This window comes from Streptomyces sp. NPDC044064, assembly GCF_056434245.1.
In genome coordinates this window covers 1-56,062 of record NZ_JBWKFN010000018.1, presented here as the reverse complement: position 1 = coordinate 56,062, position 56,062 = coordinate 1, and the positions used below count along the sequence as shown (strand labels likewise).

Here is a 56,062-nt window from a genome sequence, read left to right as displayed (position 1 = left end):
GGCGAGCTTCTCGCAGTACGCCCAGTGGGTCGTGACGCGGCGGCCGTCGAGCAAACCCGCCTCGGCCAGCAGGATCGCACCGGTGCAGACCGAGACGAGGCGCCGCGCGCGCGGGCCGTGCGTGCGCAGCCACTCGGTCAGCAGCGGATCGGAGCTGCGGGTGCCCTGACCGCCGGGGACCAGCAGGGTGTGCGGGTCGGGCACCTCCCCGAGCGCCTCGTCCGGTACGAGGGTCAGACCGCTGGAGGTGCGCACGGGGCCGCCGTCCAGGGAGGCGGTGCGGATGCGGTACGACCCCGGCGTGTGCGTCTCAGCGCCGTTGAACACCTCGAGAGGGCCGGTGACGTCGAGGCTCTGAACGCCGTCGAAGAGGACGAAGAGGAGGGTGCGCTGAGACATGTCTCGATTCTTCGAGGGTGGGAGCGTGGCCGCAATGACGGATACCCCACCTTTCCTGCCATAGGGCACGGGGCAGGCACGGCTTCCGGGCCCCGCGCCCCGCCGCGTGGCGCCCTGATCCCCGGTTGTCGGTGTCACCTGCCACAATTGCCGCGCAAGCTGACGTGGAGAAGGCGGTACGGGATCGTGACGACACCCCTCGTAGGGTCCATCGAAGGCAGGATCGCCGAGGAGCTCGGCGTACGGGAGCGGCAGGTGAAGGCCGCAGTGGAGCTGCTCGACGGCGGTTCGACGGTGCCCTTCATCGCCCGCTACCGCAAGGAAGCGACCGAGATGCTCGACGACGCGCAGCTGCGCACGCTCGAGGAGCGGCTGCGCTATCTGCGGGAGTTGGAGGAGCGGCGGACCGCGATCCTGGAGTCGGTGCGCGAGCAGGGCAAGCTCACCGAGGAGCTGGAGGCGCAGATCCGCGGCGCCGAGACCAAGGCGCGGCTCGAGGACATCTACCTGCCCTACAAGCCCAAGCGGCGCACCAAGGCGCAGATCGCGCGGGAGGCGGGCCTGGAGCCGCTCGCCGAGGGACTGCTGGGCGACCCGGCGGTGGAGCCGGTGGCCGCGGCGGCCGCGTTCGTGGACGCCGACAAGGGCGTCGCCGATCCGCAGGCCGCGCTGGACGGCGCGCGGGCGATCCTGACCGAGCGGTTCTCGGAGGACGCCGACCTGATCGGCGAGGTGCGCGAGCGCATGTGGGTGCGCGGGCGGCTGGCCGCCAAGGTGCGGGACGGCAAGGAGGAGGCGGGCGCCAAGTTCGCCGACTACTTCGACTTCGCCGAGCCGTTCACCGAGCTGCCCTCGCACCGCATCCTGGCGTTGCTGCGCGGCGAGAAGGAGGAGGTCCTCGATCTCGTCCTGGAGCCGGAGGAGGCCACGGAGGGTCCGTCCTCGTACGAGGGGATCATCGCCCACCGCTTCGGGATCGCCGACCGGGGCCGCCCCGCCGACAAGTGGCTGAAGGACACGGTCCGCTGGGCCTGGCGCACCCGCATCCTGGTGCACCTCGGCATCGACCTGCGCCTCAGGCTGCGCACGGCGGCCGAGGACGAGGCGGTGAACGTGTTCGCGGCGAACCTGCGCGACCTGCTGCTGGCCGCCCCGGCCGGCACGCGCTCGACGCTGGGCCTGGACCCCGGCTTCCGTACCGGCGTGAAGGTCGCCGTGGTCGACGCCACCGGCAAGGTCGTCGCCACGGACGTGATCTACCCGCACGTCCCGGCCAACAAGTGGGACGAGGCGATCGCCAAGCTGGCGCGGCTGGCGAAGGAGCACGCCGTCGATCTGGTCGCCATCGGCAACGGCACGGCGTCCCGGGAGACCGACAAGCTCGCCGGTGAACTGATCTCCAAGCACCCGGAGTTGAAGCTCACCAAGGTCATGGTGTCCGAGGCCGGCGCGTCCGTGTACTCGGCGTCGCAGTACGCCTCGCAGGAACTGCCCGACATGGACGTCTCGCTGCGCGGCGCGGTCTCCATCGCCCGCCGGCTGCAGGACCCGCTGGCCGAGCTGGTGAAGATCGACCCGAAGTCCATCGGTGTCGGCCAGTACCAGCACGACCTGTCCGAGGTGAAGCTGTCCCGCTCGCTGGACGCGGTCGTCGAGGACTGTGTGAACGGCGTCGGTGTGGACGTCAACACCGCGTCCGTGCCGCTGCTCTCGCGGGTGTCAGGCATCTCCTCGGGCCTGGCCGAGAACATCGTCGCGCACCGCGACGCGAACGGGCCGTTCTCGTCGCGCTCCGAGCTGAAGAAGGTGGCGCGGCTCGGCCCGAAGGCGTACGAGCAGTGCGCGGGCTTCCTGCGCATCCGCGGCGGCAGCGACCCGCTGGACGCCTCCAGCGTGCACCCGGAGGCGTACCCGGTGGTGCGGCGCATGGTGAAGACGTCGGGCCAGGAGGTCGCCTCCCTCATCGGCAACACCGGTGTGCTGCGTTCGCTGCGGCCTGCGGACTTCGTGGACGACACCTTCGGTCTGCCGACCGTCGGCGACATCCTCAAGGAGCTGGAGAAGCCCGGGCGCGACCCGCGGCCCGCCTTCAAGACGGCCACCTTCAAGGAGGGCGTGGAGAAGATCTCGGACCTGTCCACCGGGATGGTGCTGGAGGGCGTGGTCACCAATGTGGCGGCCTTCGGCGCGTTCGTGGACATCGGCGTCCACCAGGACGGTCTGGTGCACGTCTCGGCGATGTCGAAGACGTTCGTGAAGGACCCGCGGGACGTGGTCAAGCCGGGTGACATCGTCAAGGTGAAGGTCCTCGACGTGGACATCCCGCGCAAGCGGATCGCGCTGACGCTCCGGCTCGACGACGAGGCCGCGCCGCAGGGGCAGGGCGGCAAGCAGCAGCGAGGTGGCGGTTCCCGGCCGCCTCAGCAGCGGCAGGGCGGCGGTCAGGGCCAGCGGCAGGGCGGTCAGGGCCAGGGCCAGCGGCAGGGCCGCGGCGGTGACCGGGGCGGGCGTCAGGCGCCGGCACCGGCCAACAGCGCCATGGCGGACGCGCTGCGGCGGGCGGGGCTGCTGAACCCGAAGGACGGACGCCGCTGAGGCGGGTATCCGCCTCAGGACCTGGCTCTCCCGCCCGCCCATCCGTCTCGGTGGGCTGAGAGACACTTTCACGGGGCTGCGCCCCGGACCCCGGCGGGGACGTGTTCGTGCGTCCCTGCCGGGGTCCGCGTCCGGTCCACTCCTCGCCACTGCGCGAACAAACGCGGGGACAGAGATCACCCGATCACCAGACTGGTCCCATGACCGGATCAGATCCCAAGGCCGACCTCCAGGCCTGTCTCCAGGACGCCCGTGACGTGATGCTGTGGAAGCTGGACGGCCTGTCGGAGTACGACGTCCGGCGTCCGCTGACCCCGACCGGGACGAATCTGCTGGGCCTGGTCAAGCACCTCACCGGCGCCGAGGCGCTGTACTTCGGGGCGTGTTTCGGGCGGCCCTTCGACGGTGCACCGCTGTGGATCACCGGGGACGCCGAGCCGGACGCCGATCTGTGGGCCCGGCCGGACGAGACCCGGGAGAAGATCGTCGGGCGGTACCGGGAGGCGTGGGCGCACTCCGACGAGACCATCGCCTCGCTGCCGCTGGACGCGGTCGGCCGGCTGCCGGGGAATGCGGCCACCGAGCTGACGCTGCACCGGATCCTCACGCACATGATCGCCGAGTCCCAGCGGCACGCCGGACACGCCGACATCCTGCGGGAGTTGATCGACGGGACCGTCGGACAGCGGCGGGACGGCCTCAACACGGCACCCTACGATCCAGAGCACGTCGAACGGGCGGCGAAGGAGGCCGGGCGGCACGGCGGGTGAACGGCGGACGGCGCGATCATGTACGTTCGTCGCCGCGCCTCCGCAGCCTCGGCACACGCGGATACCGTTCGTGCCGTGATACTGCGGGGGACAAGAGTTCCGGTGGTCGGACTACTGATGGCCGCGACCACCGCCTGTGGCGCTGCCGTCGGTTCGAAGGCGTCCTCGCCCGGCTCCGTCGCGGCGCCCACCTCTGCGAAGAGCGGTCCCGCCGTACGCCCTGCCACGTCGCCCGTCCCGGCCGGGAAGCCGACGCCCAGCCGTACGGGGGTGGCGCCCGCGAACAGGCCGTCCCGCACGACAGTGCCCGCTCCACCCGCCGTCCCCGGCTGCGCGGCGCGCGACCTCACGGTGTCGGAGGGACAGACCGGCCTGCCGGCGGACGGCGCATCGGGCTGGTTCGCCACCCCGATCCAGCTGCGCAACCACTCCGGCGCAACCTGCCGCCTGCGCGGCTGGCCCGGTCTCACCTTCATCGGCGACGGCACCCTACGCGGCTGCGCCGAAGGCGACGCGTCGACGGCGTGCGGCAAGCCGCTGAGCACGTCAGGAACCCGCCCCTTCACGATCACCCGGTCTTCCACGCAGAGCCTTCCGGACGTCTTGCTCACGCCCGGGCGCACGACCACGTTCACACTGGTCTGGGAGGGGTCCTACCGCTGCGGCTCGTTCGTGGCTTCGCCCTACGGCGTCGACATCCGGGTGCCGGGTGACTCCCGCGTGCTGACCCTGATTCCGGCCACGGCGATCTCCCCCTGCGAGGAACGCATCGAGGTCACCCCGTTCGGAGTGTCCGGCTGACCGGTTCTGGCGGTCACGTCGGCGTGGGCTCGGTCAGCCTCCGTTCCAGGTCCCGCAGGTCCTTGCCGATGGAGGAGCGGACCTTTCGGGCCATCACCGGGGCGGCCAGGCGGTAGAGGGAGCCCGCGTCGCCGCGGACCCGGATGCGGGCCAGGGTGCCCCGCGGGTGCTCGTCGAAGGTGTAGGTGACGTGCATGGGCATGGGCCCCGCGACGGACACCATGTCCAGCAGCCCGGGCGGCTCGTGCGCGGCGACCCGCAGGACGTAGTCGATGCGCCGGCCGAGGAAGTGGGCGGTGCGGGTGACCTCGGCACCGACGCCGAAGCCGCCCGCGGCCGCCTCCCTGGTCAGCTCCGCGGTGCGGATTCCCTGCATCCACTCCGGGTCGTGGCGCCAGTCCATGGCGTACGCGGCCACCCGCTCGGGCGGCAGCGCGATGACGCGTTCCGCCGTCTCGTCGATCGTCATGCCACTCTCTCGATCTCCCCGCGGGACTCCGTCCTCCCGGTCGTCAGCCGTTCCATCCAGGATTGCGTCCGCTGGCGCCGAGCGCCCGCTGGAAGGCCGGGGCGTCGTCCGGTACCGGCACCTCCGGGCCGTATCCGCCATTGCCCCGGACCTGCTCGGCGATCTGCTCGACCACACCGAGCGCGACCCGCCCGGTCTCCTCGCTGACGCCGAACGGCTGACCGGTGGCGCGTGCCAGGTCCCAGCCGTGCAGGGCGAGTTCCTGGAGCGTGATGGAGGCGACGACGGCCGCCGGCAGCTCCCCCGGGCCGAACTCTGTCGTCCCTTCGTAGGCGGCGGGGTCGGACCAGGCCACCGCCGCGAGCCCCGCGGAGTCGGCCAGCGCCCGTGGTGAGACGGCCGCGCCGGGCCCGGCGCCGGGCTGCGCCTCCTTGCGGGCGGCCCGCGCCGCGGACTGCAGGGTCGAGCCGAGGTGCTCGACGAGTTCGGCGACGGTGAACTTCTCGCACGGCGTGCGGTCCTGAAGCTGTTCGTCCCGGATGCCGGAGGCGATCGCTGCGACGGCGTCGGCGCACTCCCGGATGGCGGGCTGGAAGGTGCTGTGCTGGGTGCTCATGGCTTCTCTCCTCATCGGTTCCTTCATCGTTTTAGTCCACACTAAAATGACTCAGGGGTTCTGGCAAATTCAAGTGGCGACTAAAATGACCTCCATGGATGCGGTACGAGCGGTCGCCGAGCCCCGGCGGCGCGAGATCCTGCGACTGGTGTGGGACGCGGAACTGTCCGCGGGCGAGATCGCGGAGCGGTTCGACGTCACGTTCGGGGCGGTCTCCCAGCACCTCAAGGTGCTCAGGGAGTCCGGCCTGGTCACGCTGCGCCAGGACGGCAAGAAGCGCTTCTACCGGGCCGACCGCGAGGCCCTCGGTCCGCTGGCCGCGTATCTGCAGTCCATGTGGGCCAGCAAGCTGGACACGCTCGCCGAACTGGCGGAGGCGGCGGAACGGGCGGAGCGCTCCGAAGGGACGGACTCGTGAGGAACAACGCGGTCACCGTGGAACGGCGCATCGCGGCGCGCCCCGAGACGGTGTTCTCCTTCTTCACCGACCGGGACAGGTGGCTGTCCTGGATGGGCAAGGACGGCGAGTTCAGCTTCGAGCCCGGCGGCGCCTACCGAACGCTGGTCAACGGCGAGAACGTCGCCGAGGGCCGCTTCGTCGAGATCGACCCGCCCAGACGCGTCGTCTTCACGTGGGGCTGGGCCACCGGCGATATGCCCGTGCCGCCCGGCTCCTCGACGGTCGAGATCACCCTGGAGCCGGTGCCCGAGGGCACTCTGCTGCGGCTGGTCCACCGGGACCTGCCCTCCCCCGAGGCGTGTGCCGCACACGAGGAGGGCTGGACGCACTACACCGGCCGGCTCGCCGTCGTGGCGGCGGGCGGAGACCCCGGTGCCGACCCCTTGATGTGAGCCGGCCGGATGTGAGCCGGCGTCACACGTACCCGCGCCGCTGGACGAAGCCGAGGGCCGGCGCGCCCAGCGGGACGTCGAGCCGGAACGTGAGCAGCCGGTGGACCAGGATCGCCTACGCGGCGGGCGGGCCCGATCCCCGGTGCGGCACGAGGTCGGGTCAGTGTTCCGTGACCTTGCCCGCAGCCACTTCCAGTCGGCGGGTCACCCGGACCGCGTCCAGCATCCGCCGGTCGTGGGTGACCAGGAGCAGCGTGCCCTCGTAGGAGTCCAGGGCCGACTCCAGCTGCTCGATGGCGGGCAGGTCGAGGTGGTTGGTCGGCTCGTCGAGGACGAGCAGGTTGACGCCCCGACCCTGGAGCAGCGCCAGGGCGGCGCGGGTGCGCTCGCCCGGGGAGAGGGTGGCCGCCGGGCGCAGCACGTGGTCCGACTTCAGGCCGAACTTGGCGAGCAGGGTGCGGACCTCGACCGGCTCGGTGTCCGGGACGGCCGCGCAGAAGGCCTCCAGCAGCGCCTCCGGGCCGTGGAACAGCTTGCGGGCCTGGTCGACCTCGCCGACCAGGACGCCGGAGCCGAGGGATGCGTGTCCGGAGTCGAGCGGGACCCGGCCCAGCAGCGCGCCGAGCAGCGTCGACTTGCCGGCGCCGTTGGCTCCGGTGACCGCGACCCGGTCGGCCCAGTCGATCTGCAACGAGACCGGACCGAAGGTGAAGTCGCCGCGCCGGACCTCGGCGTCCCGCAGGGTCGCCACCACCGCGCCGGAACGCGGAGCGGCCGCGATCTCCATGCGCAGGTCCCACTCCTTGCGCGGCTCCTCGACGACGTCCAGGCGTTCGATCATGCGCTGGGTCTGCCGGGCCTTGGCGGCCTGCTTCTCGCTGGCCTCGCTGCGGAACTTGCGGCCGATCTTGTCGTTGTCGTTGGACGCCTTGCGCCGGGCGTTCTTGACACCCTTGTCCATCCAGGAGCGCTGCATCTGCGCACGGTCCTGGAGCGCGGCGCGCTTGTCGGCGTACTCCTCGTAGCCCTCGCGGGCGTGCCGGCGGGCCACGTCCCGTTCCTCCAGGTAGGCCTCGTAGCCGCCGCCGTACAGGTTGATCTGTCCCTGGGCGAGGTCGAGTTCGAGGACCTTGGTGACCGTGCGGGTGAGGAACTCGCGGTCGTGGCTGACGACCACCGTGCCCGCGCGCAGGCCGGTCACGAAGCGTTCGAGGCGCTCCAGACCGTCCAGGTCGAGGTCGTTGGTCGGCTCGTCGAGCAGGAAGACGTCGTAGCGGGAGAGCAGGAGGGAGGCGAGACCCGCGCGGGCCGCCTGGCCGCCGGAGAGCGAGGTCATCGGCTGGTCCAGGTCCACGGCCAGGCCGAGGGAGTCGGCGACCTCCTCGGCGCGCTCCTCCAGGTCGGCGCCGCCGAGGTCCAGCCAGCGCTCCAGGCTGGCCGCATACGCGTCGTCGGCGCCGGGCGCGCCGTCGACCAGCGCCTGCGTGGCCTCGTCCATCACGCGCTGCGCCTCGGCGACGCCGGTGCGGCGGGCCAGGAACTCCCGGACGGTCTCCCCCGGCCTGCGCTCCGGCTCCTGCGGCAGATGGCCGACGGTCGCGGTCGGCGGGGACAGGCGCAGCTCGCCCTGCTCGGGCGCGGTCAGCCCGGCGAGCAGCCGCAGCAGGGTGGACTTGCCCGCGCCGTTGGCACCGACCAGCCCGATCACGTCGCCGGGCGCGACGACGAGGTCGAGCCCGGAGAAGAAGGAGCGGTCGCCGTGCCCGGCGGCGAGGTTCTTGGCGACGAGGGTGGCAGTCATCAGGAAGCCGATCCTAGTGTCCCGGGACGCCGGCCATCGGCGGGGATTCCCGGCGGCTGCCCGGCCGTCACTTCCCCACCGGCTCCACCAGCACGCTCCCGGTCGTTCTGGCCACCACGAACGCCTCCCCCTTCACAGCCTTCGGGTCCAGCGGAATGCAGTGGCGGCCGGACTCCAGGACGCCGTCGAAGACCTCCTGGGTGTGGGTGCGGTAGAGGCGGTCCAGGCGGTAGACCGTGACCCGGACCCGGCACGGCGAGGTGACGTCGACGGCCACCGCGCCGTCGGCGGCGACCAGGCCGGTCAGCCGGCGCTGCGGGAGCGGACTGCGGTCCAGGGCGTGTTCGATCTGCGCGACGAGCAGGGGGACGATCGGGGCCAAGCCGCTGACGTGGGCGACCTCGGCCCCGGCACGCTCGAACGCCTCTCGTACGGCGGCCCGTTCCGCCTCGCCGACCGCACGGCCGAAGGCGACCGCGCCATAGCCGCGCAGTTCCTCGGCGTGGACGGCCCGGACGTCCTGGGTGATGTCCGCGCCTATGCCGATGGTGCGCAGCGCGGCGGCGAGCTTGGCGAGGACGGCCACGCGGGCGCCGATCAGGAGCACCCGGCGGCGGGGCGCGGGCGAGCCGTCGGCGTCCTGGATCAGCGCGGCGAGGGCGGCCCGGTACTCGGGTCCGGCGAAGCGGAACGGCCCTATGCCGTGGTAGCCGTTGAGGTCCAGGTCGGCGTGCTCCCCCGTCTGCCAGGCGAACTCCCGCCAGATGAAGTCGTCGCCGTCCCGCTCGATCACGGCGGTGACGGCACCACAGGCCAGGTCCGCGCAGTCGGGACAGCCGTAGATCACGAACCGGCCGTCCGGGAGCGGTGGCTCGGTCTCCAGCAGCAGACTGCGCACCTGCGCGGTGAAGATGGCGGGCGGGATGTCGGAGGCGAGGGGGGAGACGGCGTCCAGGTCGGAGAGCTGGAACAGCAGCGGGCGCCCGTCCACGATGAAGTCCACGAAGTCGCGGTGGACCTGGTAGCCGCCGTCGGCGAGGACACCGCCGGCGCGCATCGCCGGTGCCAGGCCGAAGGTCGCGTATGCGGCAGACATGCTGTGAGTATCCCCACACCGGGACGGATGTGAGCGCGGCATGACATATTCCGTTAGCGTCCTGGCGTGAAGCGCGAGTCGAGTGACGAAGTGATCGTGGTCGGCAGCGGGGTCGCCGGACTGACGACGGCCGTGCTGCTGGCCGAGTCCGGCCGCCGGGTACGGGTGTGGGCCCGGGAGCCCGCCGAGCGCACGACCTCGGCGGTCGCCGGCGCGCTGTGGTGGCCGTACCGGATCGAGCCCGAGCCGCTGGTCGGCGCGTGGGCGCTGGACTCCCTCGACGTGTACGAGGAGCTGGCGGGGCGGCCGGAGGAGACGGGCGTACGCCTGGTCGAGGGTGTACACCGGGGGACCCGGCTGGACGAGCTGGGTGCCTGGGCGGGCCGGGTGCCGGGACTGCGGGCGGTGTCCGAGGGGCTGACGGCACGGCTTCCGCTGATCGACATGCCGGTCCATCTTGCTTGGCTGCGGAATCGGTTCGCCGAGGCGGGTGGCCGGGTGGAGGAGCGGGCGGTGACCGATCTGGCCTCGGTGCCCGCCGGCGTGGTGGTCAACTGCACGGGGCTGGGGGCGAGATCGCTGGTGCCCGATCCGGCGGTGCGCCCGGTGCGCGGGCAGCTGGTCGTGGTGGAGAACCCGGGGATCACGACCTGGTTCACCTCGGTCGACCACTCCTGCGACACCTCGACCTACTTCTTCCCGCAGCCCGGCGGGCTGCTCCTGGGCGGTACGGCGGAGGAGGACGCCTGGTCGCCGGAGCCGGACCCGGCGACCGCCGCGGCGATCGTCGCGCGGTGCGCGGCCGTCCGGCCGGAGATCGCCGGGGCACGGGTACTGGCGCACCGGGTGGGGCTCCGGCCCGCCCGGGACTCCGTACGACTGGAACGGCAGACGCTGCCGGACGGGCGGCTGCTGGTGCACAACTACGGGCACGGCGGGGCCGGGATCACGGTGGCCTGGGGCTGCGCCCGGGAGGCGGCCGGGCTGGCCGGAGCGGCATCCGGAGGCTGAGCGGGAGCAGGAGATCGAGCAGGGAGCGGCATCCGGAGGCTGAACGGGAGCAGGAGACCGAGCAGGGAGCGGCATCCGGAGGCTGAGCGGGAGCAGGAGACCGAGCAGGAGCCGGAGGGCCCGTCAGGCCCGCCGCGTGCCAGGCCCCCGCGTGCCGGGCCCCGCGTGCCGGTGCCGAGCGGGCGACCGTGTGGACGGTCGGCCGCCCGGCACCGGCTGATTCCCCCGGAGGGGAACGAGTACTGCGTGGGTGATCAGCCCGCCGGGACGTGTCGGGTGGCGCGCGGGGCGCGGACGCCGTCCAGGGGGCGCGCCGTGGGTGCGGCGGTCACACTGCCGGTGGTGGCCCGTTCGAACGCCGCCGTGCCGCCGACCACCGGGACCCGGGCCGCCGTACGGGACAGATCCAGGGTGAGGGTCGGCTTGGTGGACGGAGGGTCGATGAGGTCCTTGTCGGTGCCTGCGACGATCAGTGCCAGGCGGTGCCCCTTCGGGACGACGTGGTCGGTGGCCGCCAGGGACAGGGTGATCGTGTACGCCTTGCCCGGGGTGAGCGGGACGCCCCGGTCGAGGGAGGCGTAGTGACCGAGGTCGGCCCAGCCGCGGCTGAACACCGTGGATTCGACCTTCGCCGTCTTCGCCCTGGTCGCCTTGAAGCAGGCGCTGTCCCCGGCCGTGCTCCGGCCCCAGCAGGTGCGGTCGGTGAGCGTGGTGATGCCCTCGGCGCTGTCGGCGTAGTCACGGATGGTGTCCGGGCCGAGGTCCACCAGGACGGCGGAGAGGTGGGCCGAGGAGGTGGTCGGGGTGGCGGTCACGGTCACCTTGGAGGAGCCGGACAGGCGCAGGTCGCGGGTGAGCGGCGCCGTGACGAAGCCGGCCTTCTCGGGGGTGGACGTGGTGAGGTGGGCGGCCCAGTCGGTCTCGCTGAGCTTCGGGTCGTCGGTGAATGTCTCGGTGCCGGTGGCCGGGCCGAGACCGAGGGTGCCGACGCCGGGCTGGGCGCCGCGGGCCGGGTGGAGCGTGGTGGCCCGGGTGCCGTGCGGCGGCCAGACCCTGGAGGTGACCCACTGGTCGGGGTGGCGCTCGATGTCCGCCATCGGCTCGCGGTCGATACCGTTGTCGTAGCCGAGGAGCTCGTGGTCGAACCAGCGGTGCAGGGTGTCGACCCAGGCGCCGCGCCGGTAGTCGAAGGGGTCCACGTGCCCGGTCTGGGAGAGCCAGATCTTGCGCTCGACACCATGCTCGGCCAGGGCGTTCCACCACTGGCCGAAGTGCTTGGTGCGCACGTTGAGGTCCTGCATGCCGTGCACGAGGAACACGCTGGCCCTGACCTTGGCCGCGTCCTTGACGTAGTTCCGCTCGGTCCACAGCGGGGTCCAGTCGCCGCTGCGCGGGCTGCCGTCGGCGAGCTTCTTCTGCACCGCCGCGCAGTGGGCCGTCGCGCCGTCGCTCTCGACGTAGCCGGCCAGCTCGTCGGGGCCGCCGTCGTACAGCGGGGCGCCCTGGGCGAAGTAGTAGTCGTACCAGGAGGAGATCCCGCTGATCGGGACGATCGTCTTCAGGCCCTTGACGCCGGTGGCCGCGACGCCGTTGGCGATCGTGCCGTCCCAGCTCTTGCCGATCATGCCGGTCCGGCCGTTGGTCCAGCCGGCCCCGACGGTTCGGGTGCCGGTCCGGGTCGTGTAGGCCTTGGCGCGTCCGTTCAGCCAGTCGATGACGGCCTTCGCGGACCGGATGTCGGAGCGGCCGCCGACGTCGACGCAGCCGTCGGAGCGGTTGGTGCCGGCGAGGTCCACGCCGACGAAGGCGTAGCCGCGGGGCACGAAGTAGTTGTCGTAGAACAGCGGCATCTGGACGACGTGACCGTGCGCGTCGTACGTCTTCTTCTGGCTCTCGTTGCCGCGTCCGCAGCAGGAGTAGTAGGGGCTGGCGTCCATGATGACCGGCACCTTGCGGCCCTGGCGGGCGGGTTCGGCGGGTCGGACGATGTCGGCGGCGACGCGGTCCTTCTTCCCGTCACCGTCCTCGTCGAGGCCGGTGTCCACCCAGACGGACTCACGGATGGCATGTGCGTACGAATAGACGGGACGGCTCTCGCGGGGCGCCGCGTGCGCGGCGGCGGGGGCGAGGAATGCGGCCAGCAGGGCTGTGACGGCCGCAGTCGCGAGCGGTCTCCAGATCGTGAAGCGCGTGCGCATGATCGAACGAATCGGCATGCGCGGACGGTACTCCGGACAACTCCCGTACAGAAGAGGGCTTTACGGCGCCTCGCGTGGCTGTGACGGCTGAATGGCGATCGTGTGACAGCGGGGGCTGTGGACAGGTCGGGGGCCACAGCTACTGAATAGGCTCCGAACAGACTTCCTGTCCAGACGACTTGGAGCTGACGTGCACCGCAGAATCATCGCGCCGGGAGCACTCGCGGCGGCCTCCCTCCTGCTGGCGATCCCGGCATCGGCCGCGAACCTCTCCCCGGGCGCGCCGGGCATCGGCGACCCCTACTACCCCGACTACGGCAACGGCGGCTACGACGTCTCGCACTACGACCTGAGGCTGCAGTACCAGCCGAAGACGGACGAGCTGCAGGGCACGGCGACCATCCTGGCGAAGACCACGCAGGACCTGTCCAGCTTCGACCTGGACTTCCTGCTGAACGTGAGCGAGGTGCGGGTCAACGGCGCCAAGGCGTCATTCGCGACGTCCGGCCAGCACGAACTGGTCGTCACCCCGAAGACGCCGCTGGCCAAGGGTGCGGCGGTGACCGTCGTCGTCCGCTACAGCGGGGTGCCGTCGGCGAAGAGCGCCTACGGTTTCACCACCTGGCACCGCACGCCGGACGGCGCGGTGGCCGCGGACGAGCCCGAGGCCGCCTGGTGGTGGTTCCCGAGCAACGACCATCCGAGTGACAAGGCGACCTACGACGTGTCGGTGGCCGTGCCGGACGGCACCCAGGCCATCTCCAACGGCACGCTCCAGTCCACCAGTTCGAAGCTGGGGTGGACCCGCTACAACTGGCGGCAGAACAAGCCGCAGGCGACCTATCTGGCCACGCTCGCCCTCGGCAGGTTCGACATCACCACCAGCACCTCCGACGGCGGGGTGCCCGTCATCAACGCCTACAGCAAGGACCTCGGTGACAACGACGGTGCCGCGCGGGCCAGCGTGGAGCGCACCGGGGAGCTGGTCGACTGGCTGAGCGGCTACTTCGGGCCGTATCCGTTCAGCACGGCCGGCGGGTACGTGCCGAACACCACCACCGGCTACGCGCTCGAGACGCAGACCCGCGTCTACTACAGCCCCAAGCAGTTCGCGAACGGCTCCAACACCTCGGTGGTCGTGCACGAGCTGGCCCACCAGTGGTACGGCGACGACGTGTCGCTGAAGGACTGGAAGGACATCTGGATCAACGAGGGCTTCGCGCGCTACGCGCAGTGGCTGTGGTCCGAGCACGAGGGCGAGGGCACCACCCAGGAGCTCGCCGACTACGTGTACGCCTCCCACCCGGCCGACGACGCGTTCTGGACGGTCAAGCCCGGCGACCCGGGCCCGGACGACCAGTTCGACATCGCCGTGTACGACCGGGGTGCGCTCGCCATCCAGGCGCTGCGCAACGAGATCGGTGACGACGCCTTCTTCGCCGTCCTGAAGGGCTGGCCGAAGGAGCACGCCTACGGCAACGCCTCCGTGGCCGACTTCCAGAGGTACGCCGAGCAGGTGTCCGGCAAGCCGCTGGCCGCCCTGTTCCACACCTGGCTCTTCCAGCCGTCGAAGCCGGCCGCGCCCGCGGCACACACGGCGTCCCTCGTGAAGGCGGCCACGACGGTCACCCAGCCGAAGTCGTGGAAGCGGATCGAGGCGACGAACGACGTCCACGGCCACTGACGCCCGGGCGCCTCACGGTCTCGGCCGGGCCGCCCGCTCGAGCAGTTCGTCCCGGTCCACCGCCTCCGCGCGGGTGGCCGGGACCGTGCAGGCGTACGCCCCGGCGACCGCCCCGTACCAGGCACACCGCCGGGGCGGCTCGCCGGTGAGGCGGCCGTAGAGGAACGCGGCGGCGAAAGCGTCGCCCGCGCCGTTGGAGTCGACCACCGGCGCGGGCGGGTCCGCCGCCGGTATCCGGGTCAGCTCGCCGTCGGCCAGCAGATACGCGCCCTCGGCGCCCGCGGTGGCGACGACGGTCCCGGCCCGGCCGCGCTCGGCGATCCGCCGTATGGTCCGCTCGGGGTCGGTCAGCGCGGCGGCGGAGAGGAAGACGACGTCCGCCGCGAGCGCGAACGGCTCGTGGTACGGATTCTCGCCGTCCCAGTCGTGCAGGTCGGTGGAGAGTGGGACGCCTGCCTCGGCCAGCACCGGCAAGGCGTGGGCGCAGGGCTGGGTGATGGTCACGTGGACGTGCCGGCTCGCCGCGGCCAGCTTGCGCAGGGTCTCCTCGGGGAAACGGTCGTCGGGGTGGGCGCGGCTGGTGTCGTACAGGGACAGGCGGCGCCCGTCCGGGCCGACGAGGTTCACCGCGCGCTTGGTCCCGGCGGGTTGCGGTAGGGCGGTGAGCCCGATGCCCCGCTCCTCGTGCAGGGCACGGACGAGGTCGCCCTCGGGGTCGTCACCGAGCAGGTCGAGGTGGTGTGTGCGCAGCCCCAGCGCGGCCAGGCCCACGGCGACGAAGTCCCCGGTCTGTCCGGCGCGGGTCCGGATGCCGGAGTCGATCATGTAGCTGTCGGCGTACGGGAGCGGCAGCTCCGGAACGTACACGATCGTGTCGACGCCGGCTCCGCCCAGCACCAGAACGTCGTGAGCACCCGTCTGTCCGGTCATCCCCCGCCCTCCCCGTGGTCATAGACCGTCACCGCGATACCGCGGCTCACCAACCGCTCGGTGACGAGCGGTTCTATGCGGGACCACTTGCCGCCCGCCAGGCCGCAGCCTATGCGGGGCATGTGCACCGACGCGCCGAGTTCGATCACTTCGTCGGCGAGGCGGCCGAGGGCGGTCTCGATCGCCTCGTAGCGGACGGGGACGCCCTTGCTGCCTGTACCGATGCCTCGCTGGCCGACCATGTTGGCCACCCAGACGTACGGGTCGACCTTGACCAGCTGGACCGCGCCCAGCCCGAAGTCGTTCCTGGCGCGGTCGCGGTGCCACGCCCGGTAGGCCGCCTCGGGCTCCGGCCAGCGCCGCGAGAGCGCGAGGACGAAGCCCTTCCCCCAGCCCCCGATGTCGTTGCAGACATGGGCGATCACCTTGACGCCCTTGACCGACGGAACGGTGGCGTCACCCCGGACATACGTGATCTCCGACATGACGCCACCGTAGGCGATGCCACTGACAGTGGCGGTGAGCTGCTACTTCGTCAGCTGCGACAGCTCCTGGTCGGTGTTCTTGGACACCCGGCGGCGCACCGCGAACCAGCCGGCGACCAGCATCACGGCGATCACCGGGATGAGCAGCAGGGTCCGGCGGCCGACCTCGGGGTCGTTCCACATCATGCCGAGGCAGACCAGCAGGAAGGTGATCGTGGCGATCTCCGTGACCGGGCTGCCCTTCAGGCGGAAGTGCGGCCTGGTGGCCAGGCCCGCGCGGGCACGGCGGACGAAGACCATGTGGCAGAGCATGATGATCACCCAGGTGCTGATGATGCCGAGGGAGGCGACGTTCAGCACGATCTCGAAGGCCTGGCTGGGCATCAGGTAGTTCAGGCCGACGCCGAGCACGCAGACCGCGCAGGTCAGCAGGATGCCGCCGTAGGGGACCTGGCTGCGGTTCATCCGGGCGGTGAACTTGGGCGCGGAGCCCGCCATGGCCATCGAGCGCAGGATGCGGCCGGTGGAGTACAGGCCGGAGTTCAGCGAGGACATGGCGGCGGTCAGGACGACCAGGTTCATCACGTCGCCGGCCGCCGGGACGCCGATCTTCGACAGGACCGTGACGAACGGGCTCTGGTCGGCGGAGTACACGGAGCCCGGCAGCAGCAGGGCGAGCAGCACGACCGAGCCGACGTAGAACAGGCCCACACGCCACATGATCGAGTTCACCGCGCGCGGGACGACCTTCTCCGGCTCGGCGGTCTCGCCGGCGGCGACGCCGACCAGCTCCAGCGCGGCGTACGCGAAGATCACGCCCTGCATGACCAGGACGACGGGCATCACACCGTGCGGGAAGACCCCGCCGTGGTCGGTGATCATGCTCAGGCCGGGTGTGTGGCCGCCGACCTTGTGCTGGGTGGCGAGCAGGAAGATGCCGATCAGCATGAAGCCGACGATGGTGGCGACCTTGACGATCGCGAACCAGAACTCCATCTCGCCGAAGATCTTCACCGAGATCAGGTTCACGGCGAGGACCACCGCGAGGGCGATCAGAGCGAGCACCCACTGGGGAATGCTCGTGAACATGCTCCAGTAGCGCGTGTAGAGCGCGATCGCGGTGATGTCGGCGATGCCGGTGGTCGACCAGTTGAGGAAGTACATCCAGCCGGCGACGTAGGCGCCCTTCTCACCGAGGAACTCGCGCGCGTACGACACGAAGGAGCCGGAGGACGGGCGGTACAGGACCAGCTCGCCCAGGGCCCGGACGACGAAGAAGGCGAAGACGCCGCAGACCAGGTAGGCCAGGGCGAGCGCCGGGCCCGCGTTGTGCAGGCGGCCGCCGGCGCCCAGCAGGAGTCCGGTGCCGATGGCGCCGCCGATGGCGATCATGTTGACGTGGCGGGCCTTGAGGTCCTTGCTGTAGCCGGCGTCGCCCGCGTCCGCGGGCGTCTGGGCCGCCTGGGGACGGGCGGCCGCCTGGGCCGATTCCACGGCTTCGTTGCTCACGGGTGGTTCTACTTCCTGGTCCGCCCGGACCTCGTGGGCCCGGGTGTCCGTACAGTTCGGCCCGCACCACCCTGGTGTGTCGCGGTACAGACCAAGGAAGCAGCTTCCCAGGGAGATCGCGGATATGCGGTGGCTCATGTCACAGAGCGTTACTTCTCACATGATCCACACGGAGTACACCCCGTGTTCATCAGGGGTGTCACAGCGTTGGTGAGACAGCGATACTGCTGCGCATGACAAGCGAGACCGAGGAGCCGACGCTCACCATCGACGAGCTGGCCACCCGGGCGGGCCTCACGGTCCGCACCGTGCGCTTCTACAGCAGCAAGGGGCTGCTCCCGCCGCCGGTGATCGGCCCGCGCCGGGTGGGTCACTACGGGCCCGGACACGTGGCACGACTGGCCCTCATCGAGGAGTTGCAGCGGCAGGGCATGACGCTCGCGGCGATCGAGCGGTATCTGGGGCAGCTGCCGCCCGACCTCACCCCGCACGATCTGGCCATCCACCGTGCGGTGGTCGCGTCGTGGGCTCCGGACCTGGTCGAGACGGTGTCGCGGCGGGAGCTGGAGCGGCGCGCGGGACGGCCGCTCACCCCCGAGGACATCGAGCGGCTGGCGGCGATGAGCGCCGTCGCGCCCGGGGACGGCAACGGGGACGAAGGGGAGACGTTCCGGGTCGACTCCGGGCTGCTCCGGCTCGGCGTCCAGCTCCTGGACGTACCGCTGTCGCAGGACGCGATCCTCGCGGCGCGCAAGGTGCTCATCGAGCACTCGCGCGCCGCGGCCCACGAGCTGGCTCAGCTCTTCCGTGGCGAGGTGGCGGAGCGTGACGCCCGGGACGTGAAGTCCCTGTCGGCGCACATGCACCCGCTGGTGGTGCAGGCGCTGCTGACGACGTTCCAGCGGTCGCTGCGGGAAGAGCTGAGCGAGTGGCTCAGCGGATCACGAGCCGGCTGAGTCGCTGAACCGCTCTCCCCTCTCCGCCTTCTCCACCAGCAGCGCGGGCGGGGTGAAACGCTCGCCGTAGCGCTCGGCGAGTTCACGCGCGCGGGCCACGAATCCGGGCAGGCCGCCTTCGTAGCCGTTGATGTACTGGAGCACGCCGCCGGTCCAGCCCGGGAAGCCGATGCCGAAGATGGAGCCGATGTTGGCGTCGGCGACCGAGGTCAGGACGCCTTCTTCGACGAGGCGGACGGTGTCGAGGGCTTCGGAGAAGAGCATCCGCTCCTGCATGTCGCGGAAGGGGATCTCGTGGCCGGGCTTGGTGAAGTGTTCGCGCAGACCGGGCCAGAGTGCGGCCCGCTTGCCGTCGTCCGCGTAGTCGTAGAAGCCGGCGCCGCCGCTGCGGCCGGGGCGGCCGAACTCGTCGACCATGCGGTCGATGACCGCCTCCGCGGGGTGCGCGGACCAGGTGCCGCCGGCCTCCTCGACGGCCTTCTTCGTCTCGTTGCGGATCTTGCGCGGCAGGGTGAGGGTCAGCTCGTCCATGAGGGAGAGCACCTTGGCCGGGTAGCCGGCCTGGGCGGCGGCCTGTTCCACGGAGGCGGGTTCGATTCCTTCGCCGACCATGGCGACGCCCTCGTTGATGAAGTGGCCGATGACCCGTGAGGTGAAGAAGCCGCGGGAGTCGTTGACGACGATGGGTGTCTTGTTGATCTGGCGGACCAGGTCGAAGGCGCGGGCGAGGGCTTCGTCGCCGGTGCGCTCGCCCTTGATGATCTCGACCAGGGGCATCTTGTCGACGGGTGAGAAGAAGTGCAGTCCGATGAAGTCGCCCTGGCGCTCCACGCCCTCGGCGAGGGCGGTGATGGGCAGGGTGGAGGTGTTGGAGCACAGCAGCGCGTCGGGGGCGACGACCGACTCGATCTCCTGGAACACCTTGTGCTTGAGCGAGGTGTCCTCGAAGACGGCCTCGATGACCGCGTCGCAGCCCGCGAGGTCCGCCGCCTCGGCGGTCGGGGTGATGCGGGCGAGGAGTGCGTCGGCCTTCTCCTGGCTGGTGCGGCCCCTGGCGACGGCCTTGGCGCACAGCTTCTCGGAGTAGCCCTTGCCCTTGACGGCCGATTCGAGGGAGACGTCCTTGAGGACGACCTCGATGCCCGCGCGGGCGCAGGAGTACGCGATGCCGGCGCCCATCATGCCCGCGCCGAGGACGGCGACCTTGCGGACCTGACGGGGCTCGATGCCCTTGGGGCGGTTGGCGCCCGAGTTGACCGCCTGCAGGTCGAAGAAGAACGCCTGGATCATGTTCTTCGAGGTCTGCCCGGCGGCCAGCTCCACGAAGTAGCGGGCCTCGATGACCTGGGCGGTCTCGAAGTCGACCTGGGAGCCCTCGACAGCCGCGGCGAGGATGTTGCGCGGGGCGGGGTAGGGAGCGCCGTTGGTCTGCTTGCGCAGGGTGGCCGGGAAGGCGGGCAGGTTGGCGGCGAACTTGGGGTTGGCCGGCGTGCCGCCGGGAATCTTGTAGCCCGGCTTGTCCCAGGGCTGCTGCGACTCGGGGTTGGCGTCGATGAAGGCGCGGGCCTTGGCGAGCAGTTCCTCCGGCGTGGCGGCGACCTCGTGGACGAGACCGTTCTCCTGGGCGCGCGCGGCGTTGTACTGCTGGCCCTGGAGGAGCACCTTCAGGAGGGCGTCCGCGATGCCCAGCAGCCGTACGGTGCGGACGACTCCGCCGCCGCCGGGGAGCAGGCCGAGGGTGACCTCGGGGCAGCCGATCTTGGTGCCGGAGGTGTCGAGGGCGACCCGGTGGTGGCAGGCGAGGGCCAGTTCGAAACCGCCGCCCAGGGCGGCGCCGTTGATCGCGGCGACGACCGGCTTGCCGAGGGTCTCGATGCGGCGCAGGTTGCGCTTGATGGCGAGGCCGCCGTCGAACAGGTCCTGCGCGGTCTCCGGCGTGACCCGGATCAGGTCGCGCAGGTCGCCGCCCGCGAAGAAGGTCTTCTTCGCCGAGGCGAAGATGATGCCTCGGATGGAGTCCTGCTCGGCCTCCAGGCGGTCGGTGACGGCGGCGAGGGAGTCGCGGAACGCCTGGTTCATGGTGTTCGCGGACTGGTTGGGGTCGTCGAGGACGAGGGTGACGACACCGGTGTCGTCCTGCTCCCAGCGGATGGTGGTGCTCTCGGTCATGACAGTCGTCTCCGTTGAAGTCTCGTGATTCCGCATTCCGCAGGGAGTTCAGATGCGCTCGACGATGGTGGCGATGCCCATGCCGCCGCCCACGCAGAGGGTGGCGAGGCCGTACCGCTTGTCCTGGCGCTCCAGTTCGTCGACGAGCGAGCCGAGGATCATCGCGCCGGTGGCGCCGAGCGGGTGGCCCAGGGCAATGGCGCCGCCGTTGACGTTGACCTTGTCCAGGGACAGACCCATGTCCCTGACGAAGCGCAGCACGACCGCGGCGAACGCCTCGTTGATCTCGACCAGGTCGATGTCGTCGATGGTCAGTCCGGCCTTGGCGAGCGCCTTGCGGGTGGCGGGCGCGGGTCCGGTGAGCATGATGGTGGGCTCGGAGCCGGAGACGGCCGCGGAGACGATCCGGGCGCGCGGGGTGAGGCCGTAGCGCTCGCCGACCTCCTTGGAGCCGATCGCGACGAGCGAGGCGCCGTCCACGATGCCGGAGGAGTTGCCCGCGTGGTGGACGTGGTCGATCTTCTCCACCCAGTGGTACTTCTGCAGCGCGACGGCGTCGAAGCCGCCCAGCTCACCGATGTCCGCGAACGACGCCTTCAGCTTCGCCAGGGAGTCGGCCGTGGTGCCCGGGCGCAGGTGCTCGTCGTGGTCGAGGACGACCAGGCCGCTGCGGTCCTTGACGGGGACGACGGAGCGGTCGAACCGGCCCTCCTTCCACGCGGTCGCGGCGCGCTCCTGGGACAGGGCCGCGTACTCGTCGACGTCCCGGCGGGAGAAGCCCTCGATGGTCGCGATGAGGTCCGCGCCGATGCCCTGCGGGACGAAGTTGACAGCCAGGTTGGTCATCGGGTCGTTGAACCAGGCGCCGCCGTCCGAGGCCATCGGCACGCGGGACATGGACTCCACGCCACCGGCCAGCACCAGGTCCTCCCAGCCCGAGCGGACCTTCATGGCGGCCAGGTTGACGGCCTCCAGGCCCGAGGCACAGAAGCGGTTCTCCTGCACGCCCGCGACCGTGTCCGGCAGTCCGGCGGCGATGGCGGCGATCCGGGCGATGTCGGAACCCTGGTCCCCGACCGGGCCGACGACACCGAGCACGATGTCATCGATCGCGGCCGGGTCGAGGCCCGGGAAGCGGTCCCGGATCTCGTGGATCAGGCCGACGACCAGGTCGATGGGCTTCGTGCCGTGCAGGGCGCCGTTCGCCTTGCCGCGGCCGCGCGGGGTGCGGATCGCGTCGTACACGTACGCTTCGGTGCTCACTGATGTGCCTTTCGGGAGGGCGGGCCGAGCGGGAGTCGGTCGCCGAGGGCGGGTGGTCGTCAGGTGGGCGGAGTCAGTCGCCCTCGGTGACGAGGTCGTCGGTCACGAGGTCAGGTATGCCCCAGTCGCGCGCCACCGTCCCGGCGTCCGCGCCCGGCAGGGCCGGGCCGGTGCGGACCGTGGTGGGGGTCGCGGAGAACCGGGGGGCGGGGGCGGGCTGCGTGATGCCGCCGTGGTCGGTGAAGGTGCCGCGGGCGGCCAGGTGCGGGTGGTGCGGGGCCTCACCGAGGGAGAGGACGGGGGCCACACAGGCGTCGGAGCCCTCGAAGAGGGCCGTCCACTCGTCCCGCGTGCGCGACTTGAAGCGGGCGGCGACGCGTTCGCGCAGCTCGCCCCAGCGGGTCCAGTCCTTGCGGGCGGAGATCATGTCGTCGAGGCCGAGCAGGTGCAGGAACTCCTCGTAGAACTGCGTCTCCAGGGCGCCGACCGCCATGTGGCCGCCGTCGGCGGTCTCGTAGGTCCCGTAGTACGGGCAGCCGCCGTCCAGCAGGTTGGCGCCGCGCCGGTCCTGCCAGCCGCCGGCGGCGAGCATGCCGTGGATCATCGCGGACAGGTGCGCGGTGCCGTCGACGATGGCCGCGTCCACGACCTGGCCGGTACCGGTCGCGCGTGCGTGGTGCAGGGCGGCGAGGACCCCGACGACCAGGTAGAGGGAGCCGCCCGCGTAGTCGCCGAGCAGGTTGGCGGGTACGGCCGGGGGCTCGTCCGGCCGGCCGATCATGCCGAGGGTGCCGGTGAGGGCGATGTACCCCACGTCGTGGCCCGCGCGGTCGGCCAGCGGGCCTTCCTGTCCCCAGCCGGTCATGCGGCCGTAGACCAGACGGGGGTTGCGGGCGTGGCAGTCCCCTGGGCCGACGCCGAGCCGCTCGGCCACTCCTGGGCGGTAGCCCTCGATGAGGATGTCGGCCCGGGCGGCGAGGTCCAGGACGCGCGCGGGGCCGTCCGGCGCCTTCAGGTCGACGACCACCGAGCGCTTGTTGCGATTGGTCACGTCGTACGCGGGGTCGATCCCGAGGCCCGGACCGCCCGGGCGGTCGACGCGGACCACGTCGGCGCCCAGGTCGGCGAGGAGCATGGCGGCGAACGGACCCGGTCCGATACCTGCCAGCTCCACCACGCGCACGCCTGAGAGCGGGCCGTGCCCCGACGTCGTCGGCGTCCCTGCCGTCGTCATCCCGTTCTGCCCCCAGCCATGTGACACAACTGATGTAACACCAGTGATGCTAAGAACACGTTCCACCTGACACAAGACCTGAACGAGCAAGCGCTTAGCCAAGTGCCCGGCCGGACCCGCCGAGGCCGTGTCGGGAGTCCGTACGCTTCACGCTAGCCTCAGCCACCGACAGCGGCGCGGCTGTACGACCAAGGGGTGTCATGAGCAGGCTAAAAAGGACGGATCGTCCCTACGACATCGTGCTCTTCGGGGCCACCGGCTTCGTCGGCACGCTCACCGCGGAGTACCTCGCCGCGCACGCGCCCGAGGACCTCCGCTGGGCGATCGCCGGCCGCGACCGGGGCCGGCTGGAGCGGCTGCGCGACCGGCTGCCCGGTGGCTCCGGGATCGGGCTGCTGCGCGCCGACGTGAGCGAACCGGCCACCCTGCGCGCACTCGCCGAGCACGCGCGCGTGGTGGCCACGACCGTCGGGCCGTACGTCACCTACGGCGAGGAACTCGTCGCCGCCTGCGCGGACACCGGGGCCGACTACCTCGACCTCACCGGCGAGCCCGAGTTCGTGGACCTGATGTACGTCCGGCACGACGCACGCGCGCGTGAGACCGGGGCCCGCCTCGTGCACGCCTGCGGTTTCGACTCCGTGCCGCACGACCTGGGCGCGTACTTCACGGTCCGGCAGCTGCCGGAGGGGGTGCCGCTGACCGTGGACGGGTTCGTGACCGCCGACGCGGCCTTCTCCGGGGGCACACTGGCCTCGGCGCTGAACCAGTTCGCACGCGGGCGGCAGATGATGGCCGCGGCCCGCGAGCGCGGCCGGCACGAGCCGCGCCTGATGGGGCGCCGGGTGACGGCACCGACGGGCGCCCCACGGTTCGCCAGGGAGATCGGCGCCTGGGCGGTGCCGCTGCCGACCATCGACCCGCAGATCGTGCGCCGCTCGGCGAAGGCCCTGGAGCGCTACGGCCCCGACTTCCGCTACCGGCACTACGCGGCGGTCCGGCACCTGCCCGTCGCCGCGGGCGGCGTCGCCGCCGTCGGCGCGGTCGCGGCCGCCGCCCAGCTGCGGCCCGCCCGGCGCTGGCTGTCGGACCGGCTGCGGCCCGGGGACGGGCCGAGTCCGCAGAAGCGGGCGAAGAGCTGGTTCCGGGTCCGCTTCGTCGGCGAGGGCGGCGGGCAGCGCGTCTTCACCGAGGTGGCGGGCGGCGACCCGGGCTACGACGAGACGGCAAAGATGTTCGCCGAGGCGGCTCTCTGCCTGGCCTTCGACGAGCTGCCGCCGACCGCAGGTCAGGTCACCACGGCCGCCGCGATGGGTGACGCCCTGACCGGGCGGCTGCGCGCGGCGGGCATAACCTTCCGGGTGGCCGCCAGGCACTAGCCCATCGGCGCTACATCTGCCATCCCAGCAGCGTCCAGAACATCCCGCCGATCCAGGCGAGCCCCGCCACCACGGCGAGGACCAGAGCGGCCGTCACGGCGCGCTCGACGGGCTGGGCGGGACGGGTCACGGTCTTGGCGGAACGGTGCGTCGTCATGGGCGCCAGCCTGCCGTCGGGCCGGTGAGGGCACATCCGTGCGCGTACTCGGGCGACGTACTCACCCGGACCTGGGCACCCCTTCTCCCGCATTTGAGACTTTCCGCCTCAGGAATGCCCAGCTACCTGTGGCCATGCGCTCGAAGCTTCACAGGGAACTTCAGTGAGACGCTGGAACCTCAGGCCGAAGGAGAGGGAACGGAAGTGAAGTTCGTACTCGAAGTGACCGTGGACGAGGACGCGTCGGCGGCGGACCGGGCCGGTGAGCTGGGGCGGATCCTGCGCTACTGGGGCGGGAACCTCCACCACTACGCCCTCGAACCCGGCGACGGTTCCGCCGTCCACGACTCGCGGTATCAGGAGGTGGGCGCCTGGCGCGTCGACGCCTCCTGAAGCGCCCGCCGGCACAGCGCGTCGGCCCTGCGCGTGGTCTCCGGAAGGCGGAACTCCGGGGTCAGGGCCAGGGTGTGCGCCAGGGCGTTGCCGAGGCTCACGCGGTGGCCGACGGAGACGAAGACGGGCTTGACGCCGTCCCGGGTGCGCAGGGCGCGGCCGACCTCCTCGGTGCCCGCGAGGAGCGGCGCGGAACTGCCCCGCGCGGGTCCCGGTTCGCCGTAGGTGAAGGTGAACGGGTTCTTGGCGACGCCGATGGTCGGCAGACCGGTGAGCACGCCGAGGTGGCTGGCGAGGCCGAGCGCCGCGGGTGGGCGAGGCCGTAACCGTCGCACACCACCAGGCCCGGCGCGCAGGGCAACGCGTCCAGGGCTGCGCGCACGGTCGGGATCTCGCGGAAGGCGAGCAGTCCGGGAACGTACGGGAAGGAGATCCTGCCGACGGCCGTCGCCTCCGCGACGACGTGCAGGGTGGCCGCGTCCAGGACGACGGCCGCCGCGGCGACGAGGTCGCGGTCGTCGTCGTAGGCGACGTCGACGCCCGTGACGTGCCCCGTCCCGGGCGGCGGCCCCGGCTCGTCGAGCACCACCCGCCCGCGCAACTCGTCCTGTACGGCGCGGGCCTCTTCCTCGGTCGCGGGCCAGCCCGCGGGTACGCCTACGGTCGTCATGATGGCCAAGACTGTACGGCCCGCCGACTCCCGTGCGGGGCCCGGGGGTAGGCTCGTGATCATGTTCGTACTGGAGCTGTCCTACACCGCCCCGCTCGACGCCGTCGACGCCGTCATCCCGGCGCATGTGGCCTGGCTCGACGAGCAGTACGAGAAGGGTTTCTTCCTCGCCTCCGGACGCAAGAACCCCCGCGACGGCGGCGTGATCCTGGCCGTCGCGGAGAACCGCGCCCGCATCGAGGAGGTCGCCGCGGGCGACCCCTTCATCGCCGCCGGTGTGTGCGAGTACCGCATCACGGAGTTCCTCGCCACGAAGACGGCCCCCGAACTGGCCCGGCACCGGCAGACACTGGACTGAGCCCGACGCCGGACCGAGCCCGGGGGCTCAGCCCTTCCTGTCGTTCAGCGCACGCCGCAGCTCCGCCTTGTTCATGTGCGAACGGCCCTCGACACCCCGCTGCCTGGCCTCGTTGTACAGCTGGTCGTAGGTGGGCCCTTGCGAGCCCTTGCCGGACCGCCGGCCGCCCCGCTCGCCGGACGACATGTCCTGGGTGGAGGTGCGGCTGGCCGTCTTCGACTCTCCGGACCGGGCGCGTTCCTTGTTCACCGTCCGCGCGGCGATCTCCTCGGCGCGCCGCGTGCTCTCGCCCCGGTCCAGCGCGCTCTCCTTGATGTGTTCGTACTGGCGTTCCCGCTTGGGGCTGGAACCGCGTGGCATGACCGCTCACTTCCTCTCGTGCGCGGTGACCGGGTACCCGCGATCCGGCCGCCCGCATCAGCGCTCCAGCCGGGCCACCCGCCCCTTCTCGCCGGCTGCCCAGCAGCCGAGGTCGGCCGTGCAGGACACGGTGTCGTACGAGCCGGTGTCGATGGTCCGCCAGGTGCGGCCGCCGTCGGTGGTCAGGTCGGTGCCGGTGGGACCGACGGCGAGGGCTGCGCGGCGGCTGTGCGGGAGCCAGGCGGCGCCGGAGCGGTAGGCGGGCGGCGGGGTCGCGGCGGGACGCCAGGTGCGGCCGCCGTCGTCGGTGACCGCGGCCGCCTGCGGCGAGGTCTGGTCGGGGCGGTAGTCGCCGCCGACCGCGAGTCCGTGGGTGCGGTCGCGGAAGGCGAGCGCGAAGACGCCCCTGGCCGGATCGCCCGCCGGAACCGGTGTGTCGGCGGCCGTCCAGGTCAGTCCGCGGTCGCCGGAGTGCAGCACGCGCGCGTGGGCGCCGCCGCCGGTCGCCAGCCAGACGTCCCGCGGCCCGGAGGTGACCAGGCACTGGCCGCTCGCGGCGAAGCCCGCCTCGCCGTCCAGGGCGGCCGGCATGCCCTCGGCGGGCAACACCCGCCAGGAACGGCCGCCGTCGCTGGTGGACAGGATGCGGAACCTGCCGTCGACGGGATCGCTCATGGCGAGGCCGTGACGGCGGTCGAAGAAGGCGAGGCAGTCGTAGAAGGCCTTCGGGTCGGTGTTGCGGAAGGACTCCGTCCAGGTCGCGCCGCCGTCGTCGGTGCGGTAGACGCGGGAGGCCTCGCCCTCGCCGATGGCCAGCACCACCGCGCGCCGCGCGTCGAACGCCTCGACGTCCCGGAACTGCAGGTCGGCCGCGCCCGGCGGAGAGACGTTCCGCCAGCTCGCCCCGCCGTCGGTGGTGCGCAGCACGGTGCCCGCCGTACCGGCCAGCCAGGCGGTGTCACGGTCGACGGCCGCCAGACCGCGGAAGCGCACCTGCGGGGCGCCGCTGTTCTTCGCCTCCCAGTGCACGGTTCCCCGGCCTCCCTGACCGAGCTGTCCCGCCTCGGCGGCCGGCACCGTCAGCGCGGCCAGTGCCGCTCCGCACGCCACCCCCGCCGCCACCAGCCGGCCCGTCCGTCCCCTGCGTCGCGTGCTCCCCGAGCGCCTCATGGCGGGCGAAGCTAGCCCACCGGCCCGCCGCCGTCCAGAGGACCTCACGGCCACACCCCCGTGCATGAAAGCGGTGACCGAGGTCACTCGTTCCGGACGTGCACGCAATGGCCGATTCCATCGTCTCTTCCATTACCAGGCCTCACCCGCCTGAAGTACGTCCAGCCGTCACGAGGGAGCAAGGCGTTGTCCACCGTCATCGAGCAGCCCGTAGAGGCCCGCCTCGTCGCCGCCGCACCGCGCATGCCGAGCATTCCCGCCAAGCTGCGCTACGACCGGAGCGACCCGTTCGCCGTCCGCATGACCTTCCCGGCCCCGGCCACCCTGGAGGGTGTCGAGGTCTGCTGGACCTTCTCCCGCGAGCTGCTCGCGGCCGGGCTGCACGGCCCGGAGGGTTTCGGTGACGTGCGCGTGCGGCCGTACGGCTACGACCGCACCGTGCTGGAGTTCCACGCCCCGGAGGGCACCGCGATCGTGCACGTGCGCTCCGGCGAGATCCGGCGGTTCCTGCAGGCGACCGGCGACCTCGTGCCGGTCGGCCTGGAGCACCTGCAGCTGGACCTCGACCACGACCTGGCCGAGCTGATGCGGGACGCATGCTGACCTGCGCGAAACGCGCTACGCGCGCGTGAGCAACGCGTTCAGCCCGCCGTAGTCGAACCCGTCGGCCAGCGCCCCGTACGTCCCCTCCCGCAGCAGCTCCCGCGCGGCGCGGCGGACCAGGGCGTGGGCGGCCTGGGCCAGACTCGAGCCGGCGCTGATCCGGGCGACGCCGAGCGCGGCCAGTTCGGCGACCGGCGGCGTGCCAGGGCCGACCAGCACGTTGAGCGGCCCGTCGACGCCCGCCACGAGCACCTTTACCGTCTCCGGGTCGACGACCCCCGGGACGAAGATCCCGTCGGCGCCCGCGGCCAGGAAGGCGGCCGCGCGTTCCAGGGTGAGGTCCACTCCCCCGGCGCCGCGCAGGAAAGTGTCGATCCGCGCGTTGACGAACAGCGGCAGGCCCGCCGTGTCGGCCGCCGCACGGGCAGCGGCGATGCGCTCCGCCTGCTCGGCGACCGGCCGCAGCGGCTCACCGCCCGCCTCATGGCGGGCGTCCTCGATGTTGACGCCGACCGCGCCGGCGGTGATCACCGCGCGGACGGTGTCGGCGACGCCCGCGGCGTCCTCGGCGTAGCCGCCCTCGATGTCGGCGGTGACCGGGACCCGTACCGCGTCGACGATGCCGGCGACGGCCGCGAGTGCGCGGTCACGGTCGAGCCGGTCGCCGTCGGCGGTGCCCAGCGCCCAGGCCAGCCCCGCGCTGGTGGTCGCGACGGCGGCGGCGCCCGCCTGGACGACGACGGCCGCGCTGACCGGGTCCCAGGCGTTCGGCAGGACCAGAGGGCGGCCGGGCACGTGCAGTGCGCGGAAGGCGAGGGCGGAGTCGGCGAGCGGGTGCTGAAGCGTCATGCGGAGAAGTCAAACAGCCCCGGCGGGGCGGACGCTGGCAGAAATCCGACACCAGCGTGGGCCGCGCCAAGGGGCATGGAAATCGGCCACTCGGAAGCGCACGCATTAATCGCGTTGACAGTCTTTCCGGCCCCCTCCTACGGTGTAAGCGTTCCTGTTGCCGCCGATTGGAGAAGGACGTTGCTCGTCTGAGGTCCTGAGACACCGCGCTCACACCGGTGAGGTGTGCGTGGCGTTCGACCTCGGCGTTCGAGCCGTCCTCCGGCACAGGTCTTCTCTCCGTGCCCCAGGTTCTTCGGTTTCCGCCTCGTGGTGTCTCGACATGCGTCCGCCCACACCGCACCCAGAAACCGCGAGGCCTGTATGTCTACTTCCCTCACCTGCACGTCCCTGTCCTTCGCCTGGCCCGACGGCACCCCCGTCTTCGACGGCCTCGACGTCGCCTTCGGCCCCGGCAGGACCGGGCTGGTCGGCGTCAACGGATCGGGGAAGTCCACCCTGTTGAAGCTGCTCGCCGGTGACATCGTCCCTGCCGACGGCACCGTCAAGGTGACCGGCGAGGTCGGTTGTCTGCCGCAGAACGTCACGCTCGACACCACGCTCCGCGTCGACGAGGCCCTCGGCATCGCCGGCCGGCGGGCCGCCCTGCACGCCATCGAGGCCGGCGACGTGTCCGAGGCGCACTTCGAGACCGTCGGCGACGACTGGGACGTCGAGGAGCGCGCCCTGGCCACGCTCGGTGAACTCGGCCTCGGCCACATCGGCCTGGACCGCACCGTCGGCGAGGTGTCCGGCGGCGAGTCGGTGCTGCTGCGCCTGGCCGCACTGCTGCTGCGCCGCCCGGACGTCCTGCTCCTCGACGAACCCACCAACAACCTGGACCTGTACGCGCGCCGGCGGCTGTACGCGGCCGTCGCCTCCTGGCCGGGCGTGCTGGTGGTCGTCAGCCACGACCGTGAGCTCCTGGAGCTGGTCGACCAGATCGCCGAGCTGCGCTCCGGGGAGGTCACCTGGTACGGCGGCAACTTCTCGGCCTACGAGAAGGCCCTCGCCGTGGAACAGGACGCGGCCGAGCGGATGCTGCGGGTGGCCGAGGCGGACGTGCGCAAGCAGAAGCGCGAACTCGCCGACGCCCAGGTCAAGCTGGCCCGCCGCAAGCGGTACGGACAGAAGATGTTCGAGCAGAAACGCGAGCCGAAGATCGTCATGGGCGCGCGCAAACGCGCCGCCCAGGAGTCCGCGGGCAAGCACCGCATCATGCACGAGGAGAAGCTCACCGAGGCCCGGGAGCGCCTGGACGACGCGGTGGAGGCCGTACGGGACGACGACGAGATCCGCGTCGACCTGCCGTACACGGCCGTACCGCCCGGCCGGCAGGTGCTCACCCTGGAGAACCTGGAACTGGCCTACGGGGCGCGCGTCAAGGGGATCCTCGATCTGCGCGGCCCGGAGCGGATCGCCCTCGCCGGCCGCAACGGTGCGGGCAAGACGACACTGCTGCGGACCGTCGCCGGGGAGCTGGCCGCGGTGTCCGGCGAGGCGCGGGCGCACGTCCCGTTGCGATTCCTGCCGCAGCGGCTGGACGTGCTGGACGACACGCGCACGGTCGCCGAGAACGTGGCCCGGTTCGCGCCGGGCGCCACGAACAACCGGATCCGGGCGCGCCTGGCCCGCTTCCTGTTCCGGGGCGCACGGGCCGACCAGAAGGCCGGGACGCTGTCCGGCGGCGAGCGCTTCAGGGCGGCCCTGGCCGCGCTGATGCTCGCCGAGCCCGCGCCCCAGCTGCTCCTGCTGGACGAGCCGACCAACAACCTCGACATGGCGAGCGTCCGGCAGCTGACCACGGCCCTGGAGTCGTACGAGGGTGCCCTGCTCGTCGCCAGCCACGACCTGCCGTTCCTGGAATCGATCGGCATCACCCGGTGGCTGCTGATGGAGGACGGAGAATTGAAGGAGACGACAGTGGAGTCGCTCGCCGATCCGGCCTAGCCGGACCGGCGGGGGTCTCAGGTGGGGCACAGCCTGACAACGAGGGTTTTGTCCAGGCCACCGTGCCCTGCATGATGGCGGACCGGTGCCGTGTCACGGGCGCCGGAGCCGCACCGCCGATAACGAAAGGTCCCTCGTGCCCAGCAAGAAGGCCCTCGTCCGCCGCCCCAGCCCGCGCCTCGCCGAAGGCCTGGTGACACACATCGAGCGGGAGAAGGTCGACGTGGACCTCGCCGTCGAGCAGTGGGAGGCGTACGTCGGGGCGCTGGGCGAGCACGGCTGGAAGACGATCGAAGTCGATCCGGCCGAGGACTGCCCGGACTCGGTGTTCGTCGAGGACACCGTCGTCATGTACAAGAACGTCGCGTTGATCACCCGGCCCGGCGCCGAGTCACGGCGCGCGGAGACGGCGGGCGTCGAGGAGGCCGTGGCCCGGCTCGGCTGCTCGGTGAACTGGATATGGGAGCCGGGCACTCTGGACGGCGGCGACGTCCTGAAGGTCGGCGACACGGTCTACGTCGGCCGGGGCGGGCGCACCAACGCGGCCGGCGTACAGCAGCTGCGCGCCGCCTTCGAACCGCTGGGTGCGCGCGTGGTCGCCGTACCGGTGAGCAAGGTGCTGCACCTGAAGTCGGCGGTCACCGCGCTGCCGGACGGGACGGTCGTCGGGCACATCCCGATGGTGGACCGGCCGTCGCTCTTCCCGGGGTTCCTGTCGGTGCCGGAGGAGTCCGGCGCGCACGTGGTGCTGCTCGGCGGCCACAAGCTGCTCATGGCGGCGAGCGCCCCGAAGACGGCGGAACTGTTCACCGATCTCGGCCACGAGGTGGTCACGGTGGACATCAGCGAGTTCGAGAAGCTCGAGGGGTGTGTGACGTGCCTCTCGGTGCGTATGCGGGAGCTGTACGCCTGATCGGGTGATCCGTCACTCCGGCGGCCCCGGGACCTGCGCGTCCCGGGGCTGTTTGACATGCCCTCGAAAAGTCGGGCCGTAGCCGCTGATCAGCGATCTTTACAACGAACTTAACCTACGGCTTCGTAACCTACGGATTCGTAGCCTACGATCTCGTAGGTTTCCGGCACCGCTCGCCGGACCGTCCCCCGTCTCTCCCCTTTGTATGGCGTCCCCCTGGAGTTCCTGTGACGATCACCTCCCCTCACCTCGGCAGCCCGTCCGTGTGGACCGACGCGCGGCTGCTGTACGCGCTGGAGGAAGTGGTCGAGAAGGAGCTGAACCGGCATCTGAACGTCGCCAAGGACTGGATGCCGCACGAGTACGTGCCCTGGAGCGACGGCCGTAACTTCCCCGGCCTGTTCGAGGACGGCGAGGCCTGGGACAAGGAACACTCCAAGGTGACGGAGATCGGCCGTATCGCCCTCGTCGTCAACCTCCTGACCGAGGACAACCTGCCCAGCTACCACCACGAGATCGCCTCGCTCTTCGGCCGCGACGGCGCCTGGGGCACCTGGGTGCACCGCTGGACGGCCGAGGAGGGCCGGCACGGCATCGTGATGCGTGACTACCTGCTCACCTCGCGCGCGGTGGACCCGGACAAGCTGGAACAGTTCCGCATGTCGCACATGAGCGAGGGCTTCGAGTCCGACAACCGGCACTCCATGCTGCACTCGATCGCCTACGTCGCCTTCCAGGAGCTGGCGACCCGCATCTCGCACCGCAACACCGGTCACCAGTCCGGCGACCCGGTCTGCGACCGCATGCTGTCGCGCATCGCGACCGACGAGAACCTGCACATGGTCTTCTACCGCAACCTGCTGAAGGCCGCCTTCGAACTCGCTCCCGACCTGACCATGCAGGCGGTCCGCGACGTCGTGGTCAACTTCCGCATGCCCGGCCACGGCATCCCCGGCTTCGAGCGGGCCGCCGCGCAGATGGCGATCGGCGAGGTCTACAACCTGCGCATCCACCACGACGACGTCCTTCAGCCCGTGCTGCGCTTCCTGAAGATCATGGAGATCGACGGCCTCGGTCCGGAGGGCGCCCAGGCACAGGAGGAACTCGGCCTCTTCATGGGCGGCCTGGACTCGGAGGCTGCCAAGTTCGACGAGAAGCTGGCGGCCCGTAAGGCGCGGATGGCGGCGCGCGCCGCGGGCTGAGCGGCGCCCGGGCCGTCGCCCGAGGTGGGTGTCGGTGCCATGCACGGCCCGGTGAGGGCAACGTGCGGACCGGTCGGTGCGACGTGCGGACCGGTCAGGGGGGAAATACGGACCGGTCAGGGGGAAGTGCGGCGCAGGGCGAGGCGCTCCTTCTCGGAGAGGCCGCCCCAGACCCCGAAGCGCTCGTCGTTGGTGAGCGCGTAGTCGAGACAGGCGGAGCGCATCTCGCACATGGCGCAGATGCGCTTCGCCTCGCGCACCGAGCTGCCGGGCTCGGGGAAGAAGAAGTCCGCCCCGGTCTGCGCGCACAGAGCCTGCGCCTGCCAGGCGGTGTCGGCCGGGGTGATCGTGTCGATGTGCATGTCCAGGATCGTGCCGGGCGGCGAAAAACGTTCGATCAACGCCGGGTCAACGGCGCGGCCGCGCCCCGGGCCGCCCGTTGATGCTCCGCCGGAGCCCTGGGCCGCCCCGATGATGCTCCGCGCGCAGACGCCCGCGCACGGCGGCGCGCGGAAGCGGTGTGAAAACCCGGAGAACCAGGCGCGGCCCCCAGGGTGACCGGGAGCATCGGTCCGGCGCACGGCGGCACTCCGGCAGCGGTTGTCGGTGGGCGGTGCCAGACTCGGCAGTGCAGAGGACGGGACCCGATTCCGGACGCCCCCTTCAAGGGTTTCCGGACCCCTTTTCAAGGAGGGCGAAGATGCTCACCACCCGTTTCGTCAACGGCGCTCCGAACTGGATCGACGTCGGCACCCCCGACCTCGACGGCGCCCTCGCCTTCTACGGCGGGCTGTTCGGCTGGCAGTTCCAGTCGGCGGGGCCGGACGCCGGCGGCTATGGCTTCTTCCAGCTGGGCGGCAGGACCGTCGCCGGCGGCATGCAGACCGGACCCGACCAGGGGCCGCCGGCCTGGACGGTGTACTTCCAGAGCGAGGACGCGCAGGCCACGGCCAAGGCGGCCGAACAGGCGCACGGCAGCGTGCTGTTCCAGCCCCTGGACGTGATGGGCCAGGGGCACATGGCGGTCCTCGCCGACCAGGCGGGTGTGCCGTTCGGCATCTGGCAGCCCGGGCAGACCAAGGGCGTGGACGCGGCGAACGAGCCGGGCGCGCTGTGCTGGGTCGAGCTGTACACGCCGGACATCGCGGCGGCCGCCGCGTTCTACCAGAAGGTCCTGGGCCTGGAGACCTCGGCCGTGCCGTTCCCGGGCGGCACGTACACCTGTGTGAACCCGGGCGGTGCCGGTGAGGACTCGATGTTCGGCGGGATGGTCCCGCTGGCCGACGACCCGACGGAGGCCGAGGCGGGCGCGTACTGGCTGCCGTACTTCGAGGTCGAGGACACCGACGCCGTGGTCGAGAAGGCGCAGCAGCTCGGCGGCACGGTGCGTATGCCGGCGACGACCATGGAGGGCGTCGGCCGGATGGCCAAGCTCGCCGACCCGTACGGCGTCCGCTTCGCGGTGATCAAGAGCGAGCCGCCGCAGGACTGAGGCGCGGACGTGCGCACTGTGGCCGGGCGGACACGGTGAGCCTAGGCGGACGCGCGTCGTATCAGGGTCGTCGGCAGGACGACGCTGGAGGCGGCCGCGTCCGCCGGGGCCGCGTCGCCTGTCCGTCCGGCCAGGCCGCGCAGCAGGAGACGGGCCATCAGCCGGCCCATCTCCTCGATGTCCTGACGGACCGTCGTGAGGGGTGGATCGGCCTCTTCGGCGATGGGGAGCACGTCGTCGAAACCGATCACGGCCACGTCGTCCGGCACGCGCCGGCCCCGCTCGCGCAGCACGCGCAGGGCGCCGAGCGCGGTGAGGTCGTTGGCGGCGAACACCGCGTCCACGTCCGGGCAGCGGTCGAGCAGTTCCCGCATGGCGCGCTCCCCGCCGCCGGGGGTGAAGTCGCTCTCCACGACGAGCCAGGGGTCGGCGTCGCCCACCACGTCCCGGTAGCCGTCGAGCCGGTCCACCGCCGAGGTCTGGTCGAGCGCGCCGGTGATGTGCGCTATCCGGCTGCGGCCGAGATCCACTAGGTGGCGTACGGCCGCCCGGGCGCCGCCGCGGTTGTCGCTGTCGACGTACACCGGACCGGGAGCGCCGTCGCTCCAGTCGGGCCGGCCGCCGAACACGGTGGGCACACCCGCGTTCCGGATCAGGCCGGGCAGCGGGTCGTCGAGGTGGAGGGAGAAGACGAGCGCGCCGTCGACATGGCCTCCGGCGAGATAACGGGCCACCCGGGCGTGGTCGGCGCGGCCCTCGGTCAGCAGCAGCACGAGCTGGTTGTCGTGGGCAGTCAGTTCCTTGCTGATGCCGCGCAGTTGCAGCGCGAAGAAGGGGTCGGCGAAGACCCGGGCCTCGGGTTCGGCGATGACGACCGCGACGGCGTCGTGCCGCTTGGTGACCAGGCTGCGTGCGGCCTGGTTGGGCACGTACCCGAGTTCCTCGACCGCCTGCCGGACCCGTTCGACCAGGGGCTCTCTGACCCCGTCGCCGCCGTTGACGACCCGGGACACGGTGGCCCGGGACACCCCGGCCCGCGCGGCCACGGCCTCCAACGTGGGACGCGACACTGCCTCGGTCACTTCGGGACTCCTCATCGGCGGCTGGCGATCAGGATAACCGCGGTGCGCTGGGGCCGTCGGGCGGGAAAAGGGGTTGTCCTCCAGCGTCTCGCCAGGTGAAGATCGCCGGATGAAGATGCGAAAGGCTCATGCCGGCTGAGCGCCCCGAGACGCGGCTCGTGCCCTACGCACGACTGCCGCGCACGTACCGCGACCGGCACATCGTCCACAGCTCGGTCGACGCGTTCGGCCGGGCACACTGGCTGCTCACCGAGCACCCGCCCAAGGACCTGGGCTCCGATCCGTACGACTCGCTGGTGGTGACCGTCGAGGACGGCGCGTGCCACGAGACGTACCTGCATGCGGTGTTGCCCTGGTGCCCCCATATCGAGGCCCTGCCCGACGGCGGGTTCGTGCTGGCGACGCCCCGGGCGGACAAGGACGACGGGCAGCAGGTCCAGGTCTTCGACCCACTGGGCCGGGCGACCGGCACGTTCCGCGTGGGGGACGGCTTCCAACACCTTCTGGCCGACCGGGCGGGAGACCTCTGGGTCGGCTACTTCGACGAGGGTGTCTACGGCGACGACGCGTTGAGTGCGCCCGGCCTGCGCCGCTGGAGCATCACGGGCGAACCCCTGTGGTCCTACAGCCCGGTGCCCGACGCGGGGTGGATCGACGACTGCTACACCTTGAACGTGACCGGGCGCACCGCCTGGGTGTGCCCGTACGCCCGCTTCCCGCTCATCGAGGTGGACGATGCCCAGGTCGTGCGGGTACGACAGAACCCGGTGCGGGGTGCGAGCGGGCTCGCCGTCCTGGGCGAACGGGCCGTGTTCTTCAGCGGATACGGTGACGACCGCAACCGGCTCGTCGACTGCCGTCTGACGGAGACCTCCGTGGAACCGGTGGCCGAGAGCCGCCTGATGCGCCCCGACGGCGGGCGGCTCGGTCGGCGCCGGATCGTCTCCCGTGGCTCCCGGATCCATGTGCAGGTCAAACCGTTCACCGAGTGGTTCGTGTTCGACCTCGCGTGAGGGTTGTCCACAGGCCGAACGCGTTGTCAGTGGCGTGCGGCATCCTGTGATCAGTGGCGGAACACGCGCCATGAACCACGGGGAGGGCTGGATGTTCAGGGGGATCGACGACGTCGACTGGGCGTCGATGGGGCACGCGTACACCGAGTCGGCTTCCGATGTGCCGGAGTTGCTGTGGGGGTTGACCTCGGACGACCCGGAGCGCCGGGAGATCGCGCTGGACGGCATGTACGGCGCGGTGCACCACCAGGGGGATGTGTACGACAGCACGGTCGCCTGTGTCCCGTTCCTGTTCGAGCTGGTCGCGAACCCGTCGATCGCCGACCGGGGGGCGGTGATCGGCCTGCTGTGCAGCATCGCCCACGCCTCGGACGAGGACGAGTGGGACGCGGAGGAGGCCGAGGCCTTCGCCGAGTTCGACGAGGACGAACACGAGGAATGGCTGCGGCACTTCTTCGTGGCGCGTGACCTGGTCCGGGAGCGGGCCGGGGACTTCCTCGGACTGCTCGGCGATCCGGATCCCGGGGTGCGGGCCGCCGTGCCGGGTGCGCTGGCGCGGCTGCACCCGGACCCGGTGCGGGTGTTCCGCGCCCTGCGCGACCGGGTGCCGGCGGAGACCGACCCGGAGGCCGCCCGGTCCCTGGCGCGCGCCCTGGGCACGCTGGCCGGACGGCACCCCGCCGAGCTGGGCACCGAGGCGGTCCGGATGCTGAAGGATCTCGTCTCCGGCACCCCCGATCCCCAGGTGCGGATGACGGCACTGGCCCGGCTGGCGCGCAGCGCGCCCGGCGAACTGCCGCCGGACACCGCGGAGATCGCGCTGGACGTGATGCGGCTGGCCCGGGAGGCGGACGAGCTGGGCCCGCCGCCCGCCGCGCCCGAGCGGCCGCGCACGGACACCCTGATCTCCCATGTGCGCGAGCTGCACGCGGAGCACCGCCGCAGCCTGGACCTGGACGACGCGGCGGACCTGCTCCAAGAGCTGCACACGGAGCTGCGCGACCGGGTCGACCTGCGCTTCCCGCTCCTCGTCGGCCAGTTGGGCAGCCCCAGTCCGCGCCAGCGCAGGCACGCCGTCGGCATGGCGGGACGGTTGCTGACGGGGTGGCGGGCTCCCGACGACGAACCGGTCCTGGCGCTCGCCCGGCTGCTGGCCGACGACGATCTGCGGCTGCAGAAGGAGGTGCTGTCGGAACTGCGGTATCTCGCACCGGTGGCACACCGGGTGTCCGAGGGGGTGGCGGCGTACGTCGAGAGCTGGGAGGGCCGCCCGCTGGAGAGCGACACGGCCTTCCGGGACATGGCCCTCGGCATGGCCTTCGAGGTGCTGGCGCTGCAGGGCGACGCACGGATCGTGCCGGCGCTCACCCATGTGCTCGAAGTGGTCGAGCTGCCCGAGAAGCTGTCCCGGTGGCTCGAGGCACTCGGCCCCGAGGCGGCCCCGCTCGGCCCCGTGCTCCACGACCGGCTGGCCCGGCTGGACCACCGCGCATCGTCAGCGGAGCTGGACGGCCTCGTCGAGGCCCTGGGTACACTTCGGCACGCCGGGTCGGTGCCCCTGCTGATCCGCGTCCTGGCCGGTGCCGAGCACTTCCGGACGACACGGCAGGTCCTGGAGGCCCTCTCCGCCTACGGCCCCGAGGCTGCCGAAGCGGCCCCGCTGGTACGGCGGCTGTGGGAGGACGACACCCTCGCGGACGAGCACCGCATCCATGTCGCACACGCCCTGTGGGCCCTGACGGGCGAGGCCGAGGCGGTGCTCCCCGTCGTCCGCGAGGGCCTGCGGTCGCGGTCCTGGAGCCCGTGGTACGCGGCCCTGCGGCTGACCGGGTCCCTGGGCCGGTCCGGTGCCGCGCTCGCACCCACGTTGCGCGGGATGATCGCGGACGGTCACACGCCCGCCCGGGCGGCCGTCGGCCTGTGGCAGGTCACCGGGGAGACGGAGGAGGCGCTCCCCGTGCTCCTGAGCGAGTGGTCGGCCACGCCCGCCCAGCGTCCCGCCATGGCCGGCTGCCTGGCCGGCATGGGCCCGGCGGCCGCACCGGCGCTGCCGCTGATACGCACGGAGCTGGCCTCGCCACGCCGTCACAACAACGACGACTCCACCGGCAACATGCGCTACGACGTTCCCACCGACGTGGCCCTGCAGCAGGACTGTCGGCGTGTGCTGGCCGGGTTCGGCGAGCGGATCGAAGCCCCGGTTCGCTAGCGCCGGGCCGGGTCAGGAGTCCTGCTCGGGGCGGGCCCGGCTCGGCTGGACCCGCTTGGGCTCGCCCGGCATCTTCGGGTACTCCGGCGGGTACGGCAGGTCGCCCAGGCCGTGCTCGTGTTCGTCGCGGCGGGCCAGTTCGAGGAGGGCGTCGAGGGAGTAGGCGTGAGCGTCCATGTCGGCGTGCACGTCGCCGAGTTCGGCGAAGCGGGCCGGCATGGTGGCGAGGTCGAAGTCGCGGGGGTGGGCCACGCCGACCTCGTCCCAGTTCAGGGGCGCGGAGACGGGGGCGTTCGGGCGGGGGCGGACGGAGTAGGCGGAGGCGATGGTGCGGTCGCGGGCGGTCTGGTTGTAATCGAGGAAGATGCGCTCGCCGCGCTCCTCCTTCCACCACTTGATCGTGACCTGGTCGGGCATCCGGCGTTCCATCTCCCGGCCGACCGCGATCGCGGCGCGCCGCACCTGGGTGAAGGTCCAGCGCGGTTCGATGGGCACGAAGACGTGCAGGCCGCGGCCGCCCGAGGTCTTGGGCCAGCCGCGCAGGCCGCCGAACTCGTCGAGGACGGCGCGCAGTTCGTGGGCGGCACGGGCGGCGTCGTCGTAGTCGGTGCCGGGCTGCGGGTCGAGGTCGATGCGGAGTTCGTCGGGATGGTCGACGTGGGTGCGGCGCACCGGCCAGGGGTGGAAGGTGAGCGTGCCGTACTGGGCGGCCCACACCACGGCGGCCTCCTCGGTGGGGCACATCTCGTCGGCGCTGCGACCGCTGGGGAAGGTGATGTGAGCGGTGGGGATCCAGTCGGGCATGCCCTTGGGTGCGCGCTTCTGGTAGAACCACTCGCCGTCGACGCCGTCCGGGTAGCGCTGGAGGGTGGTGGGGCGGTCGCGCAGGGCGCGCAGGATGCCGGGGCCTACGGCGGCGTAGTACTGGGCGACGTCCAGCTTGGTGAATCCGCGCTCCGGGAAGAAGACCTTGTCGGGGCTGGACAGCCGTACGGTCCGGCCGGCCACGTCCAGCTCCACCGCTTCACCCATGCGGCCACGGTAGGCGCACCCGGCACACCCCGCACACCGGGCGTCGGCTGACGTATGCGAGCAGAATCGGACGCATGGATCTGCCGGTGATGCCGCCCGTGAAGCCGATGCTCGCCAAGTCGGTGGCGAAGATCCCGCCGGGCATGCACTACGAGGCGAAGTGGGACGGGTTCCGCGCGATCGTGTTCCGGGACGGGGCCGAGGTCGAGCTGGGAAGCCGCACCGGGAAGCCGCTGACCAGGTACTTTCCGGAGCTGGTCGCGGCGTTGAAGGAGCGGGTGCCGCAGCGGTGCGTGCTGGACGGGGAGATCGTGATCGCGCGGGGCGGACGGCTGGACTTCGACGCGCTGACCGAGCGGATCCATCCGGCGGACTCGCGGGTGCGGATGCTGGCCGAGAGGACCCCGGCCTCCTTCGTGGCGTTCGACCTGCTGGCGCTGGACGACCACGCCCTGCTCGACGTGCCGCTGACCGACCGGCGGGCCCTGCTGGAGCGGGCGCTGTCCGGCGTGGGCGCGCCGGTGCATCTGGCGCCGGCGACGACCGACGGGGAGACGGCGCAGCGATGGTTCGAGCAGTACGAGGGCGCCGGTCTGGACGGGGTCGTCGCCAAGCCGCTCGATCTGCGCTATCTGCAGGACGAACGGGTCATGTTCAAGATCAAGCACGAGCGGACCGCGGATGTCGTGGTGGCGGGCTACCGGTTCCACAAGAGCGGACCGGTGGTGGGCTCGCTGCTGCTGGGCCTGTACGACGACCGGGGTGCCCTGCAGCACGTGGGTGTGTCGGCGGCCTTCGCCATGAAGAAGCGCGCCGAGCTGGTCGAGGAGCTGGAGCCGCTGCGGATGGACGACGCGGCCGGGCACCCGTGGGCGGCGTGGGGCGACGAGGCGGCGCACGAGACGGCCCGGCTGCCGGGGGCACCGAGCCGCTGGTCGGGCAAGAAGGACCTGTCCTGGGTGCCGATCCGGCCGGAGCGGGTCGCCGAGGTGGCCTACGACCACATGGAGAACGGCGCCCGCTTCCGGCACACGGCCCGCTTCCGTCGCTGGCGCCCGGACCGGACACCGGAGAGCTGCACCTACGCGCAGCTGGAGAAACCGGTGCGCTACGACCTCGCGGAGATCCTCGGGGCCGGGGAGGACGGCTCCTAGGGCTGCATCAGGATCTTGATCGCGCCGTCCTGCTTGTGCTGGAACATCTCGTACGCGGCCGGTGCCTCGTCGAGCGGCAGCCGGTGCGTGGCGAAGTCCTCCACGCCGAGTGGGTCCTCGTCCGTGAGGTAGGGCATGATCGCGTCGGTCCACCGGCGCACGTTGGCCTGCCCCATCCGAATCTGGATCTGCTTGTCGAACAGGGTGAGCATCGGGATCGGGTCGGCCGTGCCGCCGTAGACACCGACGAGGGAGAGGGTGCCACCCCGCCGGACCAGGTCGATGGCCAGGTGGAGAGCGCCGAGCCGGTCGACACTGAAGCGTTCCGCGAGCGGCAGGCCCAGCTTGCGGGGCAGCATCGCGGACGCCTGCTGGGCGAGCCGGGCCGCGGCGCTGCCGTGGGCCTCGGTCCCTACGGCGTCGATCACGGCGTCCGGGCCGCGGCCGTCGGTCTGATCGCGGATCGCGGCGACCAGCTCCTTCTCGTCGTCGAAGGCCCTGAGGTCATACGTCCGCACACCGCGCCGGCTCGTCCGGCCGAGCCGCTCGGGCACCAGGTCGACGCCGAACACCCGCTCGGCTCCCCGGGCCAGCGCGACCCGGCAGGCCATGTCGCCGATCGGGCCGAGGCCGAGGACGGCGAGGCTGCCGCCGGGCGGGACGGACGCGTACTCGACGGCCTGCCAGGCGGTGGGCAGCACGTCCGAGAGATAGACGAACCGGTCGTCCGGCGGGCCCTCGGGCACCTTGATCGGGCCGAACTGCGCCTGCGGGACACGCAGGTACTCGGCCTGTCCGCCCGGCACGGCGCCGTACAGGCGCGTGTAGCCGAACAGGGCGGCACCCATGCCCTCGCCGGTGACCTGGGTCGTCTCGCACTGGGTGGGCAGCCCGGTCAGGCACATCCAGCAGTCTCCGCAGGCGATCTGGAACGGGACCACCACCCGGTCGCCCGCGGCGAGGTCCGGCACCCCGGGACCGACCTCCTGGACGATGCCCATCGGTTCGTGGCCGAGGATGTCACCCGGGGTCATGAACGGGGTGAGCACCTCGTACAGATGCAGATCCGAGCCGCACAGCCCGCTGGACGTGATGCGGATGACGGCGTCGGTGGGCTGTTCGATTCGCGGGTCGGGCACGTTCTCCACCCGCACGTCCCGCCTGCCCTGCCAGGTGACTGCCTTCATGGGGTCGCGCTCCCTTGCTCGCGTGCGCGCCGGTTTCCTGGCGCGTCCGGTTCGCGGTGGCGCCCGGGTACCCGCGCGTGCCGCGACGAACACCTGCGCCGCCCGGTGGACCGGACGCCCGGGCCGCGCCGCGGACTCGGTCGACCCGCGGGACGCGCATGACCGGAACCGACCAGGGATGGCCCGCGATGACCCGATGAGCACACAATCGACATATACGAACGGGGGCAGCGGTGGCCATAGGACGCAGCGCGCGCACACGACGTACCGCACTGACGGCGGCTCTGGCCGCCATCACGATGACGGTCTCCCTGACAACCGGCTGCACACGGCACGGCCCGGCCGACGACGCCCACGCTCCGCACCGGACCTCGTCGCCCACCGGTCCGGCCGTGCCCGCGGACGCCTCGCTGCTCGCCGTGAAGATCGACAACGTGCCGGCGGCCCGCCCGCAGACGGGACTCGACGCGGCGGACGTCGTGTACGCGGAGCAGGTCGAGGGCGGCCTGAGCCGCCTCATGGCGGTGTACGCCACCAACCTCCCCAAAACGGTCGGCCCGGTGCGCAGCGCCCGCGAGTCCGATCTGGAGCTGCTGCGCCAGTTCGACGAACCGACGCTGGCGTTCTCCGGAGCCCAGCGCAAGCTGCTGCCGCTGATCCACCAGGCTCCCGTGCGGGCCGAGTCGCCCGACGAGGCCACGGACGCCTACTACCGGGGCACCGACAGGGCCGCGCCGCACAACCTGTATCTGCACCCCGCCCGGCTACTGCCCTCCGCGCCCGGCAAGACCGCGCTGACCACCGGTTTCCACTACGGTCCGGCGCCCTCCGGCGGCACTCCCGAGTCCGCGCGGACGGTGCGCTATCCGTCGGCGCGCTTCACCTTCACCTGGTCCGCGGGGCGAAGCGGCTGGCTGGTCGCGATGGACGGCACGCCCACGGTGACGACCGACGGTGGACGGCCGGCGCCGGCGACGGTCGTCGTGCAGTACGTGCGGATCCGTGCGTCGCGGTATCACGACACACTCGGCAACACGACGCCGTACACCGAGACGGTCGGCTCCGGAAAGGCCGAGGTGCTGCGGGACGGCCGGTCCTTCGACGCCACCTGGTCCCGGCCGTCCGCCGCGGACGGCACGGCGTTCACCGCGGCGGACGGCAGCCCGCTGAACTTCGCCGCCGGCCAGGTGTGGGTGGTGTTCGCCGAGGCCCGCTCCTGACCGGGCCGCCGTTCAGCTCTGCCGGGCGACCAGCGGCTCGGCCGGGTTGCGCAGGTTCTCGGCGGCGTCCGCGACCCTGCTCATCAGGTCGAAGAAGACGGTCTGCTCCTCGGGGGAGAGCGGGGCGAGGAAGACCTGGTTCATCCGCGCGGTGCGCACGGTCAGCTTGCGGTGGACGCGCAGCCCCTCGTCGGTGAGGCGCAGCAGGAAGCGGCGGCCGTCCTGCGGGTCGCGGACCTTGTGCAGCAGCTCGCGGCGGGTGAGCCTGCTGATGACCTCGGCGATCGTCGACCGGTCCAGGCCGACCCGCTCCCCCACGGTCCGCTGGTCCAGACCCGGCTCGGCGACGAGTGCGTTCAGCACCGCGAACTGCGGTGAGGTGATCTCCTCGGAGACCATGGCGTTCCACAGCAGGTGGTGCGCCTGCTGGAGCCGCCGGGCCAGGTGCCCGGGATGGGTGGCGAGGTCCACCGCGGCCATGCATGCTCCCCTGGTCGATTCGTTGGTGCACTGAACGATACTCGCCGGGGGTACACATGTCTGCACGAGGAATCCCCGGCGCTGCAGAGCCTTGACGGTTCTGATGTCCGATGGCAGCGTGAGGAGCACCTCGCTGAAATACTCAGTGCACTGACTAATTGCAGAGATGAGGCTTCACGGATGGACAAGGTGATCGCCACTGCCCTGGAGGCGGTGGCCGATGTGCCGGACGGTGCGTCCCTCGCGGTCGGCGGCTTCGGGCTGAGCGGTGTGCCCAACGTACTGATCCAGGCGCTGTACGAGCGCGGGACGACCGGTCTGGGCGTGGTGTCGAACAACTGCGGTGCGATGGAGTCCGGCCTCGCGGTGCTGCTGGCCGCCGGCCGGATCGCCCGGGTGACCGGCTCCTACATCGGCGGCAACAAGGAGTTCGCCCGCCAGTACCTGTCCGGCGAACTGGAGGTCGAGCTGATCCCGCAGGGCACGCTCGCCGAGCGGCTGCGCGCGGGCGGCGCCGGGATCCCTGCCTTCTACACCCCGGCGGGCGTGGGCACACAGGTCGCCGAGGGCGGGCTGCCGTGGCGGTACGACGGTGCGGGCGGGATCGCGCTCGCCTCGCCCCCGAAGGAGGTCCGGGAGTTCGACGGCGCGGAGTACGTCCTGGAGCGGGCCATCCGCACGGACTTCGCGCTGGTCCGCGCCGCCAGGGGCGACCGGCACGGCAACCTCGTCTTCGGCAGGTCCGCCCGGAACTTCAACCCCCTTGCCGCGATGGCCGGCCGGGTGACCGTCGCCGAGGTGGAGGAGCTGGTGGAGCCCGGGGAGATCGACCCGGACGCGGTGCACCTGCCCGGCGTCTTCGTGCAGCGCGTGGTGGCGCTGACCCCCGAGCAGGCGGCGGACAAGAAGATCGAGCAGCGGACGGTGAGGTCCTGATGGCCTGGACACGCGAGGAGATGGCCGCCCGGGCGGCCCGCGAACTGAAGGACGGCCAGTACGTCAACCTCGGCATCGGCCTGCCGACGCTGATCCCGAACCATCTGCCGCCGGGCGTCGAGGTGGTCCTGGAGTCGGAGAACGGCATCCTGGGAACCGGCCCGTACCCCGCCGAGGACGAGGTCGACCCGGACCTGATCAACGCCGGCAAGGAGACCGTGACGGTCCTGCCGGGCGCCTCCTACTTCGATTCGGCCCTGAGCTTCGCGATGATCCGGGGCGGGCACATCGACGTGGCCGTGCTGGGTGCGATGCAGGTGTCCGCGTGCGGCGACCTGGCCAACTGGGCGGTGCCGGGGAAACTGGTCACCGGGATCGGCGGGGCGATGGACCTGGTGCACGGCGCCCGTACGGTCGTCGTCGTCATGACGCACACGGCGAAGGACGGCTCCCCCAAGATTCTGGAGCAGTGCACGCTGCCGCTCACGGGCAAGGCGTGTGTGAACCGAGTCGTCACGGATCTGGCGGTACTGGACGTCACGGATGCGGGGCTCCTCCTGGTGGAGACCGCGCCGGGAGTGACCGTTGAAGACGTCGTCACCAGGACCGGCGCTGAACTGACCATCGGGGAGCGCGTGCTGTGAACCCGGTCCCCGTCATGGCTCCGCCACCGGTGCGGCCACCCTCGAACGCCAAGGAAGCGTCAGGTATCCCCCGATGACTCTCACCCAGCAGGACATCGACCGCGAGATCGCGGCGGAGCACGCCGCGTACGAGAAGCGGGTCGCCGACGGAGCACCCGTCGAGCACCACCCGCGCCGCGACTACGCGCCCTACCGCTCCTCCCTGCTCCGCCACCCCAAGCGGCCCCTGGTCGCCATCGACACCCGCCAGGACCCCGAACTGGTGGAACTGCACTCCCCCGCCTTCGGGGAGCGCGACCTCGGCGACATCGACAACGACCTCACCCGGCAGCACACCGGAGAGCCGGTCGGCGAGCGGATCACCGTGTCCGGACGGCTCCTCGACCGTGCCGGACACCCGGTCCACGGCCAGCTGGTCGAGATCTGGCAGGCCAACTCGGCCGGCCGCTACGCCCATCGGCGCGAGCACCACGACGCCCCGCTGGACCCCAACTTCACCGGCGTGGGCCGCACCCTCACGGACGCCGAGGGCCGCTACCGGTTCACCACCGTCCGGCCCGGCCCCTACCCCTGGCGCAACCACGTGGGCGCCTGGCGCCCGGCGCACATCCACTTCTCGGTCTTCGGTACGGCGTTCACCCAGCGGCTGGTGACGCAGATGTACTTCCCGAACGACCCGCTGTTCCCGTACGACCCGATCCTGCAGTCCGTGACGGACGACGCGGCCCGGCAACGGCTGGTCGCCACCTACGACCACGCCCTGTCGGTGCCGGAGTTCTCCCTCGGCTACCACTGGGACATCGTGCTGGACGGCCCGGCCGCCACCTGGATCGAGGAAGGACGCTGACGGAAGCGATGACGAAGACCGACACGAGCGGCCCGCAGAGCGTGCCGCCCACCCCCTCCCACACGGTCGGCCCCTTCTACGGGTATGCGCTGCCGTTCCGCGGCGGCGAGGACATCGCGCCCCTGGGGCACCCCGACACGGTCACCGTGCACGGGTACGTCCTCGACGGCGAGGGCGACCCGCTTCCGGACGCCCTCGTCGAGCTGTGGGGGCCGCGCCCCGACGGCACCGTGCCGCAGGTGGACGGTTCCATCCGGCGGGACCCGGCGACCGGTGGCTGTCCGGGCCGCAACGGCGTGGAGTTCACCGGCTGGGGCCGCGTCCAGACCGACGCGAACGGCCACTGGTACGCGCGGACGCTGCGACCCGGCGCACGCGGGCGGAGCGCCCCGTACCTGAGCGTGTGCGTCTTCGCGCGCGGCCTGCTCGTGCACCTGTTCACCCGGATCTACCTGCCGGGCGACGCGGCCGCGCTCGCCGCGGACCCGCTGCTCACCCGGGTGGGCGACCGGCGCGACACGCTGATCGCCGGCGACGAGGGCGGCAGCACCTACCGTTTCGACATCCGCCTTCAGGGCGAAGGCGAGACGGTCTTCCTGGAGTTCCAGTGACATCTGTGTCCCCGCCGTACGCCGACACGGGTCTGCTCGCCCCCGAGTGGGGGCTGTCCGAGGCCGCCTCCGAGACCGGCGACCACGCCTATCTGCGGGCCCTGCTCGACGCCGAGGCCGCGCTGGCCCGGGCGCAGGCCGCGCTCGGGCTCGCCCCGGCGGAGGCCGCGGCGGCGGTGACCGAGGCGGCCGTCCCGGCGAACTTCGGCATCCGCTCGCTGGCGGCCCGCACCCCGGCGGGCGGCAACCCGGTCATCCCGCTGGTCGCCGACCTGACGGCGGCGGTCGGCGAGGAGTACGGCCCGTACGTCCACCGTGGTGCGACCAGCCAGGACATCATGGACACGGCGACGATGCTGGTCGCCGTACGCACCCTGGGGCCGGTCCTCGTCGACCTCGGCCGCACCGAGCGGGCGTTGGCCGGACTCGCGGCGGAGCACCGCGACACGCCACTTCCTGGTCGGACGCTCACCCAGCACGCCGTACCCACGACGTTCGGGTTGAAGGCGGCCGGCTGGCGCTCGCTGGTCCTGGACGCACGCGACCGCCTCACCCGGGTACGGGACTCGCTCCCCGCCCAACTCGGAGGTGCCGCGGGCACCCTGGCGGCATTCCAGACGTACGGAGCCCAGGACGCGGACGCGCTGACGAAGGCGTACGCCCGCGAAGCCGGTCTCGCCGCACCGGCGTTGCCCTGGCACACGCTGCGCACGCCCGTCGCCGACCTGGCCGGCTGTCTGGCCTTCACCGCCGGGGCGCTGGGCAAGCTCGCCGTGGACGTGCTGACGCTGTCGCGCACCGAGGTCGGCGAGGTGAGCGAACGCAGTGGTGGCGGCTCCTCCGCCATGCCGCACAAGGCGAACCCCGTGCGTTCCACGCTCCTCGCCGCTGCCGCCCGGCGCGCCCCGCAGCTCGCGGCCACCCTGTACGGCTCCCTGGCCGCCGAGGACGAGCGGCCGGCCGGTGCCTGGCACGCCGAGTGGGAGCCGCTGCGCGACCTGCTACGGCTGACGGGCGGTGCCGCCGCGCACGCCGCCGAGCTGACCGAGGGGCTGCGGGTGCACCCCGCCGCGATGCGCCGGAACCTGCACACGACCCGGGGTCTGATCGTCTCCGAGCGGCTGTCCGCCGCCCTGACACCCGTCCTCGGCCGGGCACGGGCCAAGGAACTGCTGACCGAACTGGCCGGCCGCGCCCACGAGGAGGACCGCCCACTGCATGAACTCCTCGCGGAGGAAGAGGAGTTGCAGGACATCGAACTGGACGACCTCGCCGACCCCGCCCACTACACCGGATTCGCCGGTTCCCTCACCGACCTTGCCCTGGAGCGACGTTGACCGTAAAACTCCTCAACCACCTGGAAGAAGGCCCGGCCTCTGCTCCCCCGCTGCTGCTCGGCCCGTCGCTCGGCACCTCTTACGCCCTGTGGGACGCGATCGCGCCCGAGCTGTCGACCACCCACCGGGTGGTGCGCTGGGACCTGCCGGGGCACGGTGGTTCGGCGCCGGACCTGATCGGGCCGGGTGCCACCGTCGGCGACCTCGCCGCGCTGGTGCTGGCGCTCGCCGACGCGCTCGGCATCGAGCGGTTCGCCTATGCGGGGGTGTCGCTGGGCGGCGCGGTCGGCCTGCACCTGGCCGTGCACCACCCCGAGCGGCTGACCTCGCTGGCCGTCATCTGCTCCTCCGCGCACTTCGGCGGCAGCGCGCCCTGGCGGGAGCGGGCCGAGCGGGTGCGCCGGGAGGGCCTGGAGTGGCTGGTGGAGAGCGCCGACGCGCGGTGGTTCACGCCCGGCTTCACCGTGCCGCGGCTGGTGCGGGACCACCGGGAGGCCGACCCGGCGGCGTACGCCGCCTGCTGCGACGCGCTGGCCGCGTTCGACCTGCGCGACCGGCTCGCCGACATCGCCGTACAGGCCCTGCTCGTTGCGGGCCGGCAGGATCCGGCGACGCCGCCCGAGCATCTGCGGGAGATCGCGGACGCGGTGCCCGCGGCCGCGCTCGTGGAGCTGCCCGGGGCATCGCACCTCGCGCCCGCGCAGTGCCCGCAGGCCGTCCTGACCGCCCTGCGCACCCAGCTGACCGGGCCCCCGGCGAGCGGGACGGCGGTGCGCCGGGAGGTGCTGGGCGATGCGCACGTCGACCGGGCGCAGGCCCGGCAGACCCCGTTCACGGCGCGGTTCCAGGACTTCATCTCCCGCTACGCCTGGGGCGAGATCTGGACCGACCCGACCCTCTCGCGCCGCGAGCGCAGCATGATCACGCTGACCGCGCTGGTCGCGCACGGCCACTACGACGAACTGGCGATGCATGTCCGCGCAGCGCGGCGGAACGGGCTGACGCCGCAGGAGATCGGCGCGGTGCTGCTGCAGACAGCGGTGTACTGCGGGGTGCCCGCGGCCAACTCGGCGTTCGCGACGGCCCAGCGGGTGCTCGCCGAGGAGGACCGGCAGGACGAGGACGGGAAGGACGAGGACGGGACGCCCGGCCGAGGGTGACCCTGCTGGTCGTCGGATTCCCCTCTGCGCGGCGACGCCCGGCACCCGCCTAGCGCAGTCCCCGCCCGGTCTCCAGCACCTCCCGCGCCTGTGCCACCAGCCCGTCCGCGCCGATCGAACGGGCCAGCGCCAGGCCCCGGTTGAGTTCCGCGACCGAGCGGATCGCGATGCCGTACTCGACCCGGGCCGCCGCGTGCTCGTACTGGCAGGGCGAGGCCTCCAGATAGGCGACGGCCTGGGCGGCCAGATGGACCGCGCGCTGCCCGGTCTCCAGCGCGGCGGCACAGCGCAGGGCCTCGCCGATGGCGGTGTCCGTGCCGAACCGCTCGGCCTGTCGGCGGGCGTCCGCGGCGAGCCGGGCGGCCCTGGCGGGGTCCTGGGTGGCGAGGGCCTTGGCGAGGTCGACGGACCAGGGCGCGAGGACGGGGTTGTGGCCCCCGCGGGACGCGGCGGTCTTCTCGGCGGCCTCCAGTTCGTTGATGCCCTCCTCGGTGCGGCCCGTCGCGAGCAGCAGCCGGCCGCGTACGGAGCGGATGTCGGGCAGCACGATCGTGGACGGGTAGGGCGGGGCGAAGCCGTACTGCTCGGCGATCGCCCAGGCCTCCTCGACATGGCCACGGGCCAGCAGGGTGTCGACGAGTCCGCAGGTCGACGACCAGTACAGCGGCAGGCCGCGGCCGACGCGCTCGGCCAGCGTCAGCGCCTCGCGCAGCGTGGTCTCGGCGTCGCGGAGCCGGCCCTGCCTGCGGTAGGCGAGGCCGAGGAAGGCGTTGGCCAGGGAGAGGTGGCCGCCGCGCCAGCCGGCCCCGGTATAGGCGCGCAGGGCCTCGGCGAACAGGCTCTCGGCGCGGTCGAGCCGGTCGGCGTAGGCGTACGAACTGCCGAGCATCATCAGCAGTTCGATGCCCCACTCGGCGTCGGTCCAGCCGAGGCCGGGTGCGAGGCGGCCGTTGACGAGGGCGCGGTCGCACAGCTGGAGGACCTCCTCGGCGTTCTCGCCGTGGGTCATCGCGTCGAAGCCGCGCAGGATCAGCAGGGCGCGCTCGGAGTTGTCCCGGCCGGTGCAGGTGCCGGCCAGTTCGGCCAGGCGCCGGGAGCGTTCCTGGGAGACGGTCTCGCCGTGGATGCCCTCCCACATGAACTGCACGGCCTGCAGCCGCAGCTTGACCGGGCCCGCCTCGTGCCGGGCGGCCTCGGCCTCGACCGTGCGAACGGCTTCCTCCAGCTGGTCGTTGTGGAGCAGCGCCTGGGAGAGCCGGACCACGGCGTCGACCCGCTGGGTGCCGTCCAGGCCGGGCATGGCGAGCGCGGACTGCAGATGCTCGATGGTGACGGCGGGTGCGGTGAGCAGGGTGGCGTGGCCCAGTTCGAAGAGCACCTGTGCGTGCACGTCGGGGAGCGGCGGCTCGGCCAGGGCGCGCTCCAGGCAGCGGCGGGCCGCGTCGGGCGCGCCGACGGCCAGGTGCTCGCGGGCCGCCTCGCGCAGCTGCTCGACGAGTTCCTCGTCGTCGTCCGGGTGCACCTTGAGCAGGTGCCGGGAGGCCTCGGCGGCGCTGTGCCCGGTCTCGGTGAGGATCTGCGCGGCGACGCCGTGCATCGCGGTGCACACGCCCGCCGGGATGGAGTTGTAGACGGCGGAGGCGATCAGCGGGTGGACGAACTCCAGCCCGCCTTCCTCGGTCTCGGAGCCGGCCGCCGGGTCGGGTTCGGTGAGGAAGCGGGCGATGCGGAGCAGGTCGGCGCAGCGCTCGGCGACGTCGAGGTTCATGGAGGCGAGCCGTGCGACGAGGTCGACGGAGATGCCGGTGCCGAGGATGGCGGCGGCCCAGGCGAACTGGGTGGCGTCGATGCCGAGTCCCTTGAGCCGGTCGACCAGGCCGCCGCCGCGGGCGGAGCGGTTCAGGTCGCGCAGTTCGCCGGCCCGGGACTCGACCGGATGGACCTCGCTGTCCAGCACCTTGGCGAGGAGTTCGACGGTGTCGTACGGGTTGCCGCCGGTGACGGCCCAGACCTCGCGGCAGAACGGGTCGTCGGCGTGCCGGCCGACGGTGGCGCGGGTGAGCCCGGAGGTGGCCTCCGGGGTCAGGGCGCTGAGGTTGTTGACGGGATGTCCCGCCGTGGCGGCGACCGCTTCGAGGAGGCGGGCGCTCTCGCCGCTCACCTCGCCGGGGCGGCGGGCGACCAGGACCAGCACCGACAGGTCGTCCAGGCGTTCGGCGAACGCGGCGAGCCAGCGCAGGGTCTCCTGGTCGGCCCAGTGTGCGTCGTCGATGATCAGCACCAGCGGCCACTCACGGCGGGCGAGCCGGCGCACGGCCGCGACGAGCCCGTCGCAGACGTACTGCGGGTCGACGCTGCCCTCGCCCGGGTCCACTATCCCGAGGGCGGGGCCCGCGATGTCGTACCAGTCGCCGAGGTACTCGCGTGCCTCCTCCGGGAGCAGGGAGAGCAGCGCCGGCTGGAGCAGCTGTCGCACCACGTTGAACGGCACGGACTTCAGGGTCTCGCCGCCGCGGGCGTACCACACCGTGCAGCCGCGGCGCTCGGCGATGCGGCGGGTCTCGGCGAGCAGCGCGGTCTTGCCGAGTCCGGCCTCGCCCCGGAAGACCAGCAGGCCGCCCGCGGACGACTGATCGGCGCACAGGACGTCGAGCGTCCGCGTGACGGTGGCGATCTCCGCGTCCCGCTCCCACAGGGAAGCCGCGGCGGCCGCCGACGGCCGTGCCTCCGTCATCCCGTTACCTCCCCAGGTCGCCCGAATGACGTACAGACCACGAGCGTAGCCGTCCGGTGGGATGTGTGGAGGCCGGTCCGGGCACGTGTTGCCCCGCCGGGTGAACGATGAGGCGAGTGGGCGACGCGCATGCCGTCCCACCAGCCGCTGTGGATCCGACGAACCGTCAACAGGGCCTGGAATGAAGCTGATTTTCGAACCCCCCGGAGATCGCGGGGACCATGGGGAACGACACGACCGCGACGAACGGGACGACCGCGACCGGCGCGGCGTCCGCGGCGACACGGCCGCCCGCACGCCGACGGTGCGGGCGGTGGCGGCGGGGTCGGTGGGCAATCTCGTCGAGTGGTACGAGTTCGGCGTCTACGGCTATCTGGCCACCGTCCTCGCCGAGCGGTTCTTCACCCCGGCGGGCGCGACTGCGACCGAGGGCCTGGTGCGCACGTACGCATCCTTCGCACTGGCGTTCTTCTTCCGGCCCCTCGGCGCGGCCCTGTTCGGCAGGCTGGGCGACCGGATCGGGCGGCGTCCGGTGCTGATCGCCGTGATCGCGCTGATGGCGGCCGCCACGACGCTGATCGGCGTGCTGCCGACGTACGCCACCGCGGGCGCCCTGGCACCGTGGCTGCTGACGTTCCTGAGGGTGCTTCAGGGACTTTCGGCGGGCGGGGAGTTCGGCGGTGCGGTGGCGCTGATGACCGAGTTCGCCCCGCCGGGGCGGCGCGGACTGTACGGCGCGTGGCAGTCGTTCACGGTGGCGCTGGGCCTGCTGGGCGGTGCGGGTGTCGCGGCGACGACGGCCACGGTGCTCGGCGAGAACCAACTCGCCGACTGGGGCTGGCGGTTGCCGTTCCTGCTGGCGTTGCCGCTGGGGCTGGTGGCGCTATGGCTGCGGGTCGGGCTGGAGGAGACACCGGAGTTCCGGGAGCGGGAGCGGCATGCTGCCGGCCCGGGTGGCGCCGGGGTGGTCGCGTCGGCGGTGCTGCTCGGCGTCGGGCGGGTCATGGGCTGGTCGGCGGCCGGATACACGTTCCTCGTCGTCCTGCCCTCGTATCTCCAGGCCTCGCTGCACACGGGTGTCCGGGAGGCGCTGCTCGCCACCGTGCCGGCCAACGTCGGGTTCGCCGCGGCGATCCTCCCGGCGGGGCTGCTCAGCGACCGGGTCGGGCGGCGTCCGGTGATGCTCACCGGCGCGGTGCTGGTGGCCGGACTCGCCGTGCCGTTGTTCGACCTGCTGCAGAACGAGGGGACTTCCGCCCTGGCGAGGGGCATGGCCACGTGTGCGGCGGGTGCCGTGGTGGGGCTCATGGCCGGGCCCGGGCCCGCACTGCTCGCCGAGATGTTCCCGGCACGGGTGCGCTGGACGGGCCTCGGGCTGGCCTACTCCCTCTCGAACGCGGTGTTCTCCGGATGCGCGGGACTGATCATCACGGAGGCCGTACACCGGACCGGGAACGTGGACGTGCCCGCCTACTACGCCGCGACGGCCTGCGCGCTGAGTGCGCTGGCGCTGATGAAGCGGCAGACGGGAAAGGTGAGTTGAGCGATGCGGGTGATCGGGCTCATGTCGGGGACGTCGTACGACGCGGTCGACGCGGCGGCCGCGGATCTGCGGCTGGACGGGGACACTCTCGCGCTGAAGCCGCTGGGGATGGTGAGCGCGCCGTACGACGACGCACTGCGCGAAGCGCTCGCCGCGGCGCTGCCGCCGGCCGCCGTCCCGCTCGCCGAGGTGTGCCGCCTCGACACCCTGATCGGGCGGGCGTTCGCCGCGGCGGCGGTCCGGGCGGACCGTGAACTGTGCGGTGGTCAAGGCGAATTGGTGGCCTCGCACGGGCAGACCGTCTACCACTGGGTGGACGGCGGCCGGGTGCACGGCACGCTCCAGCTGGGGCAGCCGGCGTGGATCGCCGAGGCGACCGGGCTGCCGGTGGTCGCCGACTTCCGGTCCCGGGACGTCACCGCCGGCGGCCAGGGCGCGCCCCTGGTGAGCCTCGTGGACCTGTTGTGGCTGCGGGGCAGGCCCGGCACGCCGGTGGCGCTGAACATCGGCGGGATCGCCAACCTGACCGCGCCGGACGGGACCGCCTTCGACACCGGACCGGGCTGCGCGCTGCTGGACGCGGCAGCCAGGGAGTACAGCGGCGGGCGCCTGGCCTACGACGCCGACGGGGCGCTGGCCGCACGGGGCCGGCCGGACCTGCCGCTGCTGGACCGGCTGCTCGCCGAGCCGTACTACACGCTGGTCCCGCCCAAGACGACCGGCAAGGAGCTGTTCCACGCCGGGTACCTGCGGGCGGCCGGGGTGGACGGCCTGCCCGCCCCGGACGTGCTGGCGACGCTCACCCTGCTGACGGCCCGGACCATCGCCGACGCGGTGCGGTCCGTCGGCGCCACGGAGGTGATCGCCTCCGGCGGAGGCACCCGCAACCCGGTGCTCATGTCCCACGTCCGGGAGCTGCTCCCGCGGACCGCCGTACGCACCTCGGACCAGCTGGGCCTGTCCGCCGCCGCGAAGGAGGCGTACGCCTTTGCTGTCCTCGGTTTCCTCACGGCCCACGGCCTCCCCGGCACCGACCCGCGCAGCACGGGCGCCCGGCACCCGAGTGTGCTGGGCTCGCTGACACCGGGGCGGGAGGGTCTGCGCCTGCCGCCGGCCCCGCGGGTGGGGCCGGTACGGCTGGTGGTGACGGTGTGAGGAAGCCCACCGTGCTGTACCGCACGCCGGTCCGACGGTGCCGGCCGGAACGCGGGAGTCCGCGGCGAAGCACGGAAATCCCGGGTCAAGGTCATTGAATCCGAGGTGAAATGTACCGGTCCGGGGAATTGGCGGCGGATCCTCTCATCCGGCTTTCACCGATGCCTCATACGGTGGGGGCATGACGCAGGTGACTCCTCCCGGGTGGTACCCCGACCCCGGGCAGACGAATGACGGTCCGCCCACCGAGCGCTGGTGGGACGGCAAGGCCTGGACCGACCAGACCCGCCCCGCCGGGACGGCCGCCACGTGGGGTCCCCCGGCGCAGCAGTTTCCCGGTGGCCCGCAGCCGGCTGCCCCGGCGTACGGGGCCGCCTTTCCGGGATATCCGGTGTACCCGGTCCAGCCGGCCGCGCCCCGTCGCGGTCTGCGCACCGGCATAGCCGTGGTGGCGGCGGCCGCGGTCCTGGTGAGCATCGGGGTCGGTGTGTACGCGCTCAGCAAGGACGGCGGGAGCGGCGGGGGCGACGACCGCGCCGGTTCCCAGCAGGCACCGGGCGGACAGAACGGCGGGCAGGGCGGGTCCGGCGGTCCGGGCGGGTCGCCGTCCCCGGGGCAGTCCGCGGCGCCCAAGATCCAGGGCGGCGGCACGGTGCCGGATCCGGTGAACGGGATCAGCATGCCCGTACCGAAGGGCTGGACCGGGCAGACGATCAGCGTCGGCGCGCAGGTCACGTCCGACAACTCCTACAAGTGCCCAGGCAACAAGGAGCAGACGTGCACCGCGGGCGGCGCCTACTCGGCACCCGCCGTCGCGCTCGGCACGGACGGCGACACGGCCGAGGCGGTCGCCAAGGCGGACATCGCGGCCAACGCCAAGGAGTCCTACGGCGGCACCTCCTACGGCAGCATCACCTCGCACGAGGTGCTGGCCTCCAAGACGGTCACGGTGGCCGGGCAGAAGGGCTACCTGGTGCGCTGGAAGGCGGTCACCGCCAACGGCTCCGACGGCTACGTCGAGTCCGTCGCCTTCCCCTCGCCCAACGACACCAAGCGGATCGTCGTGGTGCGCTTCGGTGTGGACGTCGGCCAGAAGGTGTCCGTCATCGACGACATCCTGCAGGGGATCAAGGTCTCGTCGGGCGACGGGAACGGCCAGAACGTCTGAGGACACCGCCGGACAGAAGTCGGCCGGGTGGGGTTCCCCTCCGCTCAAGGGGAACCCCACCCGGCCGGGGGGTGCGGGGCGCCCCCCTCCCCCCAGTGGGGCGCCAACAGGTCCCCCTTCCGCCATCCCCTGAACAGCAGCCTGGGCCCTTGGTCCGCCCGAGTGCGGGCAGCACCG

General features: G+C 72.1%; 51 protein-coding genes and 1 pseudogene (1 of these 52 cut by a window edge). 29 read left to right on the top strand and 23 right to left on the bottom strand.

The window, feature by feature from the left end:
- Positions 1–399, bottom strand: partial view of a GlxA family transcriptional regulator gene (locus tag AC07DS_RS27535; protein WP_479149465.1) — the 5' portion only. The gene continues 561 nt to the left of window position 1, outside the view; the window shows 399 of its 960 coding nt (coding positions 1–399); the start codon lies at positions 397–399; its stop codon lies off the left edge, out of view.
- A gap of 186 nt (positions 400–585) precedes the next feature.
- Here AC07DS_RS27535 and AC07DS_RS27530 point away from each other — a divergent pair, with 186 nt between their 5' ends.
- The 3 genes from AC07DS_RS27530 (at position 586) to AC07DS_RS27520 (ending at position 4,565) form a co-directional block, all read left to right on the top strand.
- Positions 586–2,994, top strand: coding sequence for a Tex family protein (locus tag AC07DS_RS27530; RefSeq protein ID WP_479149463.1), 2,409 nt, complete (start codon positions 586–588; stop codon positions 2,992–2,994).
- Positions 2,995–3,194: 200 nt separating this feature from the next.
- The gene (locus tag AC07DS_RS27525; RefSeq protein WP_479149461.1) at positions 3,195–3,764 is read left to right on the top strand and encodes a DinB family protein; all 570 of its coding nucleotides are present in this window, start codon (positions 3,195–3,197) and stop codon (positions 3,762–3,764) included.
- Between the two features lie 117 nt (positions 3,765–3,881).
- A complete protein-coding gene (locus AC07DS_RS27520) occupies positions 3,882–4,565 on the top strand; it encodes a DUF4232 domain-containing protein (RefSeq protein WP_479149459.1) in 684 nt (227 codons plus the stop codon).
- Between the two features lie 13 nt (positions 4,566–4,578).
- Here the strand turns inward: AC07DS_RS27520 and AC07DS_RS27515 are convergent, their stop codons facing one another.
- Together AC07DS_RS27515 and AC07DS_RS27510 are read right to left on the bottom strand one after the other, a co-directional pair.
- Complete coding sequence (locus AC07DS_RS27515; protein ID WP_479149458.1) at positions 4,579–5,034, bottom strand: SRPBCC family protein; 456 nt, start codon at positions 5,032–5,034, stop codon at positions 4,579–4,581.
- Between the two features lie 43 nt (positions 5,035–5,077).
- On the bottom strand, positions 5,078–5,650 hold the full coding sequence (locus tag AC07DS_RS27510) for a TIGR03086 family metal-binding protein (RefSeq protein ID WP_479149456.1): 573 nt from the start codon (positions 5,648–5,650) through the stop codon (positions 5,078–5,080).
- 94 nt (positions 5,651–5,744) lie between these two features.
- Here AC07DS_RS27510 and AC07DS_RS27505 point away from each other — a divergent pair, with 94 nt between their 5' ends.
- Complete coding sequence (locus tag AC07DS_RS27505) at positions 5,745–6,068, top strand: ArsR/SmtB family transcription factor (RefSeq protein WP_479149454.1); 324 nt, start codon at positions 5,745–5,747, stop codon at positions 6,066–6,068.
- Entirely contained in the window at positions 6,065–6,502 is a 438-nt protein-coding gene (locus AC07DS_RS27500) for an SRPBCC family protein (protein WP_479149452.1), read from the top strand. The genes AC07DS_RS27505 and AC07DS_RS27500 overlap by 4 nt, the downstream gene beginning before the upstream one ends.
- A 160-nt stretch (positions 6,503–6,662) precedes the next feature.
- Here the strand turns inward: AC07DS_RS27500 and AC07DS_RS27495 are convergent, their stop codons facing one another.
- Positions 6,663–8,303 (bottom strand): ABC-F family ATP-binding cassette domain-containing protein, encoded by a 1,641-nt coding sequence (locus AC07DS_RS27495; protein ID WP_479149450.1) that lies wholly within the window; start codon positions 8,301–8,303, stop codon positions 6,663–6,665.
- A gap of 67 nt (positions 8,304–8,370) precedes the next feature.
- The gene (locus tag AC07DS_RS27490; protein WP_479149448.1) at positions 8,371–9,399 is read right to left on the bottom strand and encodes an oxidoreductase; all 1,029 of its coding nucleotides are present in this window, start codon (positions 9,397–9,399) and stop codon (positions 8,371–8,373) included.
- Between the two features lie 90 nt (positions 9,400–9,489).
- Here AC07DS_RS27490 and AC07DS_RS27485 point away from each other — a divergent pair, with 90 nt between their 5' ends.
- Positions 9,490–10,410, top strand: a complete 921-nt coding sequence (locus tag AC07DS_RS27485) for an FAD-dependent oxidoreductase (RefSeq protein ID WP_479149695.1) — start codon at positions 9,490–9,492, stop codon at positions 10,408–10,410.
- A 254-nt stretch (positions 10,411–10,664) separates the two neighbouring features.
- Here the strand turns inward: AC07DS_RS27485 and AC07DS_RS27480 are convergent, their stop codons facing one another.
- Positions 10,665–12,626: a Xaa-Pro dipeptidyl-peptidase gene (locus AC07DS_RS27480; protein WP_479149447.1), complete on the bottom strand. Its 1,962-nt coding sequence runs from the start codon at positions 12,624–12,626 to the stop codon at positions 10,665–10,667.
- A 172-nt stretch (positions 12,627–12,798) separates the two neighbouring features.
- Between AC07DS_RS27480 and AC07DS_RS27475 the strand changes: the two genes are divergently transcribed.
- Positions 12,799–14,292 carry a M1 family metallopeptidase gene (locus AC07DS_RS27475; RefSeq protein WP_479149445.1) on the top strand — a complete coding sequence of 498 codons (1,494 nt, stop codon included), beginning with the start codon at positions 12,799–12,801 and terminating at the stop codon, positions 14,290–14,292.
- A 12-nt stretch (positions 14,293–14,304) separates the two neighbouring features.
- Here the strand turns inward: AC07DS_RS27475 and AC07DS_RS27470 are convergent, their stop codons facing one another.
- The 3 genes from AC07DS_RS27470 to AC07DS_RS27460 are packed head-to-tail and all read right to left on the bottom strand — an operon-like array spanning position 14,305 to position 17,216.
- Positions 14,305–15,222 carry an adenosine kinase gene (locus AC07DS_RS27470; protein ID WP_479149443.1) on the bottom strand — a complete coding sequence of 306 codons (918 nt, stop codon included), beginning with the start codon at positions 15,220–15,222 and terminating at the stop codon, positions 14,305–14,307.
- On the bottom strand, positions 15,219–15,707 hold the full coding sequence (locus AC07DS_RS27465) for a macro domain-containing protein (protein ID WP_479149442.1): 489 nt from the start codon (positions 15,705–15,707) through the stop codon (positions 15,219–15,221). Before AC07DS_RS27465 ends, AC07DS_RS27470 begins: the two co-directional genes overlap by 4 nt.
- A gap of 42 nt (positions 15,708–15,749) precedes the next feature.
- A complete protein-coding gene (locus AC07DS_RS27460) occupies positions 15,750–17,216 on the bottom strand; it encodes an amino acid permease (RefSeq protein ID WP_479149440.1) in 1,467 nt (488 codons plus the stop codon).
- Between the two features lie 233 nt (positions 17,217–17,449).
- Here AC07DS_RS27460 and AC07DS_RS27455 point away from each other — a divergent pair, with 233 nt between their 5' ends.
- Positions 17,450–18,172 carry a MerR family transcriptional regulator gene (locus tag AC07DS_RS27455; protein ID WP_479149438.1) on the top strand — a complete coding sequence of 241 codons (723 nt, stop codon included), beginning with the start codon at positions 17,450–17,452 and terminating at the stop codon, positions 18,170–18,172.
- Here the strand turns inward: AC07DS_RS27455 and AC07DS_RS27450 are convergent.
- From AC07DS_RS27450 to AC07DS_RS27440, 3 genes are all read right to left on the bottom strand, one after another.
- Entirely contained in the window at positions 18,158–20,341 is a 2,184-nt protein-coding gene (locus tag AC07DS_RS27450; RefSeq protein WP_479149436.1) for a 3-hydroxyacyl-CoA dehydrogenase NAD-binding domain-containing protein, read from the bottom strand. The two genes, AC07DS_RS27455 and AC07DS_RS27450, sit on opposite strands and share 15 nt — an antisense overlap.
- 48 nt (positions 20,342–20,389) lie before the next feature.
- On the bottom strand, positions 20,390–21,604 hold the full coding sequence (locus AC07DS_RS27445; protein WP_145877700.1) for an acetyl-CoA C-acetyltransferase: 1,215 nt from the start codon (positions 21,602–21,604) through the stop codon (positions 20,390–20,392).
- Positions 21,605–21,677: 73 nt separating this feature from the next.
- Positions 21,678–22,838 (bottom strand): CaiB/BaiF CoA transferase family protein, encoded by a 1,161-nt coding sequence (locus AC07DS_RS27440; RefSeq protein ID WP_479149435.1) that lies wholly within the window; start codon positions 22,836–22,838, stop codon positions 21,678–21,680.
- 200 nt (positions 22,839–23,038) lie between these two features.
- Here AC07DS_RS27440 and AC07DS_RS27435 point away from each other — a divergent pair, with 200 nt between their 5' ends.
- Entirely contained in the window at positions 23,039–24,217 is a 1,179-nt protein-coding gene (locus AC07DS_RS27435) for a saccharopine dehydrogenase family protein (RefSeq protein ID WP_479149434.1), read from the top strand.
- Positions 24,218–24,227: 10 nt separating this feature from the next.
- Here AC07DS_RS27435 and mmpA read toward each other — a convergent pair whose 3' ends face one another.
- Entirely contained in the window at positions 24,228–24,374 is a 147-nt protein-coding gene (gene mmpA / locus AC07DS_RS27430) for a morphogenic membrane protein MmpA (protein WP_403958984.1), read from the bottom strand.
- Between the two features lie 204 nt (positions 24,375–24,578).
- Between mmpA and AC07DS_RS27425 the strand changes: the two genes are divergently transcribed.
- Positions 24,579–24,767, top strand: coding sequence for a hypothetical protein (locus tag AC07DS_RS27425; protein ID WP_479149433.1), 189 nt, complete (start codon positions 24,579–24,581; stop codon positions 24,765–24,767).
- Here the strand turns inward: AC07DS_RS27425 and AC07DS_RS27420 are convergent.
- Positions 24,731–25,437: pseudogene (locus tag AC07DS_RS27420) on the bottom strand (endonuclease V). The gene AC07DS_RS27425 and the pseudogene AC07DS_RS27420 sit on opposite strands and share 37 nt — an antisense overlap.
- 61 nt (positions 25,438–25,498) lie before the next feature.
- Between AC07DS_RS27420 and AC07DS_RS27415 the strand changes: the two are divergent.
- Positions 25,499–25,795 (top strand): YciI family protein, encoded by a 297-nt coding sequence (locus tag AC07DS_RS27415; RefSeq protein WP_145877708.1) that lies wholly within the window; start codon positions 25,499–25,501, stop codon positions 25,793–25,795.
- A 27-nt stretch (positions 25,796–25,822) separates the two neighbouring features.
- Here the strand turns inward: AC07DS_RS27415 and AC07DS_RS27410 are convergent, their stop codons facing one another.
- Both AC07DS_RS27410 and AC07DS_RS27405 read right to left on the bottom strand, forming a co-directional pair.
- Positions 25,823–26,155, bottom strand: a complete 333-nt coding sequence (locus AC07DS_RS27410; protein ID WP_479149430.1) for a plasmid stabilization protein — start codon at positions 26,153–26,155, stop codon at positions 25,823–25,825.
- Positions 26,156–26,212: 57 nt separating this feature from the next.
- The gene (locus AC07DS_RS27405) at positions 26,213–27,325 is read right to left on the bottom strand and encodes a WD40/YVTN/BNR-like repeat-containing protein (protein ID WP_479149429.1); all 1,113 of its coding nucleotides are present in this window, start codon (positions 27,323–27,325) and stop codon (positions 26,213–26,215) included.
- Positions 27,326–27,511: 186 nt separating this feature from the next.
- On the opposite strand from AC07DS_RS27405, the gene ssgD reads away from it, so the two are divergent.
- Positions 27,512–27,928, top strand: a complete 417-nt coding sequence (gene ssgD / locus AC07DS_RS27400) for a spore wall synthesis regulator SsgD (RefSeq protein ID WP_386577770.1) — start codon at positions 27,512–27,514, stop codon at positions 27,926–27,928.
- Between the two features lie 15 nt (positions 27,929–27,943).
- Here the strand turns inward: ssgD and AC07DS_RS27395 are convergent, their stop codons facing one another.
- The gene (locus AC07DS_RS27395) at positions 27,944–28,777 is read right to left on the bottom strand and encodes an isocitrate lyase/PEP mutase family protein (RefSeq protein ID WP_479149427.1); all 834 of its coding nucleotides are present in this window, start codon (positions 28,775–28,777) and stop codon (positions 27,944–27,946) included.
- A 363-nt stretch (positions 28,778–29,140) separates the two neighbouring features.
- Between AC07DS_RS27395 and AC07DS_RS27390 the strand changes: the two genes are divergently transcribed.
- From AC07DS_RS27390 to AC07DS_RS27380, 3 genes are all read left to right on the top strand, one after another.
- Positions 29,141–30,766, top strand: a complete 1,626-nt coding sequence (locus AC07DS_RS27390) for an ABC-F family ATP-binding cassette domain-containing protein (RefSeq protein WP_479149426.1) — start codon at positions 29,141–29,143, stop codon at positions 30,764–30,766.
- 136 nt (positions 30,767–30,902) lie between these two features.
- Positions 30,903–31,679: a dimethylargininase gene (gene ddaH / locus AC07DS_RS27385; protein ID WP_479149424.1), complete on the top strand. Its 777-nt coding sequence runs from the start codon at positions 30,903–30,905 to the stop codon at positions 31,677–31,679.
- 227 nt (positions 31,680–31,906) lie between these two features.
- Positions 31,907–32,881, top strand: a complete 975-nt coding sequence (locus tag AC07DS_RS27380) for an acyl-ACP desaturase (protein ID WP_479149422.1) — start codon at positions 31,907–31,909, stop codon at positions 32,879–32,881.
- A gap of 116 nt (positions 32,882–32,997) precedes the next feature.
- Here the strand turns inward: AC07DS_RS27380 and AC07DS_RS27375 are convergent, their stop codons facing one another.
- Positions 32,998–33,243: a WhiB family transcriptional regulator gene (locus tag AC07DS_RS27375; RefSeq protein ID WP_145877721.1), complete on the bottom strand. Its 246-nt coding sequence runs from the start codon at positions 33,241–33,243 to the stop codon at positions 32,998–33,000.
- 338 nt (positions 33,244–33,581) lie between these two features.
- Between AC07DS_RS27375 and AC07DS_RS27370 the strand changes: the two genes are divergently transcribed.
- The gene (locus AC07DS_RS27370) at positions 33,582–34,373 is read left to right on the top strand and encodes a VOC family protein (RefSeq protein ID WP_479149420.1); all 792 of its coding nucleotides are present in this window, start codon (positions 33,582–33,584) and stop codon (positions 34,371–34,373) included.
- 41 nt (positions 34,374–34,414) lie between these two features.
- On the opposite strand, the gene AC07DS_RS27365 is transcribed toward AC07DS_RS27370, so the two are convergent.
- Complete coding sequence (locus AC07DS_RS27365) at positions 34,415–35,455, bottom strand: LacI family DNA-binding transcriptional regulator (RefSeq protein ID WP_479149418.1); 1,041 nt, start codon at positions 35,453–35,455, stop codon at positions 34,415–34,417.
- A gap of 128 nt (positions 35,456–35,583) precedes the next feature.
- On the opposite strand from AC07DS_RS27365, the gene AC07DS_RS27360 reads away from it, so the two are divergent.
- A complete protein-coding gene (locus AC07DS_RS27360) occupies positions 35,584–36,468 on the top strand; it encodes a hypothetical protein (protein WP_479149417.1) in 885 nt (294 codons plus the stop codon).
- 70 nt (positions 36,469–36,538) lie between these two features.
- Positions 36,539–38,677 carry a HEAT repeat domain-containing protein gene (locus AC07DS_RS27355; protein ID WP_479149415.1) on the top strand — a complete coding sequence of 713 codons (2,139 nt, stop codon included), beginning with the start codon at positions 36,539–36,541 and terminating at the stop codon, positions 38,675–38,677.
- Positions 38,678–38,689: 12 nt separating this feature from the next.
- Here AC07DS_RS27355 and ligD read toward each other — a convergent pair whose 3' ends face one another.
- Positions 38,690–39,709, bottom strand: a complete 1,020-nt coding sequence (ligD, locus tag AC07DS_RS27350; RefSeq protein ID WP_479149414.1) for a non-homologous end-joining DNA ligase — start codon at positions 39,707–39,709, stop codon at positions 38,690–38,692.
- Between the two features lie 74 nt (positions 39,710–39,783).
- Here ligD and AC07DS_RS27345 point away from each other — a divergent pair, with 74 nt between their 5' ends.
- A complete protein-coding gene (locus AC07DS_RS27345) occupies positions 39,784–40,863 on the top strand; it encodes an ATP-dependent DNA ligase (RefSeq protein ID WP_479149412.1) in 1,080 nt (359 codons plus the stop codon).
- Here AC07DS_RS27345 and AC07DS_RS27340 read toward each other — a convergent pair.
- Positions 40,860–42,050 carry a zinc-dependent alcohol dehydrogenase gene (locus AC07DS_RS27340; protein WP_479149410.1) on the bottom strand — a complete coding sequence of 397 codons (1,191 nt, stop codon included), beginning with the start codon at positions 42,048–42,050 and terminating at the stop codon, positions 40,860–40,862. The two genes, AC07DS_RS27345 and AC07DS_RS27340, sit on opposite strands and share 4 nt — an antisense overlap.
- Before the next feature lie 239 nt (positions 42,051–42,289).
- On the opposite strand from AC07DS_RS27340, the gene AC07DS_RS27335 reads away from it, so the two are divergent.
- Positions 42,290–43,270, top strand: a complete 981-nt coding sequence (locus AC07DS_RS27335; protein ID WP_479149693.1) for a DUF3048 domain-containing protein — start codon at positions 42,290–42,292, stop codon at positions 43,268–43,270.
- 12 nt (positions 43,271–43,282) lie between these two features.
- Here AC07DS_RS27335 and AC07DS_RS27330 read toward each other — a convergent pair whose 3' ends face one another.
- Positions 43,283–43,750, bottom strand: coding sequence for a MarR family winged helix-turn-helix transcriptional regulator (locus tag AC07DS_RS27330; RefSeq protein WP_479149408.1), 468 nt, complete (start codon positions 43,748–43,750; stop codon positions 43,283–43,285).
- Between the two features lie 180 nt (positions 43,751–43,930).
- Between AC07DS_RS27330 and AC07DS_RS27325 the strand changes: the two genes are divergently transcribed.
- The 6 genes from AC07DS_RS27325 (at position 43,931) to pcaDC (ending at position 49,285) form a co-directional block, all read left to right on the top strand.
- On the top strand, positions 43,931–44,686 hold the full coding sequence (locus AC07DS_RS27325) for a CoA transferase subunit A (RefSeq protein WP_479149407.1): 756 nt from the start codon (positions 43,931–43,933) through the stop codon (positions 44,684–44,686).
- Positions 44,686–45,330 (top strand): CoA transferase subunit B, encoded by a 645-nt coding sequence (locus AC07DS_RS27320; protein ID WP_479149405.1) that lies wholly within the window; start codon positions 44,686–44,688, stop codon positions 45,328–45,330. The genes AC07DS_RS27325 and AC07DS_RS27320 overlap by 1 nt, the downstream gene beginning before the upstream one ends.
- 73 nt (positions 45,331–45,403) lie before the next feature.
- Positions 45,404–46,177 (top strand): protocatechuate 3,4-dioxygenase subunit beta, encoded by a 774-nt coding sequence (gene pcaH / locus AC07DS_RS27315; protein WP_479149404.1) that lies wholly within the window; start codon positions 45,404–45,406, stop codon positions 46,175–46,177.
- A gap of 8 nt (positions 46,178–46,185) precedes the next feature.
- Positions 46,186–46,788, top strand: a complete 603-nt coding sequence (gene pcaG / locus AC07DS_RS27310) for a protocatechuate 3,4-dioxygenase subunit alpha (protein WP_479149402.1) — start codon at positions 46,186–46,188, stop codon at positions 46,786–46,788.
- Complete coding sequence (gene pcaB / locus AC07DS_RS27305) at positions 46,785–48,125, top strand: 3-carboxy-cis,cis-muconate cycloisomerase (RefSeq protein ID WP_479149400.1); 1,341 nt, start codon at positions 46,785–46,787, stop codon at positions 48,123–48,125. Before pcaG ends, pcaB begins: the two co-directional genes overlap by 4 nt.
- The gene (pcaDC, locus tag AC07DS_RS27300) at positions 48,122–49,285 is read left to right on the top strand and encodes a bifunctional 3-oxoadipate enol-lactonase/4-carboxymuconolactone decarboxylase PcaDC (protein WP_479149398.1); all 1,164 of its coding nucleotides are present in this window, start codon (positions 48,122–48,124) and stop codon (positions 49,283–49,285) included. Before pcaB ends, pcaDC begins: the two co-directional genes overlap by 4 nt.
- A gap of 49 nt (positions 49,286–49,334) precedes the next feature.
- Here the strand turns inward: pcaDC and AC07DS_RS27295 are convergent, their stop codons facing one another.
- Positions 49,335–52,019 (bottom strand): ATP-binding protein, encoded by a 2,685-nt coding sequence (locus tag AC07DS_RS27295; protein WP_479149396.1) that lies wholly within the window; start codon positions 52,017–52,019, stop codon positions 49,335–49,337.
- Between the two features lie 181 nt (positions 52,020–52,200).
- Between AC07DS_RS27295 and AC07DS_RS27290 the strand changes: the two genes are divergently transcribed.
- The 3 genes from AC07DS_RS27290 to AC07DS_RS27280 all read left to right on the top strand — a co-directional run bounded on the left by AC07DS_RS27290 (position 52,201) and on the right by AC07DS_RS27280 (position 55,885).
- Complete coding sequence (locus tag AC07DS_RS27290) at positions 52,201–53,562, top strand: MFS transporter (protein WP_479149395.1); 1,362 nt, start codon at positions 52,201–52,203, stop codon at positions 53,560–53,562.
- Between the two features lie 3 nt (positions 53,563–53,565).
- On the top strand, positions 53,566–54,717 hold the full coding sequence (locus AC07DS_RS27285) for an anhydro-N-acetylmuramic acid kinase (protein ID WP_479149393.1): 1,152 nt from the start codon (positions 53,566–53,568) through the stop codon (positions 54,715–54,717).
- 181 nt (positions 54,718–54,898) lie between these two features.
- On the top strand, positions 54,899–55,885 hold the full coding sequence (locus AC07DS_RS27280; protein WP_479149392.1) for a DUF2510 domain-containing protein: 987 nt from the start codon (positions 54,899–54,901) through the stop codon (positions 55,883–55,885).
- Positions 55,886–56,062: the final 177 nt, after the last annotated feature.

Coding starts and splice junctions, on each gene's coding strand:
- AC07DS_RS27525 (WP_479149461.1), top strand. CDS start 3,195: ATGACCGGATCAGATCCCAAGGCCGACCTCCAGGCCTGTCTCCAGGAC.
- AC07DS_RS27520 (WP_479149459.1), top strand. CDS start 3,882: ATGGCCGCGACCACCGCCTGTGGCGCTGCCGTCGGTTCGAAGGCGTCC.
- AC07DS_RS27515 (WP_479149458.1), bottom strand. CDS start 5,034: ATGACGATCGACGAGACGGCGGAACGCGTCATCGCGCTGCCGCCCGAG.
- AC07DS_RS27510 (WP_479149456.1), bottom strand. CDS start 5,650: ATGAGCACCCAGCACAGCACCTTCCAGCCCGCCATCCGGGAGTGCGCC.
- AC07DS_RS27505 (WP_479149454.1), top strand. CDS start 5,745: ATGGATGCGGTACGAGCGGTCGCCGAGCCCCGGCGGCGCGAGATCCTG.
- AC07DS_RS27495 (WP_479149450.1), bottom strand. CDS start 8,303: ATGACTGCCACCCTCGTCGCCAAGAACCTCGCCGCCGGGCACGGCGAC.
- AC07DS_RS27490 (WP_479149448.1), bottom strand. CDS start 9,399: ATGTCTGCCGCATACGCGACCTTCGGCCTGGCACCGGCGATGCGCGCC.
- AC07DS_RS27480 (WP_479149447.1), bottom strand. CDS start 12,626: ATGCCGATTCGTTCGATCATGCGCACGCGCTTCACGATCTGGAGACCG.
- AC07DS_RS27470 (WP_479149443.1), bottom strand. CDS start 15,222: ATGACCGGACAGACGGGTGCTCACGACGTTCTGGTGCTGGGCGGAGCC.
- AC07DS_RS27465 (WP_479149442.1), bottom strand. CDS start 15,707: ATGTCGGAGATCACGTATGTCCGGGGTGACGCCACCGTTCCGTCGGTC.
- AC07DS_RS27455 (WP_479149438.1), top strand. CDS start 17,450: ATGACAAGCGAGACCGAGGAGCCGACGCTCACCATCGACGAGCTGGCC.
- AC07DS_RS27450 (WP_479149436.1), bottom strand. CDS start 20,341: ATGACCGAGAGCACCACCATCCGCTGGGAGCAGGACGACACCGGTGTC.
- AC07DS_RS27440 (WP_479149435.1), bottom strand. CDS start 22,838: ATGACGACGGCAGGGACGCCGACGACGTCGGGGCACGGCCCGCTCTCA.
- AC07DS_RS27435 (WP_479149434.1), top strand. CDS start 23,039: ATGAGCAGGCTAAAAAGGACGGATCGTCCCTACGACATCGTGCTCTTC.
- mmpA (WP_403958984.1), bottom strand. CDS start 24,374: ATGACGACGCACCGTTCCGCCAAGACCGTGACCCGTCCCGCCCAGCCC.
- AC07DS_RS27415 (WP_145877708.1), top strand. CDS start 25,499: ATGTTCGTACTGGAGCTGTCCTACACCGCCCCGCTCGACGCCGTCGAC.
- AC07DS_RS27410 (WP_479149430.1), bottom strand. CDS start 26,155: ATGCCACGCGGTTCCAGCCCCAAGCGGGAACGCCAGTACGAACACATC.
- AC07DS_RS27405 (WP_479149429.1), bottom strand. CDS start 27,325: ATGAGGCGCTCGGGGAGCACGCGACGCAGGGGACGGACGGGCCGGCTG.
- AC07DS_RS27395 (WP_479149427.1), bottom strand. CDS start 28,777: ATGACGCTTCAGCACCCGCTCGCCGACTCCGCCCTCGCCTTCCGCGCA.
- AC07DS_RS27390 (WP_479149426.1), top strand. CDS start 29,141: ATGTCTACTTCCCTCACCTGCACGTCCCTGTCCTTCGCCTGGCCCGAC.
- AC07DS_RS27375 (WP_145877721.1), bottom strand. CDS start 33,243: ATGCACATCGACACGATCACCCCGGCCGACACCGCCTGGCAGGCGCAG.
- AC07DS_RS27370 (WP_479149420.1), top strand. CDS start 33,582: ATGCTCACCACCCGTTTCGTCAACGGCGCTCCGAACTGGATCGACGTC.
- AC07DS_RS27360 (WP_479149417.1), top strand. CDS start 35,584: ATGCCGGCTGAGCGCCCCGAGACGCGGCTCGTGCCCTACGCACGACTG.
- AC07DS_RS27355 (WP_479149415.1), top strand. CDS start 36,539: ATGAACCACGGGGAGGGCTGGATGTTCAGGGGGATCGACGACGTCGAC.
- ligD (WP_479149414.1), bottom strand. CDS start 39,709: ATGGGTGAAGCGGTGGAGCTGGACGTGGCCGGCCGGACCGTACGGCTG.
- AC07DS_RS27345 (WP_479149412.1), top strand. CDS start 39,784: ATGGATCTGCCGGTGATGCCGCCCGTGAAGCCGATGCTCGCCAAGTCG.
- AC07DS_RS27340 (WP_479149410.1), bottom strand. CDS start 42,050: ATGAAGGCAGTCACCTGGCAGGGCAGGCGGGACGTGCGGGTGGAGAAC.
- AC07DS_RS27330 (WP_479149408.1), bottom strand. CDS start 43,750: ATGGCCGCGGTGGACCTCGCCACCCATCCCGGGCACCTGGCCCGGCGG.
- AC07DS_RS27325 (WP_479149407.1), top strand. CDS start 43,931: ATGGACAAGGTGATCGCCACTGCCCTGGAGGCGGTGGCCGATGTGCCG.
- AC07DS_RS27320 (WP_479149405.1), top strand. CDS start 44,686: ATGGCCTGGACACGCGAGGAGATGGCCGCCCGGGCGGCCCGCGAACTG.
- pcaH (WP_479149404.1), top strand. CDS start 45,404: ATGACTCTCACCCAGCAGGACATCGACCGCGAGATCGCGGCGGAGCAC.
- pcaG (WP_479149402.1), top strand. CDS start 46,186: ATGACGAAGACCGACACGAGCGGCCCGCAGAGCGTGCCGCCCACCCCC.
- AC07DS_RS27295 (WP_479149396.1), bottom strand. CDS start 52,019: ATGACGGAGGCACGGCCGTCGGCGGCCGCCGCGGCTTCCCTGTGGGAG.
- AC07DS_RS27290 (WP_479149395.1), top strand. CDS start 52,201: ATGAAGCTGATTTTCGAACCCCCCGGAGATCGCGGGGACCATGGGGAA.
- AC07DS_RS27285 (WP_479149393.1), top strand. CDS start 53,566: ATGCGGGTGATCGGGCTCATGTCGGGGACGTCGTACGACGCGGTCGAC.
- AC07DS_RS27280 (WP_479149392.1), top strand. CDS start 54,899: ATGACGCAGGTGACTCCTCCCGGGTGGTACCCCGACCCCGGGCAGACG.